Origin of the sequence: Hyphomicrobium zavarzinii ATCC 27496, from assembly GCF_000383415.1 — a bacterium.
In the GTDB taxonomy this organism is placed as follows: Bacteria; Pseudomonadota; Alphaproteobacteria; order Rhizobiales; family Hyphomicrobiaceae; genus Hyphomicrobium_C; species Hyphomicrobium_C zavarzinii.
This window is the reverse complement of record NZ_KB911258.1, coordinates 592,099-643,563: the sequence shown is the minus strand read 5'-3', so window position 1 is coordinate 643,563 and position 51,465 is coordinate 592,099. Positions and strand designations below refer to the sequence as shown.

The window sequence follows — 51,465 nt, the reverse complement described above, 5'->3', positions numbered from 1 at the left end:
CTGATAGCGCTTCTCGGTGAGCAGGAAGGGGATGCGCAGCACGCCGAGGAAGTGCAGGCCGAACAGGATGATCACGAGGCCGGCGGCGAAGGAGAGCTCGGCGCGCCAGGTCTGGATCACCTGGCCGATCAAGGAGGCGCTGGCGCCGAGCGCGATGAAGACAGTGGAGAAGCCGAGCACGAAGAAGACGGAGGCGAGCACGACGCGGCGCCAGACCGCGCGCTCGAGACCCTTTTCGTCGGAAAGCTGCTCGAAGGTGGTGCCGCCGAGGTAGCTCAGGTAAGGCGGCACCAGCGGCAGAACGCAGGGTGAGAGGAAGCTCACCAGGCCCGCCAGCGCGACACCGAGATAAAGATGGGCTTCAGCGAGCATCAGGCAGCCCTCGTTCGATCATCGTGCGAGCGCGGCTACGCCCGGCAGCTCGCGGCCTTCCAGCCACTCGAGGAAGGCGCCGCCCGCGCTCGACACGTAGGTGAAATCGTCCGTCACGCCGGCCGCGTTGAGGGCCGCAACGGTGTCACCGCCGCCCGCCACCGAGACCAGCGATCCGGCCTTGGTTCTCTCGGCCGCCGCACGCGCCAGCGCGAACGTCCCCTCGCCGAAGGGGGCGATCTCAAAAGCGCCGAGCGGGCCGTTCCAGAGCAGCGTCTCGCAGCGCGAGAGCACATCGACGTAATGGGCGACGGTCTTGGGACCCACGTCGAGGATCATCTGATCGGCCGGAACCTCGGTGGTGATGACGGTGCGCGAGGGCGCGCCCGCCTCGAAGCGCGCCGCGACCACCACATCCTGCGGCAGCACGATCTCACAGCTCCGCGCCTTGGCTGCGTGCATGATCTCCTTGGCGGTCGCGACGAGATCGGGCTCGGCGAGCGATTTGCCGATCTCGATGCCGCCCGCGAGCAGGAACGTGTTGGCCATGCCGCCGCCGATGATCAGCTTGTCGACCTTGGCCGAAAGATTGGTGAGGACCGGGATCTTGGTCGAGACCTTGGCGCCGCCGACGACGGCCGCGACCGGCCGTTTCGGTTGATCAAGCGCACTCCGCAGAGCCTGGATCTCCTCCATCATGAGGGGACCGGCGTAAGCGGGCAGCAGCTTGGCGAGCCCTTCCGTCGAGGCGTGGGCGCGATGGGCCGCGGAGAACGCGTCGTTCACGAAGATATCGCCGAGCGCGGCCAGCGCTTTCGTGAATTCCGGATCGTTCTTCTCCTCGCCTTTGTGGAAGCGGGTGTTCTCCAGCACGACGATGCCGCCGTTCTTGAGCGCGGACACCGCGTCGGATGCCGCCTGCCCGATGCAATCCGAGGCGTGTGCGACCGGGAGGCCGACGAGCTTGCCGAGCGCGGCGGCGACGGGCGCCAGCGAATTCTCCTTGTCGGGCCCATCCTTCGGACGGCCGAAGTGCGAGAGCACCACCACACGCGCGCCGCGTTTCGCGAGATCCTGGAGGCCCGGAACGATACGCTCGAGGCGCGTTGCGTCGGTCACCACGCCGTTCTTCGCCGGGACGTTGAGATCCGCCCTCACGAGCACGCGCTTGCCAGCGAGATCGAGGCCGTCTGTGGTCTTGAGCTTGTCGAGGTTCATGGCTGCCCGTGTGGAGTTGCGCTTGCGGTTATGTTCACACGTGTCTGGACTCCGGCCTTCGCCGGAGTGACGAAATGAAGGGAGCCGGCTGCCTCCGAGACGTCATCCCGGCGGAAGCCGGGATCCAGACATATTTCGGTAGAGCAAAACGCCCCCACGATCTGCACCTCACCCCTTCTTGGCGAGGGCGCGGGCGGCCTCCGCGATCTTGCCGGTGGTGAGGCCAAAATGCTCGAAGAGCTTCGCGGCCGGCGCCGAGGCACCGAAATCGGAAAGCCCGATGAAGCGATCGCCGGGGCGCAGCCACTCGTGCCAACCCTGCGCGACGGCCGCCTCGACGGCGATGCGCGGCGCGGAGCCCAGCACCTCGTTGCGATAGGCTTCGTCCTGGCTGCGGAACAGCTCGAACGACGGCAGCGAGACAACGGCCGCGTTGATGCCGTCCTTAGCGAGGAGCGCCGCCGTTTCGGCCACGAGGCCGACCTCGGAGCCCGTTGCAATCAGCGTCACGTCCCGCTTGGCGCCACCGCTCACCACGTAGCCGCCCTTGGCCGTGAGGTTCGTGGTCTCGCCCGGATTGGCGCGGAGTGCCGTCGGCACGGCCTGACGCGAGAGCGCGAGCAACGACGGCGTCTTGGTCTGCGAAAGTGCGATCTCCCAGGCTTCCGCCGTCTCCAGCGCATCGGCCGGGCGCAGCACGACGAGGTTCGGGATCGCGCGCAGCGAGGCCAGATGCTCGACGGGCTGATGGGTGGGACCGTCCTCGCCGAGGCCGATGCTGTCATGCGTCATCACGTAGACGACGCGCTGGTGCATCAGCGCGGAGAGGCGGATCGAGGGGCGGCAGTAGTCGGTGAAGACGAGGAACGTCGCGCCATACGGGATGAAACCGCCATGCAGCGCGATGCCGTTCATGGCCGCGGCCATGCCGTGCTCGCGCACGCCGTAGTGGATGTAGTTGCCGGCGAAGTTTCCGGGCGCAACCGACGTGTGATGCTTGGTGCGCGTGCCGTTCGACGGCGTGAGGTCGGCCGATCCGCCGAGCAGCTCCGGCACGACGGGCACGAGGTTTTCGAGCGTCAACTGCGACCAGACGCGGGTCGCGCGCTTGGCGGTGTCGGCGGCGAACTGCGTCTTGGAGGCGGCGATGGCGTCCGCGATCGCCTTGCTGCGCTGGGCGGCTGCAGGGGTCTCGAACGCAGCCTTCGCCTCGGGAGACGCCTTGGCGAGGCGCTTCTTCCAGGCGGCGTTCTCAGCCGCGCCCTTGGCACCCAACGCGCGCCATGCGCCCAGCACGGGAGCCGGGATGACGAAGGGCTCGGCGCTCCAGCCGAGCTTCTCGCGCGCGCCCTTGATCTCGTCCACGCCCAGCGGCTCGCCGTGGGTCGACGACTTTCCAGCCTTGTTGGGCGCGCCGTAGCCGATCACCGTCTTGCAGGCGATCAGCCAGGGCTTGGAGCTGTCGGCGCGGGCCTTTGCGAGAGCGGCCGAGATTGCTTTCGGATCGTGGCCGTCGACGCGGATGGTGTTCCAGCCGGACGCGGCGAAGCGTGCCACCTGATCGTCGGAGACGGAGAGGTTCGTCGGGCCGTCGATCGAAATCGAGTTGTCGTCCCAGAGCACGATGAGCTTGCCGAGCTTCAAGTGGCCCGCGAGCGAGATCGCCTCGTGGCTGATGCCCTCCATCAGGCAGCCGTCGCCGGCGAGGCAATAGGTGTAGTGGCCCACGAGATCGTCGCCCAGGCGGGCATTCTGAAGCCGTTCCGCGAGCGCCATGCCGACCGCGTTGGCGATGCCCTGACCCAGAGGGCCGGTGGTGGTCTCGATGCCGGGGGCGTGGCCGAACTCGGGGTGACCGGCGGTCTTCGAGCCGAGCTGGCGAAAGTTCTCGATCTGGCCGATGTCCATTCCCGGATAGCCGGTGAGGTACAGCAGCGCGTAAAGCAGCATGGAGCCGTGGCCGGCGGAGAGCACGAAGCGGTCGCGGTCGGGCCAGGCGGGGTCTGCGGGATCGAAACGAAGGGCCTCGGAGAAAAGCACCGTCGCCACATCCGCCATGCCCATCGGCATGCCGGGATGGCCGGAATTGGCCTTCTGCACGGCGTCCATTGCGAGCGCGCGGATCGCGTTGGCCATATCCTTGGTGGCGGCGGTCGCCCCCACCTTCGTCTCTTGCGCCTCACCCATTCTCGCCTAGTCCTTCCGAAGTCCGCGGCCGTCCGGCCTTGTCAAGCGGGCACATTTAACGGGGCGAGGCCCAGCCGTCTACCGCGCAAAGGGCGCAGCGGCGGTTCGCCGACAGGACAATTCGCGCTTTGCCGGTCAGCGCCACGCTCTGGCGTTTTGCTGCCGAAAAACCCGTTCGAGATCAGATCTTTGTCAGGCGGCGGTCTCGCTCTTGGCAGCAGGCTTCTCCTGCAGCACCGGTTTCGCCAGTTTGGCGGGCTTGGCGTCCCCGATTTCCTTGTCCGCCTCCCGGTCCTCGGCGAACAGCCGCTCCAAGGTGGCCGCGTCGCTCCGGGCCTTGGCCTGCATCTTCTCCATGTCGCTGTAGTCGGCGTAGTCCTCCATCAGGCGGCGCTGGTCGTGGGCCTTGAAAGTCTTGGTCACACGCTCGCTTTCCCGCTCGCTGTAGCCCAAGCCGACGAGGAGCTGGCGGGTGGTCTCGATGGCCGAAAGGAACGTCTCGCGCTGGATGCTGGTGATGCCGAGATCGAGCAGGCGATGGGCGTGGTTGCGATTGCGGGCGCGGGCAAAAATCGGAACATGAGGATATTGCCGCCTGACCAGCTCGGCCGTGCGGAGGGAAGCCTCCACATCGTCGATCGCGAGCACGAAGGCGCGCGCCTTTCCCGTCTGCGCAGCCTCCAGGATATCCCCCCGGCTCGCATCGCCAAAGAAAGCCTGGGAGCCGAACTTCTTCACAAGATCGACCTGCTCGGCGGAAATGTCGAGGGCGATGAACGGGATCTTCTTGCCGCGCAGAACACGGGCCACGATCTGGCCGAAACGCCCGAAGCCCGCGATCACCACATGCTCGTCGCGCAGGGGGAGGTTGTCGTAGGCGGGCGCGGCGCTCTTTCCGATGCGGGCGCTAAGCCGGTCGAGGGCCAGCAGCAGCGGGGTCGCGGCCATCGAAAGGGTCACGACGGCCACCAGCAGATCGCTCGTATGGCGGGAGAGAACGCCTGCGCCGAGGCCGGCTGCGAACAGCACGAAGCCGAACTCCCCGCCCTGGCTGAGCGAGAGGCCGAGACGGCGCGCTGGCCGGTTGTCCAGCCCCACTGCCCGGCCCAGGCCATAGAGAATGATCGCCTTCACCGCGACCAGCGCGAGAGCGAGACCCAGCACCGTGCCCGGCTCCTTGAGCACGAGGTTCAAGTTCAGCGACATGCCGACGGCGGTGAAGAACAACCCCAGAAGCAGCCCCTGAAAGGGTTGGATGTCGGCTTCGAGCTGGTGGCGGTAGGAGCTTTCCGAGAGCAGTGCGCCCGCGATGAAGGCGCCGAGGGCCGCGGATAGCCCCGCTTTCTGCATCAGGATGGTGACGCCGACGACCGTCAACAGGGCCGCGGCCGTCATGGCCTCCTTCACTTTGGTCCGGGCGACGAGCCTCAGGAGCGAGTCGAGGCCGAAGTAGCCGATCAGCGCCACCGCCGCGATGGTTCCGAGCCCGCGGAGGGCCGCGGTGAGGTCCATGGCATTCCCCACGTCCACGGCTTTGGACGCGAACAACGGGACGAGCGCAATCAGGGGGATGGCCGCCAAATCCTGGAACAGGAGAACGGCGAAGGCGAGACGTCCATGGCGAGCGGCTAGATCGCCCTGCTCTTCCAGCACCTGAAGCGCGAACGCCGTTGAGGAGAGCGCCAGGGCAAGCCCCACGAACAGGGCGGTCTGCCAGGCGTGGCCGAGCACCGACGCCGCCGTCGCCAGTACCATCGCCGTCAGAGCCACCTGAGCGCCGCCCAACCGAAAGATGGCGTTTCGCATGGCCCAGAGGCGCTTGGGGCGCAATTCCAGACCGATCAGGAACAGCAGCAGGATGATGCCGAACTCCGACAGCTCCAGGATCTCGTGGGCGTCGTTGCTCGAAAACACGTGGCGGATGCCGTGCGGCCCCAGCGCAATCCCGGCCACCAGATAGCCCAGCACCGTTCCGATCCCGAGCCATCGCGCCACCGGCGGCGCGATCGCCATGGCAGCGAGCAGCAGGGCAATCTCGGTCAACGTGACGTGCGGCATCTTTCACCGGCTTTTCGGGGATGGGACGGTACTTTCACAGGTTCGAAGCTGCTGCGTCCACCCTCAATGCGTCTTGCCATGCGGATTCGGAAATCCAGCCGCCCGACTGCTGCGTAAGGAGCCTGCAAGGGCTGCGTCTGCCGCGGTTTTGAGCGTATGGCTGGGCGCGACTGCGAGGTTCCGCTATGCTTCGGGTCCTTGATGGGGGGGCGCGTCCTGCGTTCCCTCGCAGTGAATGCACCGAGGACTATGGCTGATCTCTTGCAACGGGTGGCCGCGAACGGCGACGTCGAGGCCTTCAGGGCGCTGTTCCAGTCCTACGCACCGCGCGTCAAATCCTACATGATGCGGCAAGGGGCTGATCCGCGCACTGCCGAGGAGCTTGCGCAGGAAACCTTGCTCACGGTGTGGCGGAAGGCGGCCCTTTACTCCGACGACAAGGGAAGTGCGACAACGTGGATTTTCACGATCGCGCGGAACCTTCGCATCGACCGCCTGCGCAAGGAGGTGGCCTGGCAGCCTCTGCCCGAGAACAACGACGAGGAGCCGTCGCCGGAGCCCACCCCGGACGAGGAGCTTTCTGAGCGGGAGCGGAGCGAAAAGGTGCGCAGTGTGCTCGCCGAGTTGCCGGCCGATCAATCCGAAGTCGTCACCCTCGCGTATGTGGAGGGACTGTCGCACAGCGAGATCGCTCAGCGACTGGGCTTGCCGCTCGGAACCGTGAAATCACGCATGCGCCTCGCCTACCAGAAGATTCGCGATGCGCTCGAGGACTTGAGATAGATGACGATCTCGCATCATCCGGACATCGCAAACCTGATGTGCTGCGCGGCAGGCAGCCAGCCGGAGGCGTTCGCCGCCGTGATCGCCTCGCACCTGTCGCTGTGCAAGACCTGCTGCTGTGAAGTGAGGCGGATGCAGCAGATCGGCGTCGCATTGTTCGACAAGCTCGAGCCGGTGGGCATGAGCGGCCCGGCACCGGTGGTCGCCATGCGGGCGGGCGAGGCAGACGCAGACGCTAAAGGCGATCCGTCCTCAGTTTCCGCACCCGCGCCGTGCGGACAGAACGCGGGCGAGGTGCCCCGCCCGCTCGTGCCTCTTATCGGCGCCGACCTCGATCAGGTGGCCTGGCGGTGGGTTGCGCCGGGGATCTGGATTTTTCCGGTTCCGCTCTCCAAGGGATGCTGTGGCGAGCTGCGCCTCATTAAGGTGGCCCCGGGCAAGACCATGCCCGAGCATGGGCATGCGGGCCAGGAGCTCACCCTCATCCTGCGGGGAAGCTATACGGATGCGTTCGGGACTTACCGCGTGGGCGACGTGGCGGATCTGGACGAAGGGGTCGCCCACGGGCCGGTTGCCTGCCCCGAGAAAGGTTGCATCTGCCTGATGGCGACCGAGGGCAAGCTGATCTTCAAGAGCCCCGTCGCCCGCCTGCTGCAGCCTCTACTCGGGCTTTGAACGGCGCTCAGGTCCCGGCGCGCGACTTGGTCAGTGCGTCGAGAGCCATCAGATCCTTCATAAGCGGCTCGAACTCCTTCAGCGGCAGCATGTTGGGGCCGTCCGAGGGGGCGTTGTCAGGGTCCTGATGCGTCTCGATGAAAAGCCCCGCCACGCCAACGGCGACGGCGGCACGCGCCAGCACGGGCACGAAGCGGCGATCGCCGCCCGAGCTGCCGCCCAGGCCGCCCGGCTGCTGGACGGCGTGAGTCGCGTCGAAGATCACCGGCGCGCCGGTTTCGGCCATCTGCGGAAGGCCCCGCATGTCGACCACCAGGGTGTTGTAGCCGAACGAGCTTCCGCGCTCGGTGAGCAGCACGTTCGGATTGCCCGATCCCACCACTTTGGCGACCACGTTTTTCATGTCCCAGGGCGCCAGGAACTGGCCCTTCTTGACCTTCACCACCCGTCCGGTTTCGGCGGCGGCGATGAGGAGGTCCGTCTGCCGGCAGAGAAAGGCCGGGATCTGGAGCACGTCAGCCACAGGAGCCACGAGCTTGCACTGATCTTTCTCGTGCACGTCGGTGACGACGGGCAGCCCCAGTTTCTCGCGGATCTCGGCAAAGACCTCGATGGCCTTGTCGAGGCCGATGCCCCGCTTGCCGCCGAGGGAGGTGCGGTTTGCCTTGTCGAACGACGATTTGTAGACGAGGCCGAGGCCGAGCCGTCCGGCCGCTTCCTTGAGGGCGCCCGCCATTTCGAGGGCGTGGGTGCGGCTTTCCATCTGGCAGGGACCGGCGAACACCACGATGGGGGCCGAATTGGCGACGGTGAGCGAGCCGATGCCGACGCGCGCATTGGGTTTTAAGGGATCGATTTGGGTCATGGTGCCCTTATAGCGGCTTCCGAAGGGCCTTGGGAGTGCCCCCTCCCGCCAACCCACGGATTATGAGCATGCCGGTTTCCGTGTGCTCGATGCAAGCTCTGGGGCCGGTGTCGCAAGCTTGACGCTTGCCCTTTGGATCAAAGTCGCAAGCTTGACGCTTGCTCCGGGGCTTTCTACACCCACATCAGCAACTTCCTGCGTCAGATTGGCCGATCTTGGGCCATTCGGCGCTTCAGCGCCCCCACCGAGGCCCAGCCCCATGCTCGTCCTGATCGATAACTACGACAGCTTCACCTACAATCTCGTGCATTTCCTGGGCGAGCTCGGCACCAAGTCCGAGGTGATCCGCAACGACAAGGTGACGGCGGAAGAAGTGCTGAAGATGAAGCCCAAGGCGATCGTGCTCTCGCCCGGCCCGTGCACACCGAACGAAGCGGGCGTGTGCCTCGATCTCATCGCCAAGGCCGGCTCGAAGATCCCGCTGCTCGGGGTTTGCCTCGGCCATCAGGCCATCGGCCAAGCCTACGGCGGCAAGGTGATCCGCGCGCCGGAGCCCATGCACGGCAAGCTGTCAACCATCCGCCACACCGACAAGGGCGTGTTCAAGGGGCTGCCCGAGCGCATCGAGGTGACGCGCTATCACTCGCTCATCGTCGAGCGGAAGAGCCTGCCCGATTGCCTCGAAGTGAACGCCGAGACCAGCGACGGGCTCATCATGGGCCTCATGCACAAGACGCATCCCGTCCATGGCGTTCAGTTCCATCCCGAGAGCATCGCATCCGAGCAGGGCCATGCCCTCCTCGCCAACTTCCTCGAAATTGCGGGCCTCTCGCCGCGCCGGCGGAACGCGCCGCGTCCGCGCGACGCCGCTTGATCGGGGCTCCGGGGGACGCATGGTCAACGTGACAGGCGTGAAATCCATACTGCAGGCCGTCGCCGCAGGGGAGAAGCTCTCGGCTGCGGAGATGGCGCAGGCCGTGGACGTGCTCACGGCGGAAGCCACGCCCGTGCAGATGGCGGCCTTCCTGATGGGGCTGCGCGTGCGAGGCGAGACCGTGGACGAGATCGCGGGCGCGGCGCGCGCAATGCGCGAGAAGATGACCGCCGTCTCCGTTCCAGCGGGCGCGATCGACATCGTCGGCACGGGCGGCGACGGGCACGGCACGTTCAACGTCTCGACGGGTGCCGCGCTGGTTGCGGCGGGCGCGGGCCTCAAGGTGGCCAAGCACGGCAATCGCTCCGTCTCCTCGCTGTCGGGCGCGTCCGACGTGCTCTCTGCGCTGGGCGTAAAGCTCGATTGCGGCCCGGCGCTGATCGAGCGGGCGGTGAATGAAGCGGGTGTCGGTTTCCTGTGGGCGCCTGCCCATCATCCCGCCTTCAAAGCCTGGGGTGCGGCCCGCGCCGAGCTTGGAATTCGCACGCTTTTCAACCTGCTCGGCCCTGTCTGCAATCCCGCGCGCGTCAAGCATCACGTGCTCGGCGTGTTCGACCGCGCCTGGGTGGAGCCGATCGCGGACGTGCTGCGCGCGCTCGGGTCCGAGCGGGCGTGGGTGGTGCACGGACACGATGGCCTCGACGAACTTTCGACGACCGGCCCGACCACCGTCGCCTCGCTCGAGAACGGCAAGATCACGACGTTCGAGGTCACGCCGGAAGACGCAGGCCTCATGCGCGTGAGCCTCGCCGATCTCAAGGGCGGCGACAGCGCGCACAACGCGCAGGCGCTCAAGGACCTGCTCGCGGGTGCCCCCGGAGCCTATCGCGACATCGTACTGCTCAACACGGCGGCCGCACTGATCGTCGGCGGGCGGGCACGATCCCTTGCCGAAGGCGTTGCTCAGGCGCAGGAGTCGATCGGTTCTGGGCGGGCGGCTGCGGCGCTTCAAAAGCTCGTCTCCATCAGCCAGCAGGCAGGTTGACCTCTTTCCTCGTGCAGGATTCCGTGTCCCGGCGGGCGTGGTAGGGTGGCTAATTGCCGTGCTCGCAGCCGAGAGAGGTTCTCCTCCATGCCCCGCGCTCTCGCCACGACGTTGCTTGTGCTTCTGCTCTCCGCGATCGGAGCCGTTGTTACACCGCTCCAAGCGGGCGAAGCGCAAATGCCCAAGACGCTGATCATCGGCTACGACGAGGAAGGCAAGGTTGACGCCTCGGAGGAGGCTTGCCGCGCCTTCGTGACGTCAGTGGTCGAATGGGAGAAGCCGGAGGTCGATCAGGGCGTGAAGGACGTCTGCGCCATGCGCAAGCGTCACGTGGACGCCTACGCAGCGTTTCAGGCGGCTTATGCGAAGCTCCGCGCCGCGCTGGTGGATCAATCGCGCCTCGACGGAGCGGCTGCCGCCGAGCATCTCGCGCTGATGATCAAGAGTTGCATCGATCACAAATGGGGCCTCACCACAGGCGGGCACAACATCCGCCTCGACATGGTGCCGAACGAAATCGCGGCCGACTGCCTGACCCTCGGCCGCGACCTGATCGTCAAGGAAACGGCCTTTCTCAACGGCAACTAGGCGCCCTGCCGCCAAGCCTCCGTTGGTAAATGGCGCCCGACCCGCCGTGATGCGCCGTATTTCCGGCCTCATTCGCTCTCCGATCGGCCAATTCGGGCAGGGCGCTTGATCTTTGCTTGATCCTCAGTCTTATCGATGTGGAAACTTCACCTTCCGAGGGGCTTTTCTGGGCCTTCGGACGCATCTGGTACGCGCTTCGACATGGCAGACATTCTCGAGAAGATCACCCAGTACAAGCGCGAAGAGGTTGCGCGTGCACGCGAGGCCTTGCCGTTGCAGGTTCTTGCCGAGCTGGCGCGCAGTGCGCCCGCCGTGCGCCCGTTCGCTGCCGCGCTCGACGCGCGTCATCGCGCAGGCCAGACGGCGCTGATCGCCGAAATCAAGAAGGCCTCGCCGTCGAAAGGATTGATCCGCGAGGATTTCGATCCGCCGCAGCTCGCCCGCGCCTACGAGGCAGGCGGAGCGGCGTGCCTCTCGATCCTGACCGACGGTCCCTCGTTCCAGGGCGCGCCCGACTATCTCACGACCGCGCGCGCGGCCGTCTCGCTGCCGGTGCTGCGCAAGGATTTCATGATCGACACCTATCAGGTGGTGGAAGCGCGCGCCTGGGGCGCAGACTGCATCCTGATCATCATGGCGGAGGTGGACGACGCACTCGCGGCGGACCTCGCCTCGGCTGCGCGCGACTGGGGCATGGACGCGATCGTGGAGGTGCACGACGGGGCCGAGCTCGATCGCGCCTTGAAGCTCGATTGCCGCCTCATCGGCATCAACAATCGCAATCTCAAGACGTTCGAGACGACGCTCGCCACCACAGAAGCGCTCGCCCCGCGCGTGCCGAAGGACCGCATCGTCATCGGCGAGAGCGGCATCTTCACGCCGGCCGACATCAGCCGCCTGAAGCGCGCCGGCGTCGAGACCTTCCTGGTCGGCGAAAGTCTCATGCGCCAGGCCGACGTCACGGCGGCGACGCGCACCTTGCTCACGCCCGAGGCCGCCTGATGACGAAGCTCACCCATCTCGACGAAGCAGGCCGCGCCCGCATGGTGGACGTTGGCGCGAAAGACGTGACGAGCCGCACGGCCGTTGCGGAAGGCTTCATCGCGATGAAACCCGAGACGCTGGCGCTCATCCGCTCGGGTGGCGCGCCCAAGGGTGACGTGCTGGCCGCCGCGCGAATCGCGGGGATCATGGCCGCGAAGAAGACGAGCGAGCTCATTCCGCTGTGCCATCCGCTTGCGCTTACCAAAGCGGCCGTCGATTTCACGCCGTCTGAGACGCCGGCCGGCTTTCATATTCGCGCCGAAGTCAGCGTCACCGGGCAGACGGGCGTGGAGATGGAGGCCCTGACCGCCGTCTCCGTGGCCGGCCTCACGCTGTACGACATGCTGAAAGCGGTCGATCGCGGGATGGAGATCAGCGGCATTCGCCTCGCCTCGAAGACGGGTGGACGCTCCGGCACCTACGAAGCGCCCAAACGCGAAAGCGGATCCTGACGCCATGACACTTCTCTCCGCCGACGCTGCCCTCGCCCGTATCCTGGATGGCGTCGCGCCGCTTCCCGAGGAAACGGTTCCTGTCGAGCAGGCGGACGGGCGGGTGCTCGCACGCGATCTCGCGGCAACCCTCACGCAGCCGCCGTTCGATGCGTCGGCGATGGACGGCTATGCGGTGTACGGCGATGCGGCCGCTAAGCCGGGAGACCGCTGGACGGTGATCGGCGAGTCGGCGGCCGGCCGCGGCTTTGCGGGCTCCGCCGCTCCGGGTCAGGCGGTGCGCATCTTCACAGGCGCGCCCCTTCCCGCGGGCTGCGGCACCGTCGTGATCCAGGAAAACGTCGCGCGCGAGGGCTGCGACATCGTCGCGACGGATGCTACTCCGGCCAAGGGCAACATCCGGCCCGCGGGGGTGGATTTCGCAGCCGGCATCGTCGCGCTCCGGCGTGGGCGCCGCCTCGATCCTCATGCGCTGACACTCGCAGCCGCCATGGGGCACGCCTCGGTGCCGGTGACGCGCCGCCCTGTGGTCGCGATCCTGGCGACGGGAGACGAGCTCGTTCCGCCGGGCACGCAACCCGGTCCCGATCAAATCGTTTCGTCCAATCCAGTAGGTCTTGCGGCGCTGGTCGAGCGCGCGGGCGGCACGGCGCGGCTTCTCGGCATCGCGCCCGACCGCTTAGATGCTCTCGCCGCGCGTATTGCGGAAGCACGCGGAGCGGACGTGCTCGTCACGATCGGCGGCGCGTCGGTCGGCGACCATGATCTCGTGGGACCTGCCCTGCGCAAGGAAGGCATCGATCTCGCGTTCTGGAGGGTTGCGATCCGGCCGGGCAAACCGCTGATGTTCGGCCATCTCGGAAAGACGCGGGTGCTGGGGCTGCCGGGCAATCCGGTTTCCGCGCTCATCACCGCGCGGGTGTTCCTGGTGCCGCTCGTGCAGGCGATGACCGGGTTGCCTGCGGATGCACAGGAGCGCGAGACCGCGATCCTCACGCAGCCTCTCGACGCCAACGGTCCACGCCTTCATCTGATGCGCGCGAAGCTCGGCCGGAGGCACGACGGCCTGCTCACGGTGGCGCCCATGCCGTCACAGGACAGCTCGCTGCTGACGGCGCTCGCGGAGGCCAACTGCCTCATCCACCGGCCCATGAATGCGCCCGCCGCCAAGCCCGGCGATACGGTGATCATCGAGCGCCTGCGCGACTGACCGGCTGATCCAGAACGTTGCACTTGCAGAACGTGGCGAGAACGATTAGCGTACATTCACGTTTTGTTTAGGTGAGTCTCGCGCAAAACGTTCGTGGTCGTCGTTTAGGGTTGAGGATCGCAACGGTCCCCCGCGAAAGGATGGCTGCGCGTTCGACGTTGAGGGGCCGGTCTTGCGCGACGCAGGAGCCTTGTCCATTCGAAATGGATGGCCCTTCGAAAGGGATGTTGGAGCGCCGCGTTGTTGGCGCCTCGGCGCGTGATCGGAACAGATATTTTATTGTCTTGGCCTCGCAATGAGGTCTCGCACGGGAGGCACGATGCTGACTTTGAAGCAGAAGGAGCTTTTGCTCTTCATTCATGAGCGCATGCAGGCCGATGGCGTGCCGCCTTCGTTCGACGAGATGAAAGACGCGCTCGACCTCAAATCCAAGTCGGGCATTCACCGCTTGATTACGGCCCTGGTGGAGCGGGGCTTCATCCGCCGCCTTCCTCATCGCGCCCGCGCCATCGAGGTGCTGAAGCTTCCGGAAAGCTCGACGGCCGCGTCTGCCGCCACTGTCGCGACGGTTGCAGCGGAACCCAGGCGGATCGGCTTCCAGCCGAGCGTGATCGAGGGCGCGAAAGCCCGCAACATCATGCCCCCGCCCTCTCATATGATCGACAGCCGAACGGTCTCGGTTCCGGTGATGGGCCGGATCGCTGCGGGCGTGCCGATCTCGGCGATCCAGAACCATACGCACGACATCGCCTGCCCGCCGGATCTGCTCACCAATGGCGAGCATTTCGCGCTGGAGGTGAAGGGCGACTCGATGATCGAAGCCGGCATTCACGACGGCGACACGGTGATCATCCGCCGCTGCGATACGGCCGAGAACGGCGACATCGTGGTGGCACTCGTCGAGCATGAGGAAGCGACCCTCAAGCGCCTGCGCAAGAAGGGCTCGACGATCGCGCTCGAGGCTGCAAATCCCGAATTCAAGACGCGCATTTTCGGTCCCGATCAGGTGGACATTCAGGGGCGCCTCGTGGGGCTCATCCGCCGCTACTAGTCGCGCTCGTCGTCCAACGGCATCTCTTCGGTGGGCTGGTCGCTCGATGGTGACCGGCCCATCGTGTTTTCCGGAGGCGTATCAGGGGCAGGCGCGCGGCGGGGCCTCAGCGGGCGCTCTGTCCAAGGCCGCTCGCCCCTCCGGCTCGCGACCGTTTCCACCTTCTCGATCGCCGGTTTCTCGCTCCCCTGCGCCGTCGCAAGATAGATGGCGTGGGTGCCGTCGCGTCTCAGCGTGGCGCGATCGAGGACGAGGCGCGGGTGTGCGCAACCCCGGGAGCGCTCGGATCCGCCGATCACGATGTCGGCCTTTTTGCAGTCTTCCGCCGCCGCGGACGGGTGGCGCTCGACGGCGAGCGTAAGTCCTCGCACACCGGCAATGCAGCCCACGCCATCGCAACGAAATGCCGTCCCGCGCATCACGTCGCGGGGGGCGCGCGCATCGCCATCGTGCTCGAGCCAGCGTGTCAACTCGAAGCTGCCAGAGCGTGAGCCCATGGCGGCGAGCGTGCCGTCGCTTGAGCGGAGAGCTACGAGCTCACCCCCGCGTCCGGCGAGGACGTCGGGACGCGGGTCATCTCCCGCCACGACGAGGCCCGCTCCGATGGCGGCGAGGCCGAGCATGCGCCACCGCGTCTGCCAGAGTGTGAGCCACAGGCCTCCCGCGATCATGAGGGCAAAGCTCATATCGGAGATCTTGGGAATGTGCATCACGGCGCCGGGCAGGCTCGCGACCCAGTGAGCGGTTGCGGACATGACGTCGATCCCCTTCGCCATGATCGCGAGGGGCAAGGCTTCGAGGCCGAAGGGCATCATCACGAGCGTCAGCAGCGCCGCCGGCATGACGATCAGGTTGCAGATCGGAACCGATATCAAGTTCGCGAGCAGCGCATACTGCTGGCTGCGGTGGAAGTGATAGGCGCCGATGGGCGCGACGGCGAGGCTTGCGATCACGGTGGAGAGCACGATGCCGCCGAGGAAGAACGCGACGGGGCGAAGCCAGCCCGCAAGCTCCCGCTCACTCGATTGCGACCGCGCCGTCTCATAGGCGGCGATGAGCGACACGACGGCCGCAAACGACATCTGGAACCCGGCGTCGAGCAGGCTTTCGGGCATGACGGCGAGAACGACGAACGCCGCGATCGCGACGTTGCGCATGGCAAGGGCCTGCCGGTCCAGCATCACGGCGGCGAACATGATCGCGATCATGAGAAACGCGCGCTGGGTGGCGACGGACTGACCGGAGATGAGAAGATAGCTGGCCGCGCCGGCGAGCGCTGCGGCGGCTGCCCATTTCTTCGTGGGGAAGCGCAGCGCGATTGCCGGAAACGCGGCGAGCAGAATGCGGATGGAGGCGAACACCGCGCCCGCCATGATCACCATGTGCAGACCTGAAATGGAGAGAATGTGCACGAGGCCGGAGTCGCGATAGGCGTCGTTGGTGGCCTCCGTGATGGCGCCGCGCTCCCCGGTGATGAGTGATACGGCGATGGCGCCGGTTTCGCCCGGTACGGCGGCGCGTATGCGCTCACCGATGCCCTGGCGCAGGCGCTCGAGGGCATCGCGCGCGTTCTGGACGAGGCTCTGGTCGCGCGCCTCCGCCTGCGCGATGATTTCGGCTGGGGCGATGGCGTAACCGGTCGCTCCCAGACGTTGGAACCAGGCCGTGCGGGCAAAGTCGTAGCCGCCCGGCAGTGCGGGGACGGAGGGCGGGCGCAGCGTCGCGCGCAGGCGCACGAGGTCTCCGGGCTTCAAGCCCTCGCGCTCGATCATCACGCGGATGCGGACGCGTTCGGGGCGATCCCCGGGGGCGAGCCCCTTGATGTCGGTCACGCGCAGGGTGATGCGCTCGCCGCGGGCCGGTCTCGGCTCGATCAGCTCGACGATCCCTTTCACCTCGGCCCGGCGGATCTCGTGGCCGAGTACGGGTGCGCGGGTCCATTCGGTGCGCAGCTTGGCGAGGGTGAAGCCGAGGGATGCGGTCAGTACGCCCAGCGCCAGGATGGACAAGAGACCCGCCTTGCGGCTCGCGCCTGCGAGACCCAGCGCCATCATGGGGAGCGCCAGCGCTATCCAGAGGCTTGGCTCGTGCGCGCGGGCAAAGTAGATCGCGATGCCGGTGCCGAGGGCGACGGGGGTCCAGACGAACCAGCGGGCACGCTCGCGTTCGAGGCTTTCCCGCAGCCCGCCCGCCTGCGCCAGAACAGGCGAGATCCGCCGCCAGGCCGCGGCGAGCGTGCCTTCCCGCCCTGCACTCTCGGGAGAAACGTCCAATCCCGCCCCCTGCCCCGCGCGTACCTGCCTTGCCCTAGGCCTTTGATTCCGATCTCTTCTTCGCTCGCGAGCCCAGGCCGCTCTTTTCGGCAAGCACACTAGTCTCGCCTTGTGCGGCTATGCTACATGGCGAGCCAATTCACACCAACCCGAGCCGATCATCCATGACCGAGTCCAAACGAACGCCGCCCGGCGCTCCCGTCGTGCGTTTCGCCCCTTCGCCCACCGGCTATCTGCATATCGGCGGTGCGCGCACGGCGCTTTTCAATTGGCTCTACGCCAAGCGCACGGGCGGCACGTTCCTGCTCCGGATCGAGGATACGGACCGCGAGCGGAACAATCCCGAGGCCGTGGCCGCGATCCTGGACGGCGTGCGGTGGCTCGGGCTCGAATGGGACGGCGAGCCGGTCTCGCAGTTCTCGCGTGCGGATCGCCATCGCGAGGTGGCGCTGGCCCTGCTCGAACGTGGCGGCGCCTATCGCTGCTATCTGACGGCAGCCGAGATCGACCAGATGCGGAAGGACGCGGAAGCTGAGAAGCGTCCGCTCACCATTCGCTCACCCTGGCGCGATCGCGATCCGTCGGAGGCACCGGCCGGTCAGCCGTACACGATCCGGCTCAAGGCGCCGCGCGAAGGCGAGACGGTGGTCGAGGATCATGTGCAGGGCCGTGTCGTGTTCCAGAACAAGGAGCTCGACGACCTGATCATCCTCAGAAGCGACGGTAACCCGACCTACAATCTCGCCGTGGTTGTGGACGATCACGACATGGGCGTGACGCACGTCATTCGCGGCGTGGATCACCTGACCAACGCCGCACGCCAGTCGCAGATCTATCTCGGCATGGGATGGGCGATCCCCGAATGGGCGCACGTGCCGCTGATCCATGGCGCGGACGGCGCCAAGCTTTCGAAGCGGCATGGCGCTCAGGGCGTCGAGGAATACCGCGCCATGGGCTATCTGCCGGTGGCGCTGCGCAACTATCTTGTGCGTCTCGGCTGGAGCCATGGTGACGACGAGATCATTTCGACGGAAGATCTCATCCGCTGGTTCGACATCGACGACATCAACAAGAGCGCAGCACGCTTCGACTTCAAGAAGCTCGACGATCTCAACGGTCATTATTTGCGCACAACGCCCGATTCCGAGCTGCTTGCCGGAATTCAGGGCATCCTGCCTCATCTCGATTTCGCAGCCCTCTCGGCGATCGCCGTCGATCCCAAGGCGCCGGTCAGATCCGACATCGCGCTCGCCCGCGAGGTCGCGGCCCAGGTGCCGGGCGTCACCACAGGGCCGGAGCTGGCGCGCCGCTTCGAGGCCAAGGGATGGGAGCGTCTGCTCCAGGCCCTGCCTTCTCTGAAAGAGCGAGCCAAGACGCTTGCGGAGCTTGTCGGTCAAGCGCTTTTCATCGTGGCCGAGCGCCCCCTTAGTCTAGATGACAAGGCCCAGAAGCTGATGGATGCTGAGGCCCGGGCGATTCTGACGGCTCTCGTGCCGCGTTTCGAAGCCTCCGCCGAATGGACCCCGGGTGCGCTCGAGGCTCTTGTTCGCACGTATGCGGAGGAAACAGGCACGAAGCTCGGCAAGGTTGCTCAGCCGCTGCGCTCCGCCCTCACCGGACGCACGGTTTCGCCGCCCGTGTTCGATGTCATGAGCGTTCTCGGGCGTGAGGAAACCCTCGCCCGGCTTGGCGAACAAATTCGCTGAAGCCGCTTCACAAGCTTCGCTACTTCGTCATTTCGTAGAATTGCATTTCCGCTATACTGCGGTGCAGCATTCGAGCGCCTGCCGCTTTCGGCTGGTGAGTTGATCTGATCCCAAGCACGCGGGTGCTTGATCGAAGGAGACGCGGAATGGGCATTCAAGAAAGCTCAACCTCCAAGGCGGGGGCAAAGGGTCAGGCCGACCTCGTTCTGAAAGGGAAAACGGTCTCACTCGATGTCCGCAGCGGAACGATCGGCCCCGATGTGATCGACATCGCGAAGGTCTATCGCGACACCGGCTGCTTCACCTACGATCCGGGATTTACCTCCACGGCCAACTGCTCCTCGCACATCACCTTCATCGATGGCGACAAGGGCGAGTTGCTCTATCGCGGCTATTCCATCGACGAGCTGGCCGAGAACTCGAACTTCCTCGCCACGTGCTATCTGCTTCTGCACGGCGAGCTGCCGACCAACGACGAGTTCAAGCAGTTCCGCAACACCATCACGCGCCACACGATGGTGCACGAGCAGATGACGCGCTTCTTCACCGGCTTCCGCCGTGACGCGCATCCGATGTCTGTGATGGTGGCCGTGGTCGGCGCGCTCTCGTCATTCTATCACGACTCCACCGACATCAACGATCCGCGTCAGCGCGAGACGGCGAGCCATCGCATGATCGCGAAGATGCCGACGATCGCGGCAATGGCCTACAAGTATTCGATCGGCCAGCCCTTCATCTATCCGCGGAACGATCTCGACTACACGTCGAACTTCCTGCAGATGTGCTTCTCAGTTCCCTGCGAGCCCTACATCGTCAATCCGATCGTGGCGCGCGCGCTGGATCGCATCTTCATTCTTCACGCGGACCACGAGCAGAACGCGTCCACCTCCACGGTGCGTCTCGCGGGCTCTTCAGGCGCCAATCCGTTCGCGTGCATCGCGGCCGGCATCGCCTGTCTCTGGGGCCCCGCCCATGGCGGCGCGAACGAAGCCGCGCTCAACATGCTGGAAGAGATCGGCTCGGTGGACCGCATCCCCGAGTTCATCAAGAAGGCCAAGGACAAGACGTCGGGCTTCCGGCTGATGGGCTTCGGCCATCGCGTCTACAAGAACTACGATCCGCGCGCCAAGGTGATGCAGAAGACTTGCCATCAGGTGCTGGACGAGCTCGACAAGCGCAACGATCCGCTGCTTGCGGTGGCGATGGAGCTCGAGCGCATCGCGCTTCAGGACGAGTACTTCATCGAGAAGAAGCTCTATCCGAACATCGATTTCTATTCGGGCATCACGCTGCGCGCGATGGGCTTCCCCGTCTCCATGTTCACGGTGCTGTTCGCGGTGGCGCGCACGGTGGGCTGGATCGCGCAGTGGAAGGAAATGATCGAGGATCCGGAGCAGCGCATCGGCCGTCCGCGCCAGCTCTATGTGGGACCCGCGCGCCGTCCGTTCCCGAAGCCGGGCTCGTGAGCCTGGCCGCTTCTTCCTAGAGCGGAAGACGGCTCACCGGGCCGCAGATCTTCCGTTCAGCGCATAATCCAGAACGATATCGGCGGCAGCCTCGCTGGGGCTGCCGCCTTCGATATGCATGAGGTGGGGAACCCTCGCGAGGGCAGCAAGCTGGGCGCGTCTTTCGGGCGTATCCGACAGCAGCGGCTCCAGCGCGTCCGCGAGGTTCCGGGGCGAGCTTTTCTCCTGGTGGAATTCCGGGAATGCGTTCTCTCCCAGCACGAGGTTCGCGAGCACGGTGGTGGGCGCCTTGATCATGCGGCGAAGAAACGGCGCCGCGACCGGATCGACACGATAAGCGACGACCATCGGCGTGCCAGCGAGCGCAAGCTCGAGCGTGACAGTGCCCGAGGCCGCAAGCGCCGCTTTCGCAAGCTTGAAGGCGCGATACTTGTCGTCCGGGTCCTCGACGATATGAGCCGCAACCGGCCAGCTCGCACGTCCCTTCTCCACCAGCCCGCGCACATGCGCGACACAGGGAACGATCACCTCCGGGGCCTTTCCGCGCTCGCATAGGAGACGCAGCGTATCGCCGAATGGCTCCATCAGGCGGCCCACCTCGGATGTGCGGCTGCCGGGCAGCGCGACGATCACGGGCTTCTCCGGATCCAGACCGAGACGCGCTCTCAACGGCTCGGGATCGAGATCGCGCAGCCAATCGAGCCGCTCGATGAACGAATGTCCCACATAGCTGCAGGGCGGGCCGCCGAGCCGCTTGTGCGCGGCAGGCTCAAACGGGAGAATGCCGAGGATATGATCGACATAGGGGCGCATCTTCGCGGCGCGGCCCGGCCGCCATGCCCACACGCTGGGACTCACGTAGTCCACGATCGGGATGTCAGGGCGGGCCTTGCGGATGCGCTTGGCGATCGGATGGGTGAACTCGGGGCTGTCGATGATGACGACGGCGTCTGGCTCGAAGCGAAGCGCGCTGTCGACGGCGGCATAGACGCGGCGGACGATACGCGGCAGGTGCCGCAGGATGGAGAGGGGGCCCATCACCGCGACGTCTGACATGGGGAAGCCGGAGACGAAGCCTCGTCGCTGCTCCATGGCCTCACCGCCCACACCGGCCAGAACGAGGCGATCACCCAGACGGGTGCGCAACGCGTCGATCAGCTTGGCGCCGAGTGCATCGCCGGAATGCTCACCTGCAATCAGGAATATCCGGACCTCGCCGGTTGGGCGGGATTCTCCCGTCACGGTCTCCCTCATGTTGCAGCTCCGACAGCCGGCTCGCGGACGAGCAGGAAGATGCCCGCATGGTCAGCTTCGGCGAGAAGCTTCGGAGGGACCGCCGCGGGCTCCGGTGGCCCGGAGGCCAGGGCGATGCCTGCATAGCCTGCGGATGCGACCGCTTTGACGACGGCTGATGTCAGGTCCGTGACATCGCGCAGCGTCGCGACGCCACGGCGCGTTCGGGTGATGCTCGCCCACTGGCGCAGTCCGGCCGCGCGCCGGACGGCCTCCTCCGCGCCTTCGCCGGTCTCTACGGCCAGGACGTGATTGCGCACGACGATCACCGCGCGGCCGATGCCGAAGCCCGTCAGCGCATCGAGCGTGGCGATGCCCTTGATAGCGTCGTGGGTGCCATGCTGCTCCGGGGCTGCGCGTCCCAGCACGCGAAACTTCATCGTGACTTTGCGTGCGTTGAAGCGGCGCGGCGGGTCTCGTTCCTCGCCATCGCTCACGCCTTCGACGAACACGCCCATGCCGTCCGCGCAACGCACGGTCTCGGCGCGCTCGGCGACCAGCACTCTTCCCGCTTCGACCGCGACCCCGGCAAGACCGGCTTCCTGTACGCCTTTCACCGTGGCGGGTCCGATGGCCGGCATGTCGACGCGCAGGTCCTGTCCGGGCTTCGAGCGCTTGACGAGCACGCCCGCGGGCTTGCCGCTTCCGCGCGCGGTACGGCGCGCCGCGGCGCGGGCGATCATGCGATCGGTGCCCTCGGCTCCTTCGATGACCTCGATCTCTCCGTTTGAGATGATCACGCTCTGTCCGATGTCATAGGCGCCGAGCGCGCGGATCAGATCCAGGCCGCGTGCGATGTCGGCCTGATCGGATGCCGACGATGTCGCGCTGCCGATGGGGCCTTTGCCCACCACGAGGCCGGGCGCCGCGTCTCCCGGTCCGATCACCGTGATGCCGTGGCGCTCAAAGAAGCGCACGACGCGCCTCAGCACGCTGTCGTCGCCGCCCGACGCTACGATCTTCACGATCTGCGGCAGGTAGCGGAAAAAGCCGAGGTCGGGCTTCAGGCCGCCGAGCTCCGGGCGGTGCACACGTCCCACGATGACGAGATCGGTGGCTTTGGCAGCCTTGAGCGTGCGGATCATGGCGCCGATCTGGCCCCAGTTGACGCGCGTCACCGGGTGGCTGCCGAAATCGGCATTCGCCTCCCCGTCTATGGCGACGATGGCAACGAGCTCGCCGCGCGCGGCCGCGCTGTCTGCGATCTCGCGCGGAAGCTCTCCGCCCCCGGCCAGTATTGCGAGCCGCCGTGCGCGCACGTCCATGCTACCCCTCTCGGCGCCTGCTGCCGTATCAGGGCAAGGCTATAGACAGGCAGCGGGCAGCAGGCAACCGGCAGCAGGCCGGACATGGAAAAGCCGGCAGCAAATGTCTCCGCCGCCGGCTGTCCGTATTTGACCTTATCCCGCTTCAGACGTCGAGCGTGTGGTCCCGCTCCCACTGGGTGAAGTGGGAGGCATAGGAGTTCCATTCGCTTGTCTTGAGCTTGATGAACGCGTCCGCGAACTCGGTTCCGAGTGCCTCCTTGAGGCTGGTGTCCTTGTCGAAGTTGCGCAGGGCGTCGAGCAGGTTCAGCGGAAGCTTCGGCGCGTCCTTTACCGTGTGCCCCTCCTTGTACATGTCGATGTCGAGGCGCTTGCCCGGATGGGCGTTTCGCTCGATGCCGTCGAGGCCGGCGGCGATGATGACCGCCTGCAAGAGATAGGGGTTCGCCGCGCCGTCCGGGAGGCGCAGCTCGAAGCGGCCCTTGCCCGGCACGCGAACCATATGCGTGCGGTTGTTGCCGGTCCATGTGACAGAGTTCGGTGCCCACGTTGCGCCCGAGATCGTGCGCGGGGCGTTGATGCGCTTGTAGGAGTTCACCGTCGGATTGGTGATCGCCGAGAGCGACTCCGCGTGGCGCATGATGCCGCCGAGGAAGTTGTAGCCCTGCTGCGAGAGGCCCATCTCGTCGGAGTTGTCGTAGAACATGTTGGTCTTGCCCGTCGCCGCATCCCAGACCGAGATATGCGCGTGGCAGCCGTTGCCGGTGAGGGTCGGGAACGGCTTCGGCATGAACGTCGCGCGCAGGCCATGCTTCTCGGCGATCGAGCGCACCATGTACTTGAAGAACGAGTGACGGTCGGCGGTGAGCAGCGCGTCATCGAAATTCCAGTTCATCTCGAACTGGCCGTTGGCGTCCTCATGGTCGTTCTGGTACGGACCCCAGCCGAGCTCCAGCATGTAGTCGCAGATCTCGGAGATCACGTCGTAGCGGCGCATGATCGCCTGCTGATCGTAGCAGGGCTTAGAGGCCTGATCCTTGGGATCGGAAATCGTCGTGCCGTCGGCGTTGATCAGGAAGAACTCGCACTCGACACCGGTCTTGATGCGCAGGCCCTTCTCAGCGGCCTTCGCGACCTGCTTCTTCAGCACCACGCGCGGCGACTGGGCGACGTGCTTGTCCTCCATCACGCAATCGGAGGCGACCCAGGCGACCTCGGGCTTCCAGGGAAGCTGGATGAGACCTGCGGGGTCCGGCATGCCGAACATATCGGGGTGCGCGGGCGTCATATCGAGCCACGTCGCGAAGCCCGCAAAGCCTGCGCCGTCTTTCTGGATCTCGGCGATCGCGGCTGCGGGCACGAGCTTGGCGCGCTGGAAGCCGAAGAGATCGGTGAAAGAAATCATGAAGTAGCGGATGCCGCGCTCTTTTGCGACCTGAGCCAGATCCTGTGACATTGGTTTTTCCCCGGACACGGTTACGTTGCTGTTCGACTTGTGTTTCCAGAACCTAGAGAACATGTTCGGCCTCTACTCACGCCTCTGGACGCACTCGCCCGCAGCGATCATTGGCTCTTTTCGTTCGTAGCCGGCCGCGATCGAGTTCCGGGCGGATTTGCCTGAAGCGATAGCGGCCGTTGTGATCCGACCACCGGTTTACGTCGCGGGCCGGCTGGTCCGAGACGATCGGGATCGTTTTTTCGACCCGCAAGCCCTGCTTCGGAATGCAGCTCCCGAAGCGCGTGCGGTCACAAGCCACCCTGACCCGGAATCCAGCTCGTTCCCGCGAGCGGCACGCGCGCCATGGCGGCGGCCTCGATGGTGAGCGCGCAGAGGTCTTCCGGCTCGAGATTGTGGACATGGTTGTGGCCTGCCGCGCGCGCGATGGTCTGCAGCTCGAGCGTCATGACCTTGAGATAGTTGGCGAGACGGCGACCGGCGCGCACAGGATCGAGGCGCTTGGCGAGCTCGGGATCCTGCGTGGTGATGCCGGCCGGGTCGCGCCCTTCGTGCCAGTCGTCGTAGGCACCGGCGACGGTGTTGAGCTTCTCGTACTCGCTTTCGAGCGCCGGATCGTTGTCGCCGAGAGCCACGAGCGCGGCGGTGCCGATGGAGACGGCGTCCGCACCGAGGGCGAGTGCCTTGGCGCAGTCGGCGCCGTTGCGGATGCCGCCCGATACGATGAGCTGCACCTTGCGATGCATGCCGAGATCCTGGAGTGCCTGGACGGCGGGGCGGATGCAGGCGAGCGTGGGCTGGCCGACATGCTCGATGAACACTTCCTGCGTAGCCGCGGTGCCGCCCTGCATACCGTCGACGACTACGACGTCGGCACCGGCTTTCACCGCGAGCGCCACGTCATAGTAGGGGCGTGCGCCGCCCACCTTGATGTAGATCGGCTTCTCCCAATCGGTGATCTCGCGCAGCTCGAGGATCTTGATCTCGAGATCGTCAGGCCCGGTCCAGTCGGGATGACGGCAGGCAGAGCGCTGATCGATGCCCTTGGGCAGCGTGCGCATCTCGGCGACGCGATCGGAAATCTTCTGGCCGAGCAGCATGCCGCCGCCGCCGGGCTTGGCGCCCTGCCCCACCACCACCTCGATGGCATCGGCCTTGCGCAGGTCGTCCGGATTCATGCCGTAGCGAGACGGCAGATACTGGTAGACGAGCTTCTCGGACTGTCCGCGCTCCTCGGGCGTCATGCCGCCGTCACCGGTCGTCGTCGACGTTCCGGCTATCGTTGCGCCGCGCCCGAGTGCCTCCTTGGCGTTGGCCGAGAGCGAGCCGAAGCTCATGCCCGCGATGGTGATCGGTATCTTTAGCTCGATCGGCTTCTTGGCGAAGCGTGTGCCGAGCGTGACCGTCGTCGAGCATTTCTCGCGATAGCCCTCGAGCGGGTAGCGCGACATGGACGCGCCGAGAAACAGCAGGTCGTCGAAGTGCGGAACCTTCCGCTTCGCGCCTGCGCCGCGAATATCGTAGATGCCCGTCTGGGCCGCGCGCCGGATTTCGGAGAGCGTGTAGTCGTCGAAGGTGGCGGACTTGCGGGGCGTGGTCGGCGGATTTTGATAGCTCATCAGTAGGCATCCGCATTGTCGATGTTGAAGGTGTAGAGCTTGCGCGCGGAGCCGTAGCGTTTGAACTCCGACGTCTTCACATCGGTCACGCCGGCCTTGGCGAGCAGAGCCGCAAGCGCCTCGTGATGCTCGGGCCGCATCTCCTTTTCGATGCAGTCGGCGCCGAGGCTCTTCACGCTTCCGCGCACGTAGAGCCTAGCCTCGTAGATGCTGTCTCCCAGCGCGTCGCCCGCGTTGCCGAGAACGACGAGGCTGCCGGACTGCGCCATGAAGGCCGACATGTGGCCGATGTTGCCCTTGACGACGATGTCGATGCCCTTCATCGAGATGCCGCATCGCGAGGACGCGTTGCCTTCGATGACGAGCAGGCCGCCGCGGCCGGTGGCGCCCGCGTACTGGCTCGCGTCGCCTCTGACGATGACTTTGCCGGACATCATGTTCTCGGCAGCGCCGGGGCCAGCCGATCCCTCGACGATGACGGTCGCGTGCTTGTTCATGCCGGCGACGTAGTACCCGACGGAGCCGCGAACGGTGACCGTGACCGGCGCATCGAGGCCGACGGCGATGGCGTGCTGTCCGCGCGGGTTCAACACCTCCCACTCGGTCTCGTTGGTGCCGTCTTTCTGCTCATGCAGGCTGGCGTTGAGCTCGCGGAGCGGCGTCTTCGTCAGATCGATCGACCGCATCTCAGCGCTCCCAGAAGTAGACGGTTGCGGGCTCGGGCTCCCAGACCTTCGCGTTCTCGATGCCAGGGAGACCGGCCAGAGCGCGGTACTCGGAGCCGAAGGCCACATAGTCGTCCGTCTCGGCGAGCACGGCCGGCTTGCAGGCGATGGGATCGCGCAGAACGCCAAAGCCGTTCTTGGTGCCTACGACAAAGGTGAAGAAGCCGTCGAGATCGTCGAGGCTCTTCTCCAGCGCCTGGCCGAGATTGAGGCCCTGGTTCATGCGCCACGTGAGATAGGCGGCAGCGACCTCGCTGTCGTTCTGCGTTTCGAAGGTCATGCCGTCGTGCTTGAGATCGCGGCGCAGATTGTTGTGGTTCGAGAGCGAGCCGTTGTGAACCAGGCACTGATCGGGGCCGGTCGAGAACGGATGGGCGCCGAGCGTGGTGACGGCGCTCTCGGTGGCCATGCGCGTGTGGCCGATGGCGTGCGTGCCGGACATCTTCGCAAGATCGAAGCGCTTGGCGACGTCGGTCGGATAGCCGACCTCCTTATAGATCTCGATCACGTCGCCGGCGCCCATGATGCGGACGCTGGGGAATTTCTCGCGAACAGCCTTGCGGGCCTCTTCAGCCTTGTCGGCCGGGCAGGTCAGGATGGCGTGGGACGACTTCACGTCGAGCTTCAGATCCGCGCCAATCGCCTTCCCGACGGTCTTGGCGAGATCGGCGAAGTCAGCCTCCGCACTGGGCGACTGAAGGGTGATCTTGACCTTGCCGGAATTGGGAGCGCCGTAGACGGCGAAACCTGCAGAATCCGGCCCGCGCTCGCACATCGTGGCAAGCATTCCCGCCGTCAACTCACCTAGCCGAGGCTCCAATGCTTTGTTCTTGATGAATAGCCCAACTATTCCGCACATCGGATGGCGCACCCCGTATGCCGTTTGCTGTTTCTATACAGACGCTAGCACTTCATGTTTCTCGATTCAACTGCGATGCAACTTTTTTTCATCGCGCGATATTCGAAAGTCCGCGACTCCATCGTTCGTACTGCAGCCGTGCGATGCGATAGGCATCGGGAATCGAGAGCGCCCAGACAAACAGACCAGCGGCCGAGCGGCCGATGAAGGAATGCTCGGGTGTGGTCGTGTGCCAGGACACCAGCGCCATGAGGAGCGCGAAGAAGGCGAAGCCGAAACCTCGCTGCGGTTGTCCGACGGCCACGTGCCCCATCCCGGGCAGCACGATGGCCAATGCAAGAACCGTGTAAGGATTCATGGGTGCGCGTGACGTCGTCATGCGTAGGTGTGCTCCCGTTGCGGATTTTCGATTGCCGTGCGGAGCGTATCGATCTCGGCAAGCACGCTCTGGAACTGATCGGCGGAGACGGCGGCCTCATCGAACACGGCCTGCCTCAGAAGCAGATATTCGCCGCGCCGGCCCTCGCCCGCCTGACGAATGATGCGCAGGCCCTCGCGCGTGACGGCGATCTCCTTGACGCGCGGATCGGCCAGGATCGCGGCCATCGGTTTAGCGAGCTTTTCAAGGAGTTTTTCGGCTCTCGCATTCTCGCCGCGGATGATCACCTCGGGCGGGAACTCCGGCGGGGTTTCGAGGATGTAGGGGAACTGAGGCGTCAGGCTGTAGAACTCGTAGCCGGAGGGTCGGACAAGCACGGCGAGGCCGGTCGACCCCTGCACCTTCTCCAGCACCGTGACCTGAAGCCAGAGCTGCGGAAGCCTCCGGATGGTCATTGTGTCGCTGATCAGGCGGATGTCGACGTTGCGCCGGTCGCACCGTCCGCTGAGCTTTGGAAAGCTGTCGCCGCTGTGCGTCAATGCATAGCCGTTGAACAGGCGTGCACAATCATCGAGCAAACCGGCGCGGCTCGCGCGCAGGGCCTTGTGGTCGCGCAGGGCAAGCCACGTCAGCGGACCGACGATTGCAATAAACGATATAAGGGCCGTCGAAAGCGAAGACACGGGCCACACTCTCCGTTGGGATCCGGGGTGCCACGCCATCGTGGAAAGCTGCAACACCCGGGCTCTTCGATTGATCGTGGTTCGATGACGGCACCGGCACTGCGAACGACCGCGCGCTCCGCATCCGCTGCCTTATCCGAGAAACGCGGCCCGGTGTTTCCGAGCCGCGTTTCTTCCGTTGCGTGTCGTGATCAGTAGCCGACCGGCTTAGGCCAGGGCATCGTGAACTGCGCGCCGCGCCGCACGAACTTGTAACGGTGGAATGCGAACCACAGCGAGGCGACGATGTAGAACACCATCATCGCGATGAGCTGCGTGCCGTATCCGAGGAACACCGCGAAATACGTGACGGAGCAGAGCAGCAGAAGCACGAGAGCCGGCAGCGGATGGAACGGGTGCACGTAGCCCCGCTTGATCACGCCGAGCGGCCATTTCTGCCGGAACATGATGACGTTGATCGCCATGAACGTGTACTCGAGCAGACCCGACAGGATCGAGAAGGTGATCACCTGATCGAGCGGCGCGAAGTACGCGAACACAAGGGCCACCGGCACCAGGAACACGATCGCCCGATAGGGCGTCCGGTACTTGGGATGCACGGCGCCGAAGACCTGCGGCAGATAACGGTCACGTCCCATGGAGAACCAGGCGCGGGATGCGTCGTTGATGCAGCCGTTGGCGGAGGCCAGCGTCGAGAAGATGGTGCCGATGAAGAGAAGCACCATCAGAAGCGTCGAGTCCGTGAGACGGGCCGCATCGAACAGCGGCGTCACGGCCTGGCCCAGATACTCCCACGGCATGATGCCGGCGCAGATGTACCAGGTCATGGTCGCGGCGATGAGCAGCGTGATGATGCCCGTCATGGTGCCGAGGGGAAGTGCGCGCGCGGGCGAGCGAACCTCCTCGGCGGCCTGCGTCGTACCTTCGATGCCGAGGTAGTACCACATGCCGAAGTGGAGCGCGGCGAGAACGCCGAGCCAGCCGTATGGCAGACCGGTGAGCAGGTCGCCGTGCTTCATGTAGACGCTGCTCCAGGGCTGAACGGCGAAGAACAGCACCCAGATGGCGACGAACGCGATGGCCGTGATGACGAGGTTGAACGTCAGGGTCGCGTAGACGCCGCGGTAGTTGAGCCAGGCGAGGAACATGATCGTCAGCACGATGAACGGCTTGTCATGCGTATCCGCGAACCCCGCCATCGATCCTACCGTCTGCACGAGATAGCCGAGCGTGATCGCGTTGGCCGCTTCGAGCATGGTGTAGGCGAAGACGAGGAACAGGCCCACGTTGAAGGCCATCAAAGGCCCGACGATGTGCTTGGCCTGCGCGTACTGACCGCCGGCGGCGGCAACCGTCGAGGTCACCTCCGAGTCGATCATGGCGACGCAGGTGTAGAGAAGACCGGCCACCCAGCAGGCGATCAGAGCGGCGATGGCGCCGCCCTTGCCCACTGCGAAGTTCCAGCCCATGTACTCGCCCACGAGCACGATGCCGACGCCAAGCGCCCACACGTGACCCGGACCAAGCACGCGCAAGAGCGAAATTCGCTCGCCGTGAACTGCTGTTGTCTGAGTCACAGGTGGCCTCCTTGATGAGGCGGATCGATGACGAGCGCGTCTTCGATTTCACCTTCCTTGGAGGAGGTCAGCAGTTCTTCGCTGTAGGTCTTGTCGGTGCGGATCAGGTCGATCAGCATCCACAAGCCAAGCAGCGCGGAGAGGCCCCAGGCCCCGTATTCGAGCAGTTGAAAGTTATTCACGGGAACCCTCCTCTCACTTGTTGTTGAACCGCTCGTCGATCACGTCGCGGTATTCCTTCTTCGACCAGTGAAAGACGATGAAGAAATACCCGATGACGACGAGTGCAGTGATGGCGAGCTCAACAGGCTCGAAGGAGTAGTCGAAGCGCGATGAGATCAGCTCAGCAGCCGATGTCGCGTTCTCCTCCGTCTTCGGGCCTGCGGTGAAGCCGAGCTTCTCCCACTGCGCCTGCATGGTCGCGTTCTGACCCATGCCCGCCCACGTGGTGTCTTTGAGCTCGAGCGTCGTCTTTCCGCCTCCGGCCAGGCCGAGGTAGAGCGGAATGAAGAGCGCAGCCATAACGAGTGCGAGAAGGAAAAGGGTATCGAAGGTCTGGCCGAGCAGAGACTGCGTCGGCGGCTTGTACGGTGTCTTAGCCATGTGCTCGCTCCCTAGCCTTTCGACTTCTTCATTTCGTCGAGGTAGTGGATGTCGAGCCCGTAGATGTGCTCCTTGTCCTCAGCGTAGTGCTTGATCATCGCGATGATCGAGGCCGAGTTGAAAAGCAGGACGAGGCCACCGGCAACTGCAAGAGCCTGAAGAACCCCATCCGCCGGGGCGGTCTGCGTGAGCCGCCAGAAGACGAAGCCATAGAGCGTCCAGAGGACAATAACCGCGCCGAACGCCCACGTGCGATCGCCGGAGAACATCGAGTGGACACGTGGATCTGGTATTTTTTGTTGCATAACTCCCCCTTGGGATACGGTTTTCAGGGTTCCTCCTGGAGTTGCCTGTGAGGCAACGTTTTTTTATGTGCGGAAAAACAGTGCGTCCTCCTGCCGCACTTTGTCAAGGCGTATGATGTTGTGGTGAGCAGATTTGCCACCAGAACGCTTGTCTTTTGGGCGCTTTTAGCTGTGCGTCGGTTTTCTTGAACGCTCCGAATTATTTATTCACTCCGGGAAGAAGCGGCGGATTCACCCCTGCTTCCGGCCAGACCCTTCGATCCAGGATTCCGGCGTCTATGTTTGAAGTCGGACAGAATTTGCTTCGACCTCCGGCATTCCAGAGTTGGCTTCTGAAGGCGCTGCAAAAGCCCTTCCATCGCGCGCGCAATGTTCTGTATGCGGTTATATTTTCTCGAACCGGCACTCCCCGGCGAAAAATCCGCGAACTGATCGGGGTCAGATATGGGCCTCGCGCGAGCGTGATCCGCAATCCGGGTCGCGCACCTCTCCGGCTCCGCGTCCGGTGCGCCGACTTGATCCTCGCGAAAATGTGTGCGTTCAAAACTTGCTAACGATCGCGCACCAAAGATCCATCACCGAACACGTCAGTTGCCAAAACGTCAGCTATCGTGGTTCGATGCGACCGGAGGACTCTCCGCTCCTCCACCATTTTCCGGTGCCACGTCGGCCCTGCATCGCTCGACAGGCTGTTGTAGTTTGTTCGCGAAAAGGTGGTGTTTCTCTTCGGCATCGACCACACATGGGGGCTCGCAGCGCATGAACCAGAGATCGGGAAGCTCCTTGAAGAAAGACAGCGCGACAGAGATCCCGAGCACTGAGGGGCGCGGCGAACAGAAGCGCCGCAAAGCGCTGTCTGCCGAAGAGTTCGCCGAGGTCATGCAGACCATCGAAACCAAGGACGAGCAGGATCCGCATGCGCTGCAAGGCGCGCGTGACAGCATGCTCGAGGTGGCGATCGGGCGCGAGGTTCGCGCATTCCGCAACAAGCTCGGCATCACCGCGTCAGATCTCGCGCGCGCCGCGGGTCTCTCGCTCGGTATGCTCTCGAAGATCGAGAACGGCGTCACGAGCGCGTCGCTCACCACGCTGCAGCGGCTCTCCAAGGCGCTGGGCGTTCCCGTCACGGCGCTGTTCCGCCGCTTCGAGGAGCGGCGCAACGCCGTTTTCGTCTCGGCGGGGCAGGGCCTGCTGATCGAACGGCGCGGAACCCGCGCGGGCCATCAGTATCAATTGCTCGGCCACACTGGTGGCCAGTCGGGCGGCGTGGTGGTGGAGCCTTATCTGATCACACTCACGGAAGAGTCGGACGTGTTTCCGCTGTTCCAGCACGCCGGTCTCGAGCTGATCTACGTTCTCGAAGGCCAGGTGGTCTATCGCCATGCCGACAAGCTCTATCCGATGAAGCCCGGCGACAGCCTGTTCTTCGACGCGGATGCGCCGCATGGGCCGGAGGAGCTGGTGCAGCTTCCGATCCGCTTCCTCTCGGTCATCAGCTGCGCGCGTGAGCTGCCCTGACCGGCCGGCTTCGATCTCATTCGAGCGACTGAAACGCGGGCGCGTAGGCGACGGGGTCGTTGGCGTGCGCGAGAGACGCCCCATCGAGCGCAAGCGCCATGAAGTATGGCCCAGCGTAAGGCGTCTCGAATCCTGCCGCCTGCTCGACGCTGAAGCCGAAGCGTGCGTAGAACGCGGGATCTCCGAGCACGAAGACGGCCTGCCATCCTTCCCGTCTCGCTCGCGCGAGCCCCTCGCGGATCAGATCGCTCGCGATGCCTTCGCCGCGGCGGCTGGCCTCCACCGCAACGGGTCCGAGACCGAGCGCCTTCATGGGCGCGGTCATCGCCGAGAAAAGGACGTGGCCCACCACCTCCTCGCCGTCCACCGCAACGAGCGAAATCGCAACGTCGCCGTCGTGGCGCAAACGATCGACCAGATCCGCTTCGGCGGCCGTGGGAAACGCGCCCAGCGCCAGGCGTCGAATGCCGGGGCGATGGGCGGGCTGCTCGGCCTCGATGCGCATTACGCTACTCCAGCGCGGCGTGGAGCCCGCGGACGAACGACGAGAGGCCTGTCATGCGATCGCGGCGCAGACGCTCCGCCGCGAGAATGGCGCGCAGGCCAGCGCTGCTCTCCGCGAGATCCGAATTGACGATGACGTAGTCGTACTCGGCCCAATGGCTGATCTCGTCGGACGCTTTCGCCATGCGCTTGGCTACGACCTCGGGCGGATCCTGGGCGCGCTGCTTCAAGCGCGTCTCCAGCGCCTCTGCGGACGGCGGCAGCACGAACACGCGCACGAGATCTCCCGCCATGCGCTCGGAGAGCTGCTGGGTTCCCTGCCAGTCGATGTCGAACAGCACATCGCGGCCTTCCGCGATCGCCTTCTCGATCGGGGCGCGGGGCGTGCCGTAGTAGTTGCCGAAGACAGTCGCCCATTCGAGGAGCTGATCCGTCTCGATCATGGCCTTGAAGCTCGCTTCGTCGACGAACCAGTAGTCGCGGCCGTCCACCTCTCCGGGACGCGGCTTGCGCGTGGTGACGGAGACCGACAGGGCGATATGAGGATCGGCTTCGAGAAGCGCGCGCGATAGGGACGTCTTGCCGGCGCCGGATGGCGAGGACAGCACCAGCAGCAGGCCGCGCCGCTCGATCCTCGGATTTTCGCTCGTCATCTCCCCGGTCTCCCCGCGCGCTCGCATCCCGCCCAGAAGCGACTGATAGGGGCTGGGCCTTGCCGGGTCCAGAGCGTTTTCAGCGCCCTACTCGATGTTCTGGACCTGCTCGCGCAACTGATCGATCACGACCTTGAGGGCGAGGCCCGCGTGGGCGATCTCCTGGTCGGCGGCCTTGGAGGTCAAGGTGTTGGCTTCGCGATTGAACTCCTGGGCGAGGAAATCAAGCTTGCGGCCGATGGCACCCTCATCCCTGAGAAGCGCGCGCGCGGCTTCCACGTGGGCGGCGAGGCGCTTCAGCTCCTCCTCCACGTCGGCGCGCGTCGCCAGCAGGACAGCCTCCTGATGAAGCCGCGCAGGATCGAGCCCCTGCCCTGTCTCCATGAGGCGGGCGACCTGCTCGGCGAGGCGGCGGCGAATGGCTTCGATAGTGCGGGCGGGGGAGGCCTCGACCGTTTTCGCCAGACGCTCGATCTCGTCGATCTGGCGGGCGAGAACGTCCTTCAGGCGGCGGCCTTCGTCGCGGCGCGCGGCCACGAGGTCGGCGAGCGCCTTGTCGAGGTCATCCAGCACGGCCGCCTGCTGGGCCGCCAGCGTCTCCTCGGTGTCGGCATCCTCGACGACGTCGAGCACGCCCTTCAATCCGAGCAGCGCTTCCACGCGCGGCGTCTCGGCGCCGATGTTGTGGCTCAAGCGGGTGGCGATGGCGAGGATGCGCTCGAGCGCCTCCTGGTTCACGCGGACCTCACCCGCCTGCGTACGGCGCGTGACGCTGAGGCTGGCGTTAACGCTGCCGCGGGAAATGGCTTTCGCGATGCGGTCGCGAACCTTGGACTCGATCTGCTCGTAGCCCTGCGGCAGGCGCAAGCGGAGGTCGAGCCCACGGTTGTTCACGCTCCGGAGCTCCCAATGCCACGTGGTGCCGTCGAGCGCGCCGTCGCTGCGGGCAAACCCGGTCATACTTTGAAGGGTCATGTTTTTATCCGGGGAACGTTGTCCGTTCAGGTCTAGGTCGCGCGGCAAGTGGAGCTCGCTCGCCGCGCTGCTGCGAGAGAGACGTACGCGCCGCATCCGCGGGCCGCAAGGGGCGCTTTCGGCGCAAGGCCCGCAGTCCGCACGCGGCTAGCGCTTGGGCTTGCGTATGGGGAGCGGCATCGTGGACGCCGTTGCGGTCGCCGGGACGGCCGCAGGTTTCTCCTCGGCGGCGGCTCCTGCAGCCTTCGCCTCGCCGCCCGCGTCCTCGGCTGGCGGGTTCGGAATTTCGGTGATCGGGTTGCGCGCCACCTCGCCGGGCGCTGCCTCGGCCCCTTCGGAGGCTCCGTCCTTGGCGGCGGCCTGACGCGCCCGCATCTCTTTCTCGAACTTGCGCCAGTTCGAAACCGCCGCGTTGTGATCCTTGAGGGTCGCCGTGAAGATGTGGCCGCCGCTGCCGTCGGCCACGAAGAACAGATCGCCGTGCTGGGCCGGATTGAGCGCGGCTTCGAGCGCAGGGCGCCCCGGATTGCAGATCGGCGTCGGCGGCAGGCCCTTGATCTGGTAAGTGTTGTGGGCGTTCTTGGCATCCTTCTCCGACTGCATGATGGGTTTGCCCCACTGCACGCCGCCGCCGTAGATGCCGTAGAGAATGGTGGGATCGGATTGAAGCGGCATCCCCTTGTTCAAGCGGTTGACGAAGACGCCCGCGATGCGGTCGCGCTCGTCCGCGCGGCCGGTTTCCTTCTCGATGATGGAGGCCATCACCACGGCCTGCTCGGGGCTCGTGTAGGGAAGTCCCTGCTGGCGGCGCTCCCAGTTGCTTTCGAGGACCTGCTTCTGCTTCAGCGCCATGCGCTCCAGCAGCTCCTGGCGCGTCATGCCCTTCTCGATGCTGTAGGTCTCGGGCAGCAGCGAGCCTTCGGCGGGAATCTGGGCGACGTCGCCGGTCAGGTTCTCCTCGCTCTTCAGGCGCTCGACGATCTGCTGGCTGGTGAGACCTTCGGGGATCGTCACCTTGTACATCACCGATTTGCCTTCGGAGAGGGTCTCGATCACCTCGCGAATGCTGACGTTCGGCTTGAAGAGGTATTCGCCGTGCTTCAGCATCACCTCTTTCGGGCGCATGCGGCTCTGCACCAGATAGTTGATCATGAAGGCCCAGCGGCTGGAAACCACGCCTTCGCGCTCGAGGTCGTCGGCGATGTCGTTGCTGCTCGCGCCTTTCGGGATGACGACGGTCTGGCTCACGGTAAGGGGACCGGGGCGGCTATAGAGGTGGCCGACCAAGAGCGTCATGCCTCCGGTCGCGAGCATGGCGACGAGCAGGATCGTCATCACGCCGCTCACGACGCGGGCAAAGCCAGAGATGACGCGCGATTCCTTGCGCTGGCGAACGCCACGGGGACGCGGCGGCGCGCGTCCCGGCTCCAGAGCCTCGGCCGGGCTCCTCGGGCGGACACCGTCACGCCTCGAGAGCGTGGGCGGCACTTCCCGGCGAACTTTACTCATCGACCAGCTCCCGTCTCGCGTCCCAAGCCGCAGCGACGCTCCCCGCGTGCCGCAACGGCCGGCTCCTGGCGCTTTCCGGCCCGCCTTGGCTCAGGCAGGAAACCACCGTCAAACTCAAGCTTGTACGCACAGCGAGGCGCGCCGGGACCGGCACGCCGTACTCACCCCAAGCCTACGCGCCGACGTGATCTCGCGATTGTGGCAAAAGCCCGGTCAGCGCTGGCGCTCTCCGGGCGATCGCGGACCGATGTCAGGCCACTTTACGCATCACGAGCGACGCGTTGGTGCCGCCAAAGCCGAACGAGTTCGAAAGCACGGTGTTGATCTCACGCTTCCGCGGCGTCTTGGGCACCAGGTCGAGGGCCGTCTCGACCGAAGGGTTTTCGAGGTTCAGGGTCGCGGGCGCCACCTGATCGCGGATGGCGAGCACCGAGAAGATCGCCTCGACGGCGCCGGCAGCTCCCAGGAGGTGGCCGATCGAAGACTTGGTCGAGGACATGGAGGTCTTGGCCTGGGTGTTGCCGAACAGGCGCTCCACCGCGCCGAGCTCGATCTCGTCGCCCATGGGCGTCGAGGTGCCGTGCGCGTTGATGTAGTCGATGTCGCTCGGTGAGACGCCCGCGTTCTTCAGCGCGGCGCGCATGCAGCGGAAGGCGCCGTCGCCGGTCTCCGACGGCGCTGTGATGTGATAGGCGTCGCCCGACATGCCGTAGCCGATGACCTCGGCATAGATCTTGGCGCCGCGCGCCTGGGCGTGCTCCAGGCTTTCGAGCACGACGACACCCGCGCCCTCACCCATGACGAAGCCGTCGCGACCCTTGTCGTAAGGACGCGACGCCTCCGTGGGCCGGTCGTTGAAGCCAGTCGAGAGAGCGCGGCAGGCGACGAAGCCAGCCATGCCGATGCGGCAGATGGGGCTCTCGGTTCCGCCCGCGACCATGACCTCCGCATCGCCGAGCGCCACGAGACGTGCCGCATCGCCGATGGCGTGGGTGCCGGTGGCGCACGCCGTCACGACGGCGTGGTTCGGTCCCTTGAGGTCGTGCTTGATGGAGACGTAGCCGCCCGCGAGATTGATGAGGCGGCCGGGAATGAAGAACGGAGAAACGCGGCGGGCGCCCTTCTCCTTGAGCAGAATCGAGGTGTCGGCGATGCCGGAAAGGCCGCCGATGCCGGAGCCGATCAAAACGCCGGTCGTTTCCTGCTTTTCCTGGGTATCGGCCTTCCAGCCTGCATCGGCGAGGGCCTGATCGGCGGCGGCGACGGCGTAGATGATGAAGTCGTCGACCTTGCGCTGCTCCTTGGGCTCCATCCAATCATCGGGATTGAACTTGCCCTCGTTACCCGCGCCGCGCGGTACGAAATTCGCAATCTGACAAGAGAGATCGGAGGCGTCGAATTCCTCGATCCGGCGTGCTCCGCTCTTGCCTGCGAGCAGATTGCGCCAAGATTCCTCGACCCCGCATCCGATCGGGGTGACAAGACCAAGCCCAGTGATGACGACGCGGCGCATGGCTCTCAAGTCCACTCCATCGGTAAGGGAGAGATGCCCGCCAACGCCCAGTCGTATGCCGCCCTGGGCCTTGCGGGGTTCTCTTGTTGCCGCGAGGCGCGACCCGCCAGCTTCGCCCCGCTTCCTTTAACTCACTCGTGTCACTCAGGCTTGCGAGCCGTGGATGGAGACGCTTACGGCGCATGTGCGCCGATACGCGATTCTCCACTCCACACGCACCGCAGTGCGGGCCGGCTGCGGCTTCATCATTCGAGGCACCGGCGGCGCCTCGAACTCAGCCGCTCCGGACCCGAGCAGCCTTAGGCAGCCGTGGCGTTCTTCTCGAGGAACTTCACAGCGTCGCCAACCGTCAGAATGTGCTCGGCGGCATCGTCGGGGATCTCGCACCCGAACTCTTCCTCGAACGCCATGACCAGCTCGACCGTATCAAGGCTGTCAGCGCCGAGATCATCGATGAAGCTAGCGTTCTCGGTGACCTTGTCGGCCTCGACGCCAAGATGCTCCACTACGATCTTCTTCACGCGCTCTGCGACATCGCTCATCGTCTTCCCTCGTGTCCCTGCTCTGTGATTTGGTTTGCTATCGTCTTCTCGGTCCCGTCGTTCACCGGGGCGCTGAAGTCAGTCGGTCGTAGTCCCTTGCCGGAAAACCGGATCCTACTTTTCCAGAAATACGCTCGACCTCGAAGTCCTATCTCGTCCTGGTGCTGGCGGCGCCATCAGGGGGGTTATCCCAGACGACAGCGCGTGAGCGTTGATCGTTAGGGCGTTTCCCAGAGCTGCGCAGCAAAAAAACGAGGCTCGTTAACATATCTCCTAGGCCTTGGCCAGCGTCGCCCCCCTGTGTTGCGGCTCGCGAAAGCCGACCCGGAGAGCGACACATTGCCCCCGGCGAACGCGGCCTTGCGCATGCCGGAGCGTCTTAACCAAAAACGCCGTCAGATCATGGCCATGCCGCCGTTCACGTGCAGCGTTTGTCCGGTGACGTAGCCAGCCTCGACGCTGGCAAGGTAGACGGCCGCGGCGGCAATGTCATCGGGCGTGCCGAAGCGCTGGGCCGGGATGTGCTGGGAGATCTCGGATTTCTGCTTGTCGTTCAGCACATCCGTCATCGCGGTCTGGATGAATCCAGGCGCAATCGAGTTGGCGGTGATGCCGCGGTTCGCGACTTCGCGGGCGAGCGATTTGGTCATGCCGATCATGCCAGCCTTGGAGGCTGCATAGTTGCCCTGGCCGGGATTGCCGATCACGCCCGAAACGGACGAGATGTTGATGATGCGGCCGTAGCCGGTCTTGGAGCGCAGCATGTGACGGGCGGCGGCGCGCATCAGCATGAAGGTGGAGGTGAGGTTCACCGCGATCACGTCGTCCCACTGCTCGTCCTTCATCACCATGAACAGGTTGTCCTTGGTGAGACCGGCATTGTTGACGAGGATGTCGAGGCGGCCGAGCTTGGCGATGGCGTTGTCGATCAGCTTCGAGACGGCTTCCTTGTCGGCGAGATCGCAAGGCACCACGTGCGCGCGCTCGCCGAGCTCGGCGGCGAGCGCTTCGAGCTTGGCGACCTGACGGCCCGAGAGCACGACCTCGGCTCCGGCTTTGTGGAAAGCGCGCGCGATGCCTTCGCCGATGCCGCCGGTCGCACCGGTGACAAGCGCTTTTTTGCCGGTCAAATCGAACATGTCTTGAATCCTTTTACGAAGAAGAGCGTGGTTTGATTGCGTCAGACGAGCTTGGAAGCGGCTGCCTCGATATCCGCGGGCGTGCCCAGGCTCGCGGCCTCGAGCGACTTCTCGATACGCTTTGCGAGGCCAGCGAGCACCTTTCCTGATCCGATCTCGAACACGTCGGTGACGCCGTTGGCTGCGAGATAGCCGACGCATTCGCGCCAGCGCACGGTGCCCGTCACCTGCTCCACCAGAAGGCGGCGAATCTGCTCGGGGTCGTTCACCGCGCTCGCCACGACGTTGGCGACGACGGGGACGACCGGCGCGTTGATAGTGACCTTGGAAAGCGCATCCGCCATGGCTTCGGCGGCGGGCTTCATCAGGGCGCAATGGAACGGCGCAGACACGGGCAGAGGCACCGCGCGGCGCACGCCATGGGCCTTGCCGATCTCGGCCACGCGATCTATGGCGGCTTTCGAGCCCGACAGCACGACCTGGGTCGGCTCATTGTCGTTGGCGACCTGGCAGACGTCGCCCTGGGCGGCTTCGGCCGCGACCTTCTCGGCCACGTCGAGGCCAACGCCAAGAAGAGCGACCATCGCGCCCTGGCCGACCGGTACGGCCGCCTGCATGGCCTGGCCGCGCAGCTTCAGGAGACGCGCTGTGTCGGACAGTGAGAACGCGCCTGCCGCGGCGAGTGCGGAATACTCGCCGAGCGAATGACCCGCAACATACTTCACCGTGCCGGCAAGCTTGATGCCCTTCTCGCGTTCCAGCACGCGCATCACGGCCATCGAAACCGCCATCAGCGCGGGCTGGGCGTTCTCCGTGAGTGTCAGCGTTTCCTTGGGGCCTTCCCACATAATGGCGGAGAGCTTCTGTCCGAGCGCCTCGTCGACCTCGTCGAACACCTCGCGCGCGACCGCGAACGTCTCTGCCAGCTCGCGACCCATACCGACATCCTGGCTACCCTGTCCGGGAAATACGAATGCGCGTGCCACGCTCGCTCCTTTTGATTGATTTCCACTCGCCGGGCGCGATCGCCGACAGGTGAGTGAAAGTTCACAGTCTGTCGCGCTTTCGACATGTCCGGCTCGGGATTGTCAAGGCCTCGGGGAACAGGGACCGATGGTCTTCCCCGCTGCTCGTGGCTGCACCGCGCGGCCGGCCGAGTTGTATGGCGCGCAGCAAATAGGGGCGTTTTGTGTTTCTCTCCAGAAGGATAAGCCATGGCAACTAAATCGGCGGGACGGCGTCTTCTCCCCTTTCTCCTAGCCCTTGCGCTGGTCGTGGCCTATCTCGCCGCATGGCAATGGGATTTGCTGCCGCGCGAGACGATCGCCACCGGCACGGTGATGGCGAAGGACGGCAAGGTGTTGGAAACGCGGCAGTTTTACCGGACATCCCGCGACAACGCGCACAAATCCGCAGCACCCGGCCCCGCCAAGCGCGAAGCGGCATGGGAGGTCCGGCTGCCGAGCGGGCGGTGGATCGACTGCGACGGCGAGGACTGCCTCGCGGCGTACGAGCGCAGCGTTAACTAGCTTGCCCCTTGCCCGCGCCTGGAAAACCCGTATAAGTCGCGCCGTCACGCGCTTCGGTTGGAGGCTGAACGGGGCCGCGGAGCTATTTCAGCTCGGCGGCAAGGTCTATTGGACTTGTCCCTCTCTTGGGCTTGTCCATGGTCTGTCCCCCGGTGTCTTCGCTCTTTGGGTGCCTTTGGGCCTTTCTGGGGTCCATGAGGGGCTTTGCGCCGAAGCGGTAGCGTGATCCGCGTGCTTGTCATGCGGCCAACTCGAAACGAAAGGCCAAACATGCCCCTTTACGAGCATGTGTTCCTGGCGCGCCAGGACGTCTCGCAACAGCAGGTCGAGGCGCTTACGAAAGAATACACCGACGTCATCACCGAAGGCGGCGGCAAGGTTACGAAATCCGAGTACTGGGGCCTCAAGGGCCTCGCATTCAAGATCAAGAAGAGCCGCAAGGCGCACTATTCGCTCCTCAACATCGATGCACCCGCCGCAGTGGTGGCAGAGATGGAGCGGCGCATGGGTCTCTCGACCGACGTCATCCGCTTTCTCACGCTGCGCGTCGACGAGCTCGAGACCGAGCCGTCCGTGATGATGCGCAAGCAGGATCGCGACGAGCGCGGCGGTGAGCGCGGCGCCGGTGGTTTCCGCGGCGGTGATCGCGGCGGCTTCCGTGGCGGCGATCGCGGCGGTTTCCGCGGTGGCGACCGTGGCGGCTTCGGCGGCGGTGCCGAGGGCGGCTCCACGTTCCGCGCCCGTCCCCCGCGCGAGGGCGGCGATTCCCGTCCGCCGCGTGACGGCGACCGCGGTCCGCGTCCCCCGCGGCCCCCATTCAGAGACAACAAGCCGGGCTCGGAGGGCTAATCGATGGCTGAGATCCAAGAAATCGCCGCTCGCCGGCCCTTCCATCGCCGCCGCAAGACCTGCCCGTTCTCGGGCGATCAGGCGCCGAAGATCGACTACAAGGATGTGCGCACGCTCGGCCGTTACATCTCCGAGCGCGGCAAGATCGTGCCGAGCCGCATCACGGCCGTTTCGGCCAAGAAGCAGAGAGAGCTGGCCCGCGCCATCAAGCGCGCACGCTTCCTCGGACTCCTGCCCTACGTGCTGAAGTAATCAGCCGCCGGGTTTCTAGATTGGTTGGATGAGCGGGGCCGCTCTCTTCGAGAGATGGCCCCCTCACCCTAACCGCAGCGGATGCGGGACAGCTTACGGATGAGAACGACCTATCTGGCAGGTGCTGGCCTTGGGCTGGTTGCGGCGGTGGTATTCGCCTCCGCGACCACGGGGCCGTTGTTCATCCGCTTCCTCCTCTTCTTCGTCACACCGCTTCCCATCGCACTCGCCGGGCTCGGCTGGGGCTGGCGCTCGGCGCTGCTCGCGGGGCTTGTCGGCTGCGGTATCGTGTTCGCGTTCGCCGGACCGCCGACCGCACTCGCTTTCGCGCTGACGCAAGCCGTGCCGATGGTGCTTCTGACCTATCTCGCGCTGCTCTGCCGCCCCATTGGGGAAACCGGCCTCCAGCACGCCAACGAGAACGGTCCAGCCGTCGAGTGGTATCCGGCCGGAAGGCTCGTCATCTGGTCGGCGGTGATGGCCGGCGTGATGGCGGTCGCCTCGCTCGCCGTCCTCGGCGGAGATCTGGAAGAGCTTCGCAAGGCACTCGGCGAGTTCATCAAGGCGACGATCTCGTCCGGTCTGCCGCAGACGGACGGCCAGCCCGTGCAGATCAGCGAGGCGGAGATCGCGTCGCTCTCCGAAATCGCCATGTCCGTGCTGCCGGCGGCGTCCGCGATGTCGTGGATGGGCAGCCTGCTGTTCAACCTCTGGCTCGCGGGGCGCGTGACCTTCGCATCCGGCCAGCTCGGCCGTCCGTGGCCGGATCTCGCTGCGATCACCTATCCGCAGGGCACGCCGCTGGCTTTCGGCGTCATCCTGCTCGGCACGATGGCTTCGGGCTACCTGGGGCTCGCCGCGGCTGCATTCGCGGGCGGCTTCTTCGTCGCCTACCTGCTGCTCGGTCTCGCCATCCTTCACTACACGACGCGCGGCCGGCCCTGGCGCCCGTTCGCTCTGTGGGCCCTCTACGGCACGCTTCTCGTCGTCAACATCTGGATCGGCTTTGTGATCGCCCTGCTCGGGCTCGCAGAGACGGTTCTTCATCTTCGTGCGCGCTCGGCACTTCCGCCGGGCCCGCCGCCTCATCCGAACGCTTGAACATTTTCAAAGGAGATTACGTCCATGCAGGTCATTCTACTTCAGCGCATCGGCCGCCTCGGCCAGATGGGTGATGTCGTCAACGTCAAGGACGGCTATGCCCGCAACTTCCTCCTGCCGCAGAAGAAGGCTCTGCGCGCCACGAAGGAGAACATCGCTCACTTCGAGACCCAGCGCTCGCAGCTCGAAGCCAACAACCTCGAGCAGAAGAAGGAAGCCGAGGCCGTTGCCGCGAAGCTCGACGGCAAGGTGTTCGTCGCCATCCGCTCGGCGGGCGATACGGGCCAGCTCTACGGCTCGGTCTCCACGCGCGATCTCGCCGACGCCGTTACGGCGGGCGGTTTCACCATCGACCGCCGCCAGGTGATCCTCGAGCGTCCGATCAAGACCCTTGGCCTGCACGAGACCAAAGTTGCGCTGCATCCGGAAGTCGTCGTGAAGGTCATTCTCAACGTCGCGCGTTCGGACGAGGAAGCCGAGAAGCAGGCCCGCGGCGAGGACGTCACGGTCATCAAGGACGAGGCGCTCGAACTCGAGACCTTCAACCCGGATTCCGTCTTCGAGGAGGGTGCTGCTCCCGAGGGCGAAGGCGAAGAGCAGCAGGCCTGATCGCCCCGGGCGATCCTTGGCCGATCATCGCCGGGATATTTCAGCGGCAGCCGGAAGCTCAGTCTTCCGGCTGCCGTTTCTCTTTTCGGGGCCTCGGATCGACGCCCATCTCGAAATTGCGGGCGCGGCTTCCTACACTTACGGAAGAAGGGGGACACAACGGCCGGCGCCCTTTCTCCGGGGGTAGGCGCCTCAGAAGGCGGTGCCTCGATGCTGAAGCCCCTCTCCCTCCTCCTCTCCAACGTCGTCCGCGACGGCAACCTGACCTTCATCGACACTCAAGGTGCTGCGCATGCCTTCGGCAACGGAGAGGGCGCCCCTGTCGTCGTGCGCCTCGCGGACCGGCGGCTCGAATGGCACCTGGCGCTCGACCCCGAGATGGCGGCGGGCGAAGGCTACATGAGCGGCCGGCTCAGGCTCGAAAAGGGAAACGTCTATGACTTCATCGCGCTGATGATGCGCAACCTCGCGGACCATCCGTTTCCCGGGTATTCCCAACGGCTCGCGTTTCTCCGGCGCATCCTGCGGCGCGCCGCCCAGTACAATCCCGCAGGCCGGTCGCGCAGCAATGTCGCTCATCACTACGATATCGATCCCAGGATCTACGATCTCTTCCTGGATCCCGACCGGCAGTATTCCTGCGCCTACTTCGCATCCTCCGGCCTGGGGCTCGCCGATGCGCAACTTGCAAAGAAACGGCACATTGCGGCCAAGCTCGCGCTCGCCCCCGGCCAGCGTGTGCTCGACATCGGATGCGGCTGGGGTGGCCTCGCGCTCTATCTCGCGCACACGACGGGCGCCCAGGTGACGGGCATCACCCTCAGCGAGGAGCAGCTCAAGATCGCGCGTGAGAGAGCGGATGCGTTGGAGACCGGGAGCGGCGCGCCGGCACCGGCTTTCGTTCTCAGCGACTATCGGGCCATCTCGGAGACGTTCGACCGCGTCGTCTCCGTGGGCATGTTCGAGCACGTGGGCCTGCCGCACTACCGCACCTTCTTCGATACGCTCGCAAAGGTGCTCACGCCGGGCGGCACCGCCCTTCTCCACACCATTGGCCGCACCGACGCGCCAGCGGGCACCAATCCGTTCATCGCGCGCTACATCTTTCCCGGCGGCTATATTCCGGCGCTGAGCGAGATCATGGGCGCGGTCGAGCGGTCCGGGCTCGTCGTGGCGGACGTCGAAGTGCTGCGGCTGCATTACGCCGAGACGCTGCGCGCCTGGCGGCATCGCTTTCTCGCGAACCGCCCCGCGGCCGTGGCGATCGCTGGCGAGGACTTCTGCCGGATGTGGGAGTTCTATCTCGCGGGATCGGAGTGCGCGTTCCGATTCCAGAATTTCGTAGTGTTCCAAATCCAGCTCACCCGGCGTGTGGATGCGTTGCCTATCACGCGGGACTACATGGGCGAACGCGAGCAGGATCTCATGAGGAGCGACGGCGAGGTGGCGCAGCGCCCGCTCGGCGTGGCAGCCCGCAGATCGGGATAAGTTGTGCAGCCCACGTGTTTTTTTGCGTTCGATTCGCCTCAGACAAGCGCGAAGTTCGAGGGGTGTGGGTAATGGGGACGGCGCGGCGGGCGGGCGCCTGCGTGCTCGCTGCGACTCGGGGCGCGAGCTAGGGTGCGCCCATGGCAAACGAAGCACTCCTCCAGTCCGAAAAACTGCGCGAAGCCGCCTCCGCGGCCGAGCCGATCCAGTTCCGTGAAGCACCGCACAACATCGAGGCGGAACAAGGTCTTCTCGGCGCGATCCTGATCAACAACGAGGCCATGGACCGGGTCTCGGCGTTCCTTCAGCCCGTGCATTTCTTCGATCCCCTGCATGGGCAGATCTTCGAGACGGCGGGCAAGATGATCCAGGCGGGCAAGCAGGCCACGCCGATCACGCTCAAGACGTTCTTCGATGCTGCCGAGCCCATCGACCAGCACCTCACCGTGCCGCAGTACCTCGGGCGGCTCGCCGCCAACGCGACCTCGATCATCAACGTCGAGGATTACGGACGCACCGTCTACGATCTTGCCGTGCGCCGCTCGCTGATCGTGCTCGGCGAGGACATCGTGAATTCGGCCTACGACGCGCCGATCGATTTCCCGCCCGAGACGCAGATCCAGGAGGCGGAATCGCGTCTCTACGAGCTTGCGGAAGGCGGCAAGTACGGCCAGGGCTTCATGACCTTCGGCACGGCGTTGACGCACGCCATCGACATGGCGAACGCCGCTTACGAGCGAGACGGACACCTCTCCGGCCTTTCGACCGGGCTCAACGACCTCGACAACAAGATGGGCGGCCTGCAATCGTCGGACCTCATCATTCTCGCCGGCCGTCCTTCGATGGGTAAGACGGCGCTCGTGACCAACATCGCCTACAACGTCGCGAAGGCCTATCGCTCTGAGAAGCAGTCGGACGGCACGGACAAGACGCTGGAAGGCGGGCGCGTCGGCTTCTTCTCGCTCGAAATGAGCGCCGAGCAGCTCGCTACCCGTATTCTCTCCGAGCAGGCAGAGATCGCGTCGGAAAAGATCCGCCGCGGCATGATCACGGAGGACGAGTTCCGGAAGCTGGTCGCCGTGTCGCAGGAGATGAGCCGCGCGCCGCTCTTCATCGACCAGACGGGCGGCATCTCCATCGCGCAGCTTGCAGCTCGCGCCAGGAAGCTCAAGCGGCAGAAGGGCTTGGAGCTTCTGATCGTCGACTATTTGCAGCTTCTCTCCGGCTCCTCCAAGCGGGGCGACAATCGCGTGCAGGAAATCACCGAGATCACCACCGGCCTCAAGGCCCTTGCCAAGGAGCTCGCTGTTCCGATCATTGCGCTTTCACAGCTCTCCCGTCAGGTGGAGCAGCGCGAGGACAAGCGGCCGCAGCTCTCGGACCTGCGTGAATCGGGCTCCATCGAGCAGGACGCCGACGTTGTCATGTTCGTGTTCCGCGAGGAATACTACGTCGAGCGGCAAAAACCGCGCGAGGGAACCCCGGAGTTCAACGATTGGCAGACGCAAATGATGGCGGTGTCGGGCAAGGCCGAGGTGATCATCGGCAAGCAGCGTCATGGTCCCGTCGGCGCCGTGCAGCTCGCGTTCGAGAGCCAGTACACGCGCTTCGGCAATCTTGCGCGCGAGTTCCAGCTCCCCGAGCGCTACGAGTGAGAGCCATTGCGGCCCAGGTCCGTCGAGGCGACGTGCGCGCGGCTCGCCCCTGTCGTCGCGCCGGCATTCCTCTCCCGCCAGGGCAGAGGGAAAGAGGCGCGGCATGATCGGGCTTTCGCTTCCGCCCGACGCGACGGGAATCATCACCATCGATCTCGATGCGCTGCAGGAGAACTGGCGCTCGCTCTCGCGACTGGTCGGGCCAGCCGAATGCGCAGCCGTGGTCAAGGCGGACGCCTACGGGCTCGGCGCCTCGGAGGTCATCCCGGCACTCGCGCTCGCGGGGTGCCGCACGTTCTTCGTCGCCACGCCCGAGGAAGCGCGCGCCGCGCGCCAGCTTGCACCTGCCGCGCGCCTGTTCGCGCTCGATGGAGTGTTGCGAGGCTCGGCGGCGCTGTTGAGAGCGGCGGACGTCGCGCCTGTGCTTTCGAGCCTCGAGGACGTGGAGGAATGGGCGGCCGAAGCGTCTCGCCACGGCGGACCGGTTCCCGCCGCGATCCAGATCGATACGGGCCTTCATAGGCTGGGCCTCGGCGAGGAGGAGGTGCGCGCACTCGCGGCGCGGCCGGACCTGCTCGCCGCGATCGACCTGCGTCTCGTAATGAGCCATCTCGCCTGTGCCGACGAACCGGACGATCCGCACAATGAAGCGCAGCGGGTGGCCTTCGAGCGGCGGCGCGCGCTGCTGCCGGCGGCTCCCGCAAGTCTCGCCGCGTCCGACGGGCTGATGCTGGGGCGCGCATATCATTACGATCTCGTGCGGCCGGGCTACGCGCTTTACGGCGGCCAGGCCTTTCGCGGCGGGGCTACTCCGGTGAAGCCGGTCGTCTCGGTGCGGGCGCGCATTCTGCAACTGCGCACGGTCGAGCCAGGCGCGTCCGTAGGCTATTCGGCCACGTGGCGGGCGGAGCGGCGGACGCGGCTCGCGATCGTGGCGGCCGGATACGCGGACGGACTTGCCCGTTTCCAGAGCGCGGCCTCCGGACAGACAGGCGGCAGCGTTCTCGTGCGCAACACGCTCGCGCCGATCGTCGGGCGTGTGTCGATGGACCTCATCACCGTCGATGTCACGGACGTCGAAGGCGAGGTGAAGCGCGGCGATCTTGTTTCTCTGATCGCGCCCGATCTTCCCATCGAGGCCGTCGGCAAGGCGTCCGGCACGATCGGCTACGAGGTTCTCACCCGGCTCGGCCCGCGTTTCGTGCGCTCTCATACCGGCGGAGGGGCGTGAGAGATGGCCAAGGCCGCGAAATCGAGCTTCGTCTGCCAGAGCTGCGGGGCGATCTCCGCGCGCTGGGCGGGCAAATGCGGCTCATGCGGCGACTGGAACACCATCGTCGAGGAGATGGCGTCGCCGCCCCCGCCGGGGACCGGGCTCGCCAAGGCCAGCAAAGGGCGGGTGCTCACGCTCGAAACGCTTACGGGGGCACCTCAAGAAGCCCCTCGCCTGCTCACGGGCATGCCGGAGCTCGACCGCGTCACCGGCGGCGGCATCGTGCCGGGCTCGGTGCTGCTGATCTCGGGCGAGCCGGGCATCGGCAAATCGACGCTGCTGCTTCAGCTTGCGGCCTCGCTCGGGCGCGCGGGGCGGCGCGCGATCTATTTTTCTGGCGAGGAAGCCTCGGCCCAGGTGCGGCTCCGCGCGAGCCGCCTCGGCCTCGCGGATGCACCGGTCGCGCTCGCCGCCGAGACGAGCCTCACCAATATTCTCGCGACGCTTGCAGCCGAGCCCAAGGCCGATCTCGTCGTGATCGATTCCATCCAGACGCTATGGACCGACGCGCTCGAAGCCGCGCCCGGCTCCGTGAGCCAGGTGCGGGCGGCGACGCAGTCGCTCGTCCGCTACGCCAAGTCTGCGGGCTGCGCGCTGCTGCTCGTCGGACACGTCACCAAAGAGGGCCAGATCGCCGGGCCCAAGGCGGTGGAGCACGTCGTCGACACCGTGCTCTCCTTCGAGGGCGACCGGGGGCATACCTACCGTATCCTGCGCTCCACCAAGAACCGCTTCGGCGCCACGGACGAGATCGGCGTGTTCGAGATGGCGGGCGCCGGGCTGCGCGAGGTCGCCAACCCTTCCGAGCTTTTCCTCGGCGAGCGCGACATCAAGGCGCCGGGCACCGCGGTGTTCGCTGGAATGGAAGGCACGCGCCCGATCCTGGTCGAGATCCAGGCGCTCGTCGCGCCTTCCGGCCTCGGCATGCCACGCCGCGCGGTGGTCGGCTGGGAGCAGAGCCGGCTCGCGATGCTGATCGCGGTGCTCGAGGCGCGGTGCGGCGTCTCGTTCGCCCATCACGACGTTTACCTGAACGTGGCGGGCGGGCTTCGCATCATGGAGCCTGCGGCCGACCTCGCGGCCGCTGCCGCTCTTCTCGCCTCGCGCTCGAACCAAGCGCTCGATCCTCAGCAGATCCACTTCGGCGAGATCTCGCTTTCGGGCGCGGTGAGGGCAAGCCCCCACATGGGGCTCCGCCTCAAGGAGGCCGCCAAGCTCGGGTTCACGGAGGCCGTCATCCCGGCCAGCGGCGACCCGAACGCCGACGGGGCGAAGCTCACACTTCGCAGGATTTCCCATCTGAAGGAGCTTGCGGAGGACCTTCTCCCATGCGACTGAACGGCCAGGGACACTCAAAGATATCGCTTATAATGCCGCTTCCCGCTTTTGGAGGAGCCTAGATCATGATCGGGCCGCTCACCTATCTCGACGCCGCCGTGCTCGCGGTCTGCTTCATTTCCGCGCTGCTCGCCATGTACCGCGGGCTCACGCGCGAGCTGATGTCGATCCTGTCGTGGATCGCGGCGGCCGGTGCCACCCTCTATTTCGTGTTGAATCACAAGAAGGTGGCCGAGGACATGGCCGCCCAGCTCAACACGCAGGTCGCGGTGGCGCAGATTGCCATCGGCGCGGTCATCTTTTTGATTGTCCTCATCATTGTTCACTTGATCACGGCCCGCATCTCGGACGCGATCCTGGATAGCAGCGTCGGCATGATCGACCGCATCCTGGGCTTCCTGTTCGGACTGGCCCGCGGCTTCCTGCTCGTCGTAATCCCTTACATGTTCTACGCTTCTTTTGTTCCGGACGAGCAGAACCACCTGCCATGGGTACGCGATGGTCTGTCCACGCCCTATATCAGGGCCACCGGAAACGTGATCCGGGGTGCGCTCGAGACCTATATGCCGACCACTCTGTCGCAGCCTCCGGCCCCCAGTGAGCCCCCTGCGCAATAGGCGGTGACAGATCCGCGACATTCGCAACAAAGCTCTTTAACAGTCCTTCGATTATCATATATTCCGCGCATGCAACGGCGGTGTAAGACCCTCCGGATGTGTGCGACGAGCACCCGTTGCGTGTACTTGTTGCGTGTACTTGCGTAAGAAGTTGCGGCGGATGCTTTAGCGGGAGGCAGCCATGACGCACGATCACGCGCCCAAATCCGGGAGCGAGGAATTTCCTGATTTCGGCCTGTCTCGGATGGGCGACGACAGACTCCGCGAGGAATGCGGAGTCTTCGGTGTTTTTGGACACCCCGAAGCGGCTGCGATCACGGCGCTCGGCCTCCACGCCCTTCAGCATCGCGGCCAGGAAGCAGCCGGCATCGTGACCTACGACGGCAAGCAGTTCCACTCGGAGCGGCGCCTCGGTCTCGTCGGCGACAACTTCAACGAGGCGGGCGTCATCCATCGCCTGAAGGGCAGCATGGCGGTGGGTCATAACCGCTACTCGACCACCGGCGAGCCCGCCCTCAAGAACGTCCAGCCGCTCTATGCGGATATCGATACCGGCGGATTTGCCGTGGCCCACAACGGCAACCTCACCAACGCCCTCACGCTCCGCCAGGAGCTGATCAGCTCCGGCGCCATCTTCCCCTCCACCTCGGACACCGAGGTCATCCTCCACCTTCTCTCGCGCTCCAAGAAGCGGCGCATGGTCGAGCGCTTCGTCGAGGCGACGCGGCAGATCGAAGGCGCCTGGGCGCTCGTCTGCCTCACCAACGACATGATGATCGGCGCTCGCGATCCGGTCGGCATCCGTCCGCTGGTGATCGGCAAGATCGGCGATGCCTACGTGCTCGCCTCGGAAACCTGCGCGCTCGATATCGTGGGCGCCGAGTTCCTGCGCGAGGTCGAGAACGGTGAAGTCGTGGTGATCACGGAAGCGGGGCTCGAGAGCCATCGCCCTTATCCGCGCCGCCCCGCGCGCCCGTGCATCTTCGAGTACATCTACTTCGCCCGCCCCGACAGCATCATCGGCGGTCGGTCGGTCTATGACGTGCGCCAGCAGATGGGCGTGCAGCTCGCCCGCGAGACTCCCGTCCAAGCCGACGTCATCGTGCCCATTCCCGACTCGGGTGTGCCCGCCGCGATCGGCTTTGCGCGCGAATCCGGCATTCCGTTCGAGCTCGGCATCATCCGCAACCACTATGTCGGCCGCACCTTCATCGAGCCGGAGCAGCAGATCCGGGCGCTCGGCGTGAAGCTCAAGCATTCGGCCAACGCGGGCGTCATTCGCGGCAAGCGCATCGTGCTCATCGACGACAGCGTGGTGCGCGGCACCACATCGAAGAAGATCGTGCAGCTGATGTACGAAGCGGGCGCCAAGGAGGTGCACATGCGCATCTCGTCGCCGCCGATCACGCACTCGGACTATTACGGCATCGACACGCCGAGCAAGAAGGCGCTGCTGGCCGCCAACTACGATCTCGAAGGCATGCGCGCCTTCATGGGGGCCGACAGCCTGGCGTTCCTCTCCGTGGACGGCATCTATCGCGCCGTGGGCTACGAGGGCCGCGATGCGCGTGCTCCGCAGTTCACCGATCACTGCTTCACCGGCGAGTACCCGACCGAGCTGACGGACCAGAACGGTCTCGCCGGAACGCGCCAGCTCTCGCTTCTCGCGGAAGTGGGCTAGCCCCGGCAGGCGGCCCCCTCCTCTCGTTCCTCCCCGCGCCGAGAGCGTCGGACTGGGCCGCGCCTCGAAGGCTGGCTCGCCCGTTTTTG

49 protein-coding genes are annotated in these 51,465 nt (G+C 65.5%); 23 read left to right on the top strand and 26 right to left on the bottom strand.

The window, feature by feature from the left end; genetic code table 11:
* From F812_RS0114250 to F812_RS0114235, 4 genes are all read right to left on the bottom strand, one after another.
* Positions 1-372 (bottom strand): cytochrome c biogenesis CcdA family protein (locus tag F812_RS0114250; protein WP_020086667.1); only part of this gene is annotated, 372 nt, incomplete at its 3' end.
* Positions 373-390: 18 nt separating this feature from the next.
* Complete coding sequence (locus F812_RS0114245) at positions 391-1,590, bottom strand: phosphoglycerate kinase (RefSeq protein ID WP_020086666.1); 1,200 nt, start codon at positions 1,588-1,590, stop codon at positions 391-393.
* Between the two features lie 168 nt (positions 1,591-1,758).
* Positions 1,759-3,777: a transketolase gene (tkt, locus tag F812_RS0114240; protein WP_020086665.1), complete on the bottom strand. Its 2,019-nt coding sequence runs from the start codon at positions 3,775-3,777 to the stop codon at positions 1,759-1,761.
* A 192-nt stretch (positions 3,778-3,969) separates the two neighbouring features.
* A complete protein-coding gene (locus F812_RS0114235) occupies positions 3,970-5,820 on the bottom strand; it encodes a cation:proton antiporter domain-containing protein (protein WP_245257682.1) in 1,851 nt (616 codons plus the stop codon).
* Positions 5,821-6,084: 264 nt separating this feature from the next.
* Between F812_RS0114235 and F812_RS0114230 the strand changes: the two genes are divergently transcribed.
* Both F812_RS0114230 and F812_RS0114225 read left to right on the top strand, forming a co-directional pair.
* Positions 6,085-6,618, top strand: coding sequence for a sigma-70 family RNA polymerase sigma factor (locus F812_RS0114230; protein WP_020086663.1), 534 nt, complete (start codon positions 6,085-6,087; stop codon positions 6,616-6,618).
* Positions 6,619-7,293 (top strand): ChrR family anti-sigma-E factor, encoded by a 675-nt coding sequence (locus F812_RS0114225; protein ID WP_020086662.1) that lies wholly within the window; start codon positions 6,619-6,621, stop codon positions 7,291-7,293. It abuts the gene before it with no gap.
* A 7-nt stretch (positions 7,294-7,300) separates the two neighbouring features.
* Here the strand turns inward: F812_RS0114225 and kdsA are convergent, their stop codons facing one another.
* A complete protein-coding gene (gene kdsA, locus F812_RS0114220) occupies positions 7,301-8,158 on the bottom strand; it encodes a 3-deoxy-8-phosphooctulonate synthase (RefSeq protein ID WP_020086661.1) in 858 nt (285 codons plus the stop codon).
* Positions 8,159-8,417: 259 nt separating this feature from the next.
* Here kdsA and F812_RS0114215 point away from each other — a divergent pair, with 259 nt between their 5' ends.
* The 7 genes from F812_RS0114215 to lexA all read left to right on the top strand — a co-directional run bounded on the left by F812_RS0114215 (position 8,418) and on the right by lexA (position 14,422).
* On the top strand, positions 8,418-9,032 hold the full coding sequence (locus F812_RS0114215; protein WP_020086660.1) for an anthranilate synthase component II: 615 nt from the start codon (positions 8,418-8,420) through the stop codon (positions 9,030-9,032).
* Positions 9,033-9,060: 28 nt separating this feature from the next.
* Positions 9,061-10,077: an anthranilate phosphoribosyltransferase gene (gene trpD / locus F812_RS0114210; protein WP_198011205.1), complete on the top strand. Its 1,017-nt coding sequence runs from the start codon at positions 9,061-9,063 to the stop codon at positions 10,075-10,077.
* 87 nt (positions 10,078-10,164) lie between these two features.
* Entirely contained in the window at positions 10,165-10,665 is a 501-nt protein-coding gene (locus F812_RS0114205) for a hypothetical protein (RefSeq protein WP_020086658.1), read from the top strand.
* A gap of 201 nt (positions 10,666-10,866) precedes the next feature.
* On the top strand, positions 10,867-11,667 hold the full coding sequence (gene trpC / locus F812_RS0114200) for an indole-3-glycerol phosphate synthase TrpC (RefSeq protein WP_020086657.1): 801 nt from the start codon (positions 10,867-10,869) through the stop codon (positions 11,665-11,667).
* On the top strand, positions 11,667-12,161 hold the full coding sequence (moaC, locus tag F812_RS0114195) for a cyclic pyranopterin monophosphate synthase MoaC (RefSeq protein ID WP_020086656.1): 495 nt from the start codon (positions 11,667-11,669) through the stop codon (positions 12,159-12,161). Before trpC ends, moaC begins: the two co-directional genes overlap by 1 nt.
* A gap of 4 nt (positions 12,162-12,165) precedes the next feature.
* Positions 12,166-13,371: a molybdopterin molybdotransferase MoeA gene (locus F812_RS0114190; protein ID WP_020086655.1), complete on the top strand. Its 1,206-nt coding sequence runs from the start codon at positions 12,166-12,168 to the stop codon at positions 13,369-13,371.
* 319 nt (positions 13,372-13,690) lie between these two features.
* Positions 13,691-14,422, top strand: a complete 732-nt coding sequence (gene lexA, locus F812_RS0114185; RefSeq protein ID WP_020086654.1) for a transcriptional repressor LexA — start codon at positions 13,691-13,693, stop codon at positions 14,420-14,422.
* Here lexA and F812_RS23965 read toward each other — a convergent pair.
* Complete coding sequence (locus F812_RS23965) at positions 14,419-16,695, bottom strand: ComEC/Rec2 family competence protein (RefSeq protein WP_020086653.1); 2,277 nt, start codon at positions 16,693-16,695, stop codon at positions 14,419-14,421. The two genes, lexA and F812_RS23965, sit on opposite strands and share 4 nt — an antisense overlap.
* Before the next feature lie 164 nt (positions 16,696-16,859).
* On the opposite strand from F812_RS23965, the gene gltX reads away from it, so the two are divergent.
* Both gltX and gltA read left to right on the top strand, forming a co-directional pair.
* On the top strand, positions 16,860-18,401 hold the full coding sequence (gltX, locus tag F812_RS0114175; RefSeq protein ID WP_020086652.1) for a glutamate--tRNA ligase: 1,542 nt from the start codon (positions 16,860-16,862) through the stop codon (positions 18,399-18,401).
* 146 nt (positions 18,402-18,547) lie between these two features.
* Entirely contained in the window at positions 18,548-19,867 is a 1,320-nt protein-coding gene (gene gltA, locus F812_RS0114170; RefSeq protein WP_020086651.1) for a citrate synthase, read from the top strand.
* 33 nt (positions 19,868-19,900) lie between these two features.
* Here the strand turns inward: gltA and lpxB are convergent, their stop codons facing one another.
* The 12 genes from lpxB to F812_RS0114110 form a co-directional block, all read right to left on the bottom strand.
* Positions 19,901-21,121: a lipid-A-disaccharide synthase gene (lpxB, locus tag F812_RS0114165; protein ID WP_020086650.1), complete on the bottom strand. Its 1,221-nt coding sequence runs from the start codon at positions 21,119-21,121 to the stop codon at positions 19,901-19,903.
* Entirely contained in the window at positions 21,118-22,425 is a 1,308-nt protein-coding gene (locus F812_RS0114160) for an LpxI family protein (protein ID WP_020086649.1), read from the bottom strand. The genes lpxB and F812_RS0114160 overlap by 4 nt, the downstream gene beginning before the upstream one ends.
* Positions 22,426-22,570: 145 nt before the next feature.
* Positions 22,571-23,881 (bottom strand): type III glutamate--ammonia ligase, encoded by a 1,311-nt coding sequence (glnT, locus tag F812_RS0114155; protein ID WP_020086648.1) that lies wholly within the window; start codon positions 23,879-23,881, stop codon positions 22,571-22,573.
* Positions 23,882-24,171: 290 nt separating this feature from the next.
* On the bottom strand, positions 24,172-25,500 hold the full coding sequence (locus tag F812_RS0114150) for an FMN-binding glutamate synthase family protein (protein ID WP_020086647.1): 1,329 nt from the start codon (positions 25,498-25,500) through the stop codon (positions 24,172-24,174).
* Positions 25,500-26,186 carry a GXGXG domain-containing protein gene (locus F812_RS0114145; RefSeq protein ID WP_020086646.1) on the bottom strand — a complete coding sequence of 229 codons (687 nt, stop codon included), beginning with the start codon at positions 26,184-26,186 and terminating at the stop codon, positions 25,500-25,502. Before F812_RS0114145 ends, F812_RS0114150 begins: the two co-directional genes overlap by 1 nt.
* Position 26,187: 1 nt before the next feature.
* Positions 26,188-27,084: a class II glutamine amidotransferase gene (locus F812_RS0114140; protein WP_026868130.1), complete on the bottom strand. Its 897-nt coding sequence runs from the start codon at positions 27,082-27,084 to the stop codon at positions 26,188-26,190.
* Between the two features lie 88 nt (positions 27,085-27,172).
* Entirely contained in the window at positions 27,173-27,463 is a 291-nt protein-coding gene (locus F812_RS0114135; protein ID WP_020086644.1) for a hypothetical protein, read from the bottom strand.
* Positions 27,460-28,146 carry a hypothetical protein gene (locus F812_RS23960; protein WP_020086643.1) on the bottom strand — a complete coding sequence of 229 codons (687 nt, stop codon included), beginning with the start codon at positions 28,144-28,146 and terminating at the stop codon, positions 27,460-27,462. The genes F812_RS0114135 and F812_RS23960 overlap by 4 nt, the downstream gene beginning before the upstream one ends.
* A gap of 191 nt (positions 28,147-28,337) precedes the next feature.
* Complete coding sequence (locus tag F812_RS0114125; protein ID WP_026868129.1) at positions 28,338-29,723, bottom strand: APC family permease; 1,386 nt, start codon at positions 29,721-29,723, stop codon at positions 28,338-28,340.
* Positions 29,720-29,905, bottom strand: a complete 186-nt coding sequence (locus F812_RS0114120) for a hypothetical protein (protein WP_020086641.1) — start codon at positions 29,903-29,905, stop codon at positions 29,720-29,722. The genes F812_RS0114125 and F812_RS0114120 overlap by 4 nt, the downstream gene beginning before the upstream one ends.
* A gap of 13 nt (positions 29,906-29,918) precedes the next feature.
* Positions 29,919-30,326 (bottom strand): hypothetical protein, encoded by a 408-nt coding sequence (locus F812_RS0114115; RefSeq protein ID WP_020086640.1) that lies wholly within the window; start codon positions 30,324-30,326, stop codon positions 29,919-29,921.
* A gap of 11 nt (positions 30,327-30,337) precedes the next feature.
* Positions 30,338-30,595 (bottom strand): hypothetical protein, encoded by a 258-nt coding sequence (locus F812_RS0114110; protein ID WP_020086639.1) that lies wholly within the window; start codon positions 30,593-30,595, stop codon positions 30,338-30,340.
* Between the two features lie 915 nt (positions 30,596-31,510).
* Between F812_RS0114110 and F812_RS0114105 the strand changes: the two genes are divergently transcribed.
* Positions 31,511-32,149 carry a helix-turn-helix domain-containing protein gene (locus F812_RS0114105; RefSeq protein WP_156827429.1) on the top strand — a complete coding sequence of 213 codons (639 nt, stop codon included), beginning with the start codon at positions 31,511-31,513 and terminating at the stop codon, positions 32,147-32,149.
* 16 nt (positions 32,150-32,165) lie between these two features.
* Here F812_RS0114105 and F812_RS0114100 read toward each other — a convergent pair whose 3' ends face one another.
* The 8 genes from F812_RS0114100 to fabD form a co-directional block, all read right to left on the bottom strand.
* On the bottom strand, positions 32,166-32,654 hold the full coding sequence (locus tag F812_RS0114100) for a GNAT family N-acetyltransferase (protein ID WP_020086637.1): 489 nt from the start codon (positions 32,652-32,654) through the stop codon (positions 32,166-32,168).
* 4 nt (positions 32,655-32,658) lie between these two features.
* Positions 32,659-33,306 carry a guanylate kinase gene (gene gmk, locus F812_RS0114095; protein WP_020086636.1) on the bottom strand — a complete coding sequence of 216 codons (648 nt, stop codon included), beginning with the start codon at positions 33,304-33,306 and terminating at the stop codon, positions 32,659-32,661.
* 87 nt (positions 33,307-33,393) lie between these two features.
* Positions 33,394-34,281, bottom strand: a complete 888-nt coding sequence (locus tag F812_RS0114090; RefSeq protein WP_026868127.1) for a YicC/YloC family endoribonuclease — start codon at positions 34,279-34,281, stop codon at positions 33,394-33,396.
* Between the two features lie 147 nt (positions 34,282-34,428).
* On the bottom strand, positions 34,429-35,790 hold the full coding sequence (mltG, locus tag F812_RS0114085) for an endolytic transglycosylase MltG (RefSeq protein WP_026868126.1): 1,362 nt from the start codon (positions 35,788-35,790) through the stop codon (positions 34,429-34,431).
* A gap of 250 nt (positions 35,791-36,040) precedes the next feature.
* Entirely contained in the window at positions 36,041-37,303 is a 1,263-nt protein-coding gene (fabF, locus tag F812_RS0114080) for a beta-ketoacyl-ACP synthase II (protein ID WP_020086633.1), read from the bottom strand.
* Positions 37,304-37,602: 299 nt separating this feature from the next.
* Positions 37,603-37,845 (bottom strand): acyl carrier protein, encoded by a 243-nt coding sequence (locus F812_RS0114075; RefSeq protein WP_020086632.1) that lies wholly within the window; start codon positions 37,843-37,845, stop codon positions 37,603-37,605.
* Between the two features lie 395 nt (positions 37,846-38,240).
* Positions 38,241-38,984: a 3-oxoacyl-[acyl-carrier-protein] reductase gene (gene fabG / locus F812_RS0114070; protein WP_020086631.1), complete on the bottom strand. Its 744-nt coding sequence runs from the start codon at positions 38,982-38,984 to the stop codon at positions 38,241-38,243.
* A 41-nt stretch (positions 38,985-39,025) separates the two neighbouring features.
* Entirely contained in the window at positions 39,026-39,970 is a 945-nt protein-coding gene (gene fabD / locus F812_RS0114065) for an ACP S-malonyltransferase (protein WP_026868125.1), read from the bottom strand.
* Positions 39,971-40,198: 228 nt separating this feature from the next.
* Between fabD and F812_RS0114060 the strand changes: the two genes are divergently transcribed.
* From F812_RS0114060 to purF, 11 genes are all read left to right on the top strand, one after another.
* Entirely contained in the window at positions 40,199-40,513 is a 315-nt protein-coding gene (locus tag F812_RS0114060; protein WP_020086629.1) for a hypothetical protein, read from the top strand.
* A gap of 270 nt (positions 40,514-40,783) precedes the next feature.
* Positions 40,784-41,362: a 30S ribosomal protein S6 gene (gene rpsF / locus F812_RS0114055; RefSeq protein WP_020086628.1), complete on the top strand. Its 579-nt coding sequence runs from the start codon at positions 40,784-40,786 to the stop codon at positions 41,360-41,362.
* 3 nt (positions 41,363-41,365) lie between these two features.
* Positions 41,366-41,614 (top strand): 30S ribosomal protein S18, encoded by a 249-nt coding sequence (gene rpsR / locus F812_RS0114050; RefSeq protein ID WP_020086627.1) that lies wholly within the window; start codon positions 41,366-41,368, stop codon positions 41,612-41,614.
* 99 nt (positions 41,615-41,713) lie between these two features.
* Positions 41,714-42,715 carry a DUF2232 domain-containing protein gene (locus F812_RS0114045; protein ID WP_020086626.1) on the top strand — a complete coding sequence of 334 codons (1,002 nt, stop codon included), beginning with the start codon at positions 41,714-41,716 and terminating at the stop codon, positions 42,713-42,715.
* A gap of 24 nt (positions 42,716-42,739) precedes the next feature.
* Positions 42,740-43,324 carry a 50S ribosomal protein L9 gene (rplI, locus tag F812_RS0114040; RefSeq protein ID WP_020086625.1) on the top strand — a complete coding sequence of 195 codons (585 nt, stop codon included), beginning with the start codon at positions 42,740-42,742 and terminating at the stop codon, positions 43,322-43,324.
* 210 nt (positions 43,325-43,534) lie between these two features.
* Entirely contained in the window at positions 43,535-44,812 is a 1,278-nt protein-coding gene (locus F812_RS0114035) for an SAM-dependent methyltransferase (protein WP_020086624.1), read from the top strand.
* A gap of 140 nt (positions 44,813-44,952) precedes the next feature.
* A complete protein-coding gene (locus F812_RS0114030) occupies positions 44,953-46,467 on the top strand; it encodes a replicative DNA helicase (RefSeq protein WP_020086623.1) in 1,515 nt (504 codons plus the stop codon).
* Positions 46,468-46,570: 103 nt separating this feature from the next.
* Positions 46,571-47,698 (top strand): alanine racemase, encoded by a 1,128-nt coding sequence (gene alr, locus F812_RS0114025; protein WP_020086622.1) that lies wholly within the window; start codon positions 46,571-46,573, stop codon positions 47,696-47,698.
* 3 nt (positions 47,699-47,701) lie between these two features.
* On the top strand, positions 47,702-49,078 hold the full coding sequence (radA, locus tag F812_RS0114020) for a DNA repair protein RadA (protein ID WP_020086621.1): 1,377 nt from the start codon (positions 47,702-47,704) through the stop codon (positions 49,076-49,078).
* Positions 49,079-49,143: 65 nt separating this feature from the next.
* On the top strand, positions 49,144-49,695 hold the full coding sequence (locus tag F812_RS23955; RefSeq protein WP_020086620.1) for a CvpA family protein: 552 nt from the start codon (positions 49,144-49,146) through the stop codon (positions 49,693-49,695).
* Positions 49,696-49,876: 181 nt separating this feature from the next.
* Positions 49,877-51,376 (top strand): amidophosphoribosyltransferase, encoded by a 1,500-nt coding sequence (gene purF, locus F812_RS0114010; RefSeq protein WP_020086619.1) that lies wholly within the window; start codon positions 49,877-49,879, stop codon positions 51,374-51,376.
* The last annotated feature ends 89 nt before the right edge of the window (positions 51,377-51,465 follow it).

Coding starts and splice junctions, on each gene's coding strand:
- F812_RS0114245 (WP_020086666.1), bottom strand. CDS start 1,590: ATGAACCTCGACAAGCTCAAGACCACAGACGGCCTCGATCTCGCTGGC.
- tkt (WP_020086665.1), bottom strand. CDS start 3,777: ATGGGTGAGGCGCAAGAGACGAAGGTGGGGGCGACCGCCGCCACCAAG.
- F812_RS0114230 (WP_020086663.1), top strand. CDS start 6,085: ATGGCTGATCTCTTGCAACGGGTGGCCGCGAACGGCGACGTCGAGGCC.
- F812_RS0114225 (WP_020086662.1), top strand. CDS start 6,619: ATGACGATCTCGCATCATCCGGACATCGCAAACCTGATGTGCTGCGCG.
- kdsA (WP_020086661.1), bottom strand. CDS start 8,158: ATGACCCAAATCGATCCCTTAAAACCCAATGCGCGCGTCGGCATCGGC.
- F812_RS0114215 (WP_020086660.1), top strand. CDS start 8,418: ATGCTCGTCCTGATCGATAACTACGACAGCTTCACCTACAATCTCGTG.
- F812_RS0114205 (WP_020086658.1), top strand. CDS start 10,165: ATGCCCCGCGCTCTCGCCACGACGTTGCTTGTGCTTCTGCTCTCCGCG.
- trpC (WP_020086657.1), top strand. CDS start 10,867: ATGGCAGACATTCTCGAGAAGATCACCCAGTACAAGCGCGAAGAGGTT.
- moaC (WP_020086656.1), top strand. CDS start 11,667: ATGACGAAGCTCACCCATCTCGACGAAGCAGGCCGCGCCCGCATGGTG.
- F812_RS0114190 (WP_020086655.1), top strand. CDS start 12,166: ATGACACTTCTCTCCGCCGACGCTGCCCTCGCCCGTATCCTGGATGGC.
- lexA (WP_020086654.1), top strand. CDS start 13,691: ATGCTGACTTTGAAGCAGAAGGAGCTTTTGCTCTTCATTCATGAGCGC.
- gltX (WP_020086652.1), top strand. CDS start 16,860: ATGACCGAGTCCAAACGAACGCCGCCCGGCGCTCCCGTCGTGCGTTTC.
- gltA (WP_020086651.1), top strand. CDS start 18,548: ATGGGCATTCAAGAAAGCTCAACCTCCAAGGCGGGGGCAAAGGGTCAG.
- lpxB (WP_020086650.1), bottom strand. CDS start 21,121: ATGAGGGAGACCGTGACGGGAGAATCCCGCCCAACCGGCGAGGTCCGG.
- F812_RS0114160 (WP_020086649.1), bottom strand. CDS start 22,425: ATGGACGTGCGCGCACGGCGGCTCGCAATACTGGCCGGGGGCGGAGAG.
- glnT (WP_020086648.1), bottom strand. CDS start 23,881: ATGTCACAGGATCTGGCTCAGGTCGCAAAAGAGCGCGGCATCCGCTAC.
- F812_RS0114150 (WP_020086647.1), bottom strand. CDS start 25,500: ATGAGCTATCAAAATCCGCCGACCACGCCCCGCAAGTCCGCCACCTTC.
- F812_RS0114145 (WP_020086646.1), bottom strand. CDS start 26,186: ATGCGGTCGATCGATCTGACGAAGACGCCGCTCCGCGAGCTCAACGCC.
- F812_RS0114140 (WP_026868130.1), bottom strand. CDS start 27,084: ATGTGCGGAATAGTTGGGCTATTCATCAAGAACAAAGCATTGGAGCCT.
- F812_RS0114135 (WP_020086644.1), bottom strand. CDS start 27,463: ATGACGACGTCACGCGCACCCATGAATCCTTACACGGTTCTTGCATTG.
- F812_RS0114115 (WP_020086640.1), bottom strand. CDS start 30,326: ATGGCTAAGACACCGTACAAGCCGCCGACGCAGTCTCTGCTCGGCCAG.
- F812_RS0114110 (WP_020086639.1), bottom strand. CDS start 30,595: ATGTTCTCCGGCGATCGCACGTGGGCGTTCGGCGCGGTTATTGTCCTC.
- F812_RS0114105 (WP_156827429.1), top strand. CDS start 31,511: ATGCAGACCATCGAAACCAAGGACGAGCAGGATCCGCATGCGCTGCAA.
- F812_RS0114100 (WP_020086637.1), bottom strand. CDS start 32,654: ATGCGCATCGAGGCCGAGCAGCCCGCCCATCGCCCCGGCATTCGACGC.
- gmk (WP_020086636.1), bottom strand. CDS start 33,306: ATGACGAGCGAAAATCCGAGGATCGAGCGGCGCGGCCTGCTGCTGGTG.
- F812_RS0114090 (WP_026868127.1), bottom strand. CDS start 34,281: ATGACCCTTCAAAGTATGACCGGGTTTGCCCGCAGCGACGGCGCGCTC.
- mltG (WP_026868126.1), bottom strand. CDS start 35,790: ATGAGTAAAGTTCGCCGGGAAGTGCCGCCCACGCTCTCGAGGCGTGAC.
- fabF (WP_020086633.1), bottom strand. CDS start 37,303: ATGCGCCGCGTCGTCATCACTGGGCTTGGTCTTGTCACCCCGATCGGA.
- F812_RS0114075 (WP_020086632.1), bottom strand. CDS start 37,845: ATGAGCGATGTCGCAGAGCGCGTGAAGAAGATCGTAGTGGAGCATCTT.
- fabG (WP_020086631.1), bottom strand. CDS start 38,984: ATGTTCGATTTGACCGGCAAAAAAGCGCTTGTCACCGGTGCGACCGGC.
- F812_RS0114060 (WP_020086629.1), top strand. CDS start 40,199: ATGGCAACTAAATCGGCGGGACGGCGTCTTCTCCCCTTTCTCCTAGCC.
- rpsF (WP_020086628.1), top strand. CDS start 40,784: ATGCCCCTTTACGAGCATGTGTTCCTGGCGCGCCAGGACGTCTCGCAA.
- rpsR (WP_020086627.1), top strand. CDS start 41,366: ATGGCTGAGATCCAAGAAATCGCCGCTCGCCGGCCCTTCCATCGCCGC.
- F812_RS0114045 (WP_020086626.1), top strand. CDS start 41,714: ATGAGAACGACCTATCTGGCAGGTGCTGGCCTTGGGCTGGTTGCGGCG.
- rplI (WP_020086625.1), top strand. CDS start 42,740: ATGCAGGTCATTCTACTTCAGCGCATCGGCCGCCTCGGCCAGATGGGT.
- F812_RS0114035 (WP_020086624.1), top strand. CDS start 43,535: ATGCTGAAGCCCCTCTCCCTCCTCCTCTCCAACGTCGTCCGCGACGGC.
- F812_RS0114030 (WP_020086623.1), top strand. CDS start 44,953: ATGGCAAACGAAGCACTCCTCCAGTCCGAAAAACTGCGCGAAGCCGCC.
- alr (WP_020086622.1), top strand. CDS start 46,571: ATGATCGGGCTTTCGCTTCCGCCCGACGCGACGGGAATCATCACCATC.
- radA (WP_020086621.1), top strand. CDS start 47,702: ATGGCCAAGGCCGCGAAATCGAGCTTCGTCTGCCAGAGCTGCGGGGCG.
- F812_RS23955 (WP_020086620.1), top strand. CDS start 49,144: ATGATCGGGCCGCTCACCTATCTCGACGCCGCCGTGCTCGCGGTCTGC.
- purF (WP_020086619.1), top strand. CDS start 49,877: ATGACGCACGATCACGCGCCCAAATCCGGGAGCGAGGAATTTCCTGAT.